The organism is Pirellulaceae bacterium (genome assembly GCA_029243025.1).
Lineage (GTDB): Bacteria > Planctomycetota > Planctomycetia > Pirellulales > Pirellulaceae.
Genome location: JAQWSU010000015.1, coordinates 57,672 through 113,912, shown reverse-complemented (window position 1 = coordinate 113,912; position 56,241 = coordinate 57,672). Strand labels below are relative to the sequence as shown.

Genomic DNA, 56,241 nt, shown 5'->3' with positions numbered 1-56,241 from the left:
ACACATGGCGAGATCTCGACGAAGATTTCTTCCGGAAATGTCGATCCGAACTTGCCGGTCGCCAAGTTAAGACGAAGCCTGCAAAACCACGACCTCATCAGAAACGGGCAATAAAAAACGCGGTTAAACATTTCAACAACCCAAAAGAAAAACGCGGCAAACTGATATCACCGTGTGGAACCGGAAAGAGTCTCACTGGGTACTGGATCGCTAAGACCCTGAAGCCCAAGACGATCCTCATTGCAGTCCCAAGCCTGTACTTAGTTAAACAGTCGTTGCAAACTTGGGCCAAGGAGGCCGCCGCCGACAACGTCCCAATGCGATGGATGTGTGTTTGCAGCGACAAGACTGTTGCATACGACTCAATCAACTCCTCCTGCATACGACTCATCCGTGTTTGTTGAGACAGTTACGGGGCTGCAGACAGCGGCAACGTGATTTACTTTTGCCAGCCAAGGAACCTGCGACAGATCCACTCCGCTTTGCTGGACAGCCTTGCGTAATCCTGGTGTACTGAATGTCGTGTAACCACAATTCCAAGACGGGGAAAACGATGAGAACGCTACTCACGATTGCCATGTGCTTCGCTATCACAACAGCGGCCAACGCTGATCTGATGAATTTCATCAGTGGAGATCTCGTATCTAATCTGCGTGGCTCCACCATCTTCAAGCCGGAGACCGGAGAAGTTGTTGGTGCGTGGTTTGGGAGGTTAGGTGACTCGTTTAATACTGGTGCGAGGTTCTGGACAGACGACACCGGTCACCCGCCATACCATACGTGCAACGTATCGGATGTGACGGGCTGGATAAATCAGGACGCCGGCACTTACGAGCTAGAAGTTTTGCTCTGGAGTGATGAGATGAATTGTGCATTCGCCGACCGAGATAACCCGCACCCATTCTACGGACCTAGACGTTACCTGATCACTCAGGATACATATGAAAATAGCAGCGTTACCTTTGCGGTGCCGGAGCCCTCGAGCATTACGTTGATGGCATTAGCTGGACTGTTCTTGCTCCGTTTCAGGCGGCGGGCCTAGGATGCTGGGCGTTTGGTCTCCGCAGCAACGACGATTTGTGGGACGTCAAACCTGTAATCTTGATGGGCACAACCGCTAATTCCGAGAGATCAATAAACGTCTGGACTTACTATACAAGGCTTAAAATGAGGTTCTGACGGTAGGGGGTGAAATCGACCCTTTCAGGTACCATCTCAGGGTGTGGTACCTGACGATTCGCTGGACAGCTTTGACCAGGGCTGATGTCTGTCGTCGTTCAATCGATCTTAGCTACGTCCAGGGCAGGCAATGCTAAGCTGGATTTGCGATGCGGCAGAAATTCGTTGATATCTCACCCAAACACTCCCAGCATCGCCAGACAACCCAACGTCGCCATTAATCGGCTGTACCACGATCCGACCCACTGGAATCGATCATGCGACTTCAAATTCCCGCAATCATCCTTTTTCCTATCTATTTTCCAAGCGACGGGCAACGCCAGTGTTTATCTGCCAGCCGGCTTGAATCCTGGTGATAAATATCAATTGGCGTTTGTGACTACCAATTTCATTGCGGCGGTTGAGCCCACTATATCCACCTACAACGACTTCGTGATGACAGACGCGGAACTCTACCCCATTCTGGGAACTTCAGACGGCGTTACCTATACGGCCATCGTCAGTACCTACAACTATGTAGACGCTCGCGATAACGCTTGGGTGGATGCCCCTGTGTATAACCTTGACGGAGAAAGGATTGCCGAAAGATTCGTCGACATGTGGGACGGTTATATCGAACACTCCATAGGGCAGGACGGCATTACGATGTCCATGGTCTGGACAGGCACGCAATCGAGCGGGCATGCATCCGATTATCCGTTGGGCCAACCCGCATTCTCAGATACCGTAGGAGGCGACCCCGGTGAGACCGATATGGGCGATTGGCTAGATGGTCAACTCGCTCCCCAGAACATCGACAACGCTCTGTACGGGCTCAGCTCCGTCATCACGGTCCCGGACTCTGAGCCGGTCCCTGAACCGGCCTCGGTGATCACTTGAGCTTTGCTAGGTACGGTAGGATGTATTGGTACGTGGTGGAATCGTCGCCGCAAAGCTGCTTGACTCGTGTTGGATTTTGATTGGCTGTCAACGAACTGGAGAGTCGTCTGGCCGGGCATAGTACTCGAGTTCTCTACACATAGTGCGGGACTCTCCCGAATGAAGTTGCGTTTCGGGCTAATGTCGATTCGGCGAGCAGTACGTCAGCAACAGTGAGAACGCTTCCATCTTCCCGTATGTCGCAGTGTACGAGGACACAGCCGACAACGAACCTGTCATGCTCGTTCTTGAAGGTGATCTTGAGACCGTCGTCGATGTACTCGATAGACACCGGTGACCTACCGACTTGGTCAAAGTACTCATTCAATCTTTCCATCCCGGCGGTCTGCGTCTTCAATGCTTTTCGGCATGCGGACTGGCATCTTGCTTGTATCAGTCGGTTTCCCAGCCCCTCGAATAGCAGCTGTCTCTTCGGAGATGCTAATCACGCCGTAGTTGATGACCACTCGGCCGTTGTCTTTGGTTACTCTTTTCATTAGTCTTGCTTTCTTGGGTTAAATAAAGCCCTCAACCCAGTAGTCGGACCGCACGCACGCAGCGGGGCCACCCTTGCCTGCAGCAAGTTGGCTTCTGGGAAAGATGTGCAGCGGCAATTCATCCCTCGTCACTTCGGGTATTTGCCTTAAGTCTTAATCACCCGCAAACCTTGGTACTTTTCATGTGAGGTCGGTTGGTTTTGCAACTCGTTGCGATCTGATGGGGGCGCATACTTAGCCTCGGCATAAATCAACCAGCTTTTTTTTTCTAGCGACCTAATAGTTCGCAAAGATGTATTCGCAATGTCTTGTGAGCCAGACCATCGCGACAATGGCCGCGCTTGTCAATTCCCCTTCCTTGAGTGGGCTTCGACAAGCGTCAAAATCAGTCTCGACAGGCGTGATTCCTGTAACAACTTCACCGTGACCTGCGATACTCGGACCGGGAATCGCAGCCTTTCCCATGTTGCGAATAAGGCGTTCGAAGCCTGGCTCGATTTACACAAACTTCGGAAACGTTCGTCAACGGATATCACCAGCGCGTTGGTACGCTGAACCGAGACTTCCAACGCACGACAAAAGACTCGAATAGAATTCGATACAAATCCAAAGATGTTCAAACGTCGACATCGGAAAGACAACATTTTTTGCCACACTGCATGACGAAGCAGGAAAAAATCCGACAAGCCACCCCGAGTCGACGTTCAGCCCATTTGACATCACTACCGTGACAATTTCCACAACACCAAAGGAAATCACAAAGGACTAAGGAAACGCTCAAGCAATTTAATTAGAGTGGGAAAAGGATAAGCAAGTGCACACGCATCAGCATTTCTAACGTTTCAGCGAATTCTCAATCCGGTTTCAACTTAATCTGATGATCAAAAACTTTATTATCTCCTGTGGCGAGAGGATTCTAACAAGCCACCAGGCCATGAAACTCCACATCACCTTAAACGGCAAATGGTCCGAAAAGGTGCCTGTTGGTTCCATTGAAGAAACGGTTGGAGACCGGACTCCGATTTCCGGCCTGCTTCGAATTTTGAAAGCCGACAGCGATGCAACCGGCTTCATTGAACGCTTGGCTCACCGCACGGAGAACTCAGTTTTGGACCGTCCGGAGTCTGCAACACTTCCGCGGTACATGGCGGGTGGTCGGACTAGGCTTGCAACGTGCACGGGTGTCTCCTGGTTTCGCGAACGCTATCTAGCGGTTGCCAATTTTTATGGTGGCCATCTGCGCATCTACGAGCTTCACGGAAACCTCGATCGAGGAACGGATCTGAGGCTTGAAAAAATCCACCACCAAGATCATGCCTTTGCGCAACCCGAAGATTGCGCCGTAAGTCCTAACGGCACCCTCGCAGCGGTTACGCACGCCCCTCCAGGAAAAGCGATGACTACCCTTCATCGTCTGGATCAGAAAACGATGCAAGTAATGCCGTATCACCAGACACTGCGGAAGGGTGCGATTCCACACGGTATCACCTTCACACCTGACTCACGTTTTTTGATCTTTACAGAAATCCTTACCGGATCCGTTCAGGTGTTTGATGTCTCACAAAGGAAGGCCAAGCTTAACCAGACATTTATTGCTCCAGTCTCTCCTCTCACTCCCAAATCAGTCGCAATTAGTCCAGATGGTCGATTCGCGGCAATCGTCCATGCGAATGAGATCAAAAAGGGTCAGGAATCTTTGTCGGGATGTCGGTTTTCCGTGTACCGATTTGATTCCGAAATGGGATACATCCACGAAGACCCTATCGCAATTTACACCGCAAGCGCCGGAATCGAATCATGTACATTTGTAAAACAAATCGACGATGATTCTTACGAGCTGGCAGCTTGTGATCAGGGAACAGATCAGGTCTCATTTTTTCATCTGAACGTCAAAACTTCCTCACTCGAATGCATTGAATGTCACCCGGGAGTCTCATTTCCTCATGGCATTGACAGCAATCCGTCGGGCACGCGAATTGCCGTCACCTGCTATGGCGATGATACTTTACGAATCTTCGATGTCCCCAGTCGATCTCAAAGAGCGATCGAAGCCGTTCGTCCTCACGCGCTGATCTGCTGTCCCGACCCTTACAGTGACAAAAATTCAGCTGCTGTTTCTTCAATTCTGGCAAGCGTTAACGATTTGAGAACGCGTGGATTCCATATTACCTTTCTTGTTGCCAACAAATCATCCGTCGAACGAATATCCTCCCTCGCGGATAGAGTCATTCAACTCGACTTCGAGGACAGCAATTCAACTACGGAAAACCGCGAACCGAACATTACAACGATTCATTCCTATCTGCTGCAACAAAACGTGGTTTTAATTGAGGCCACTGAGAAATTTGGTATTGAAGCCATCGAAGCGGGCCAACGAGCCGATATCCCAACAGCATTGCATCAAGCGCAGCAAACTCTCGGCAATGAAAACGATGCGGCTAATTCAGATCGCAAAACAGAACGCGGTTTGGCGGATTTCCTGATCCGAGATAAGCGTCAAACATCAAACAAATCGCAATCAGACGTCCATGCAGCAATTCCCGCAATAAGCAGCGTCGATGCTAACTCGATCACAGCCCAAGAATTTCATCAAAAGTTCTCGGCAGAAAGATTGACTCCTTAGCGCAAATTTATTTTTACTTGCGTTAGCCCAGCTCATTACTTTCTTTATCTTCCACAGCCTGAATATCTGAACTCTTGCAAGGCCTAATGAAAAACCTTGATCGAATAGTCGAAAAACTGTCCTCTCCAGTACCGATGAATTCGACAACGATGTTTCGGTTCTTTTTCATCATTCACATTGCGCTTTTCACCCTGAAGCTTTCATGGACAGAAGCCGACCCTGTCCGAATACAACTGGTACGCGGCGTCATGATCACCTGCGTATTTTTATCAATTCATTGGCGTCTGGCCCCCGTTGCTATCCTCACCACACTTATCCTACAACTCTATTTCGTGCAGAACGCCTTTCCGGAAACGGGCAACCACAAATACATCGAATTCTATGTGCTGATATTGCTTCTCATTTGTCCATCGCGTCCCATTGATCCGCCCCATTCGTCATCCCAATCAATTCAGCCCACCAAGCTCATGACCGACGGAACGCTTTGCCATTTGATCCGGCTACTGTCTCTATCAGTCTATTTTTACGCCGGCATCCAAAAGCTTTTAGGAGGTCGTTGGTTATCGGGTGAGTATTTGACGCAAACGATACTCGTTTCGAATCCAGCGAACCCTTCCTGCTTGGGTCACATCATTTCTGTTGGTCTTAAGCTGGACTACGGTTTTCGGAGAAATAGTTTGCTCAGCGCTTATATTTTCACGCCGAACAAGAAAATCTGCCATCCCTATTTGCATTGTAATGGCCATTACATTGGGGATTATCACTAACGAGACAGAGTTCATGTTCACGATGCTTGGGTGCCTGCTATTATTTTACCCCAATCATGCGGTGCGTAATTATTCTGTCCTGATTGCGATCAATACGATGTGGCGCAATTGGATTCATTATCTCGACATTCGAATTTGGAACCTCGAACAATCAGCTTTTCAAGATGCCGCCACAACAAGATAATCTGAGACAAAAGATCGCACTCGGCTTCGCGTTTGTCTTATTCATTTGGCCGTTGTTTCACACGATCTGGGCCCACGGTTACGGCTTAAGCGCGACGAAACTGAGTGGCTGGGGTATGTACACCGTTGCGCGAACTCGAATGATTGGCATCACCGTTATTCGACTTGATGACCAAGCCGAAATCGGATCGCTGGTCGACTTGAGCCGGGTGGTGGGCACAAGTCAATTACTATCCTTACGGGCAGACGATCTCCAAGAGCTTGGCGAACTATCGACTAGATCACCGAAGGTAACCAAAGCGGTTCGCTACGTGCGAACATTTCGCAACCGCCTATCCGTTGATCATTTACTGCAATGTTTGAGAAACGCCCAAGGCTGGAATAACGCGAATTTATTAGTCTTGGTCTCCGAACCACGCCTCTCGGTCTCAAACCAACTATCATTCACGTCAAACGAGTTCTATTTTGGCGACGAAAGCGAAACACGATTTTTGGGCAGGTACTCGAGTGCTCAAATGGAGGCACAAGAAATTCTCGCCTGCATTGCGGATCAGATTTGACAGCCCATTTTTTATCATGTCTTCAGCCCACACAATTTGATCCGTAGCTTCTAACGATTGGGCCTCGATCATCAGGGAACGCTGGCGGACCGCATGTGCATCTCGTCCGGGCAGCAGCATCCAGACATCCTGAACTGCCGGGCCCGTGACAAAATCATCGAAGTCGAGGAAGAACCAGCCCTCGTCTCCCCTCAACAGGTTTCCGGCGTGGCAGTCTCCGTGAATCCGATGTACCGGGACGCCCGCACTGCGTTCGGTGTAGAGGCGCGCCACCTGTTCCACGGCCTGGCGATACCGGCGCCGGCACTCGGGTGGGGGAAATCCCAGCGACTCGAGCTGGTCGAGATGCAGGAACCCGGACTGCTGGGCATCGAGCTGTAACCGGTGCTCAGCACGTCGCGTGTCCCCAACGTTGTGGATCCGGGCGAGTAGCCTACCGAGCACCTGCACCTCGGTATCATTGAGCTCATCGGGTGCCCGTCCGCCGGTACGAGGCCAGATCGCGAAGTGGATCCCCTCAACCTCGCGGAGGGTGCCCCCATCGGGTGTAAAGCGACTGAAGGAAATACAGTTCACCCCACGGAGCAGATCGCAATCCATGAATCATGTGATGGACGTCGGCGTTGCCAAAGCCAGAATATACAACGTGATGCTCGTCGGCCCAGGTAGGTGTGATCGGGCTCTCCATGGAACAAACTCTGCACCGCCTTGGTGTCGCACACGATTTGGGAATTCGGATGTTCCAAATCTCTCTGCCTTCCTGGGGCGCGCTCGATGAGGGCGAGGCATTATTGTTTTTCCAGACCGTCTGCGGCGCCTTCCCCGACTCGCAGTTTCTGCACTACAACCTACCTCGTGCCGGGCGAATTCTGCGGGGTGCAGAATACGCTACGATTGCCGAGGCGGTTCCCAATCTGGTAGCAACCAAAAACAGTTCTACCGACTACGCCCGCACAGCTGACCTGTTGATCAACGCACCCCAGTTGCAACATTTTCTCTTGGAGAGAAATTTTCGCTCGGCTGTACAATTGGCGAATGCTCGCTGTTGTGCAGTTACGACGCGTTGTTTCCCCGTACTACGTGGCAGTTCTTCGAGGCCGGACAACGGCGCGATCTGACCGAACTGTTTCGGATCGCAGAACTGTTCCACCGGGTCAGCACCAGGCTGTTTGCGCACTGCCCGCGAACGATGATCGACGGCAGTTACGATAAAATATACCTCTGGCTTCGCGACCCGGGCTTCTCCATCCGCCTGTTGCCACCCTACCTTGGCTTGAGCGAAGCGGAATCACAGACTTGTCGCGAAATCTTCGAGACCCATTTCCAGGACATACCCTGACTTTGCCTTTAGAACCGAACTTAAGAACCGGAGGGGACAACCTGCCCTGTTCACAACCCTTGCTGCCCTAGTCCCGCTGAGAAATCGTGGTTGAGTCCGACGCAACAGCCTTAAGGAGAGACATATCGCCCCGTTTCACCGCTGGGCTTCGTGGTGCCGCTGGTGATCAAGAATGACCAGGCTCTAGAAGCGATTAAATTTCGCCAAGAAAGCCTTGGGAGATGCCCAATTATGCTTTGGATTTTGAGCCTGTCGACTTTGCCGCGATTGCCAGAGCTGTGGACTGAAGCAGGCTTTCTTGACTTCCGGAGCCCTCCTGGAAGGTTACCGTTTCTGCCAGCTTTTCCTGCAAATCCCATTGTAAAAGTGTTCGAAACTGTTAGCCTCCCGTGGGTGGATTATCACCAGGCGCAATTCCTCGCCACGGTTGTTCGCAGTCTTTTCAAAAAAGGAAATCTCATGGCTCTTAATCGTCGGAAGTCTATTTCGTTCGCTTGGGATATCCTCAAGTCCGATATGAAACTCATCTCTTATCCCATTCTTCGGATCGTTGCCATGTTCGTCCTCCTAGCGATTATGTGGCCGCTCATATTTGACATCTCCGCCATGGAGGTAGCCGACTCGTTTACCGGAGTGGCCAACGTGGCAATCGAACAAACGGTGACCCAGAATGAAACATCTTCTGAAAGTCAGTCCGCCGCAACGAATCAGCAATCCGACAATGAGGGTGCGCAGGACATCTCGAACATTGTTGGGCACATGCACTTGGGCTGGTTTTTACTCTTTCTCGTAATTAACATGTTCATCGGTGTGGTAAGCGTTGGTGCAATCACAGCCCAAGCGCTCGCCACTGTACGCAGCGAAAATCGGTGGCTCGGATATGGCTACCTGATGGCAGCCATCCGAATGCCACAACTCTTACTCTGGTGGCTCATCACTTTAATCGTCGGTGCAATCCTCGAGACGATCGAGCAACACAGGATCATAGGATTAATTGTTGCTGGGTTATTGGGAATGGCCTGGTCGATCCTAACTTTTTTCTCGATCACAGCCATCATGGCAACCGGGTGCGGTCCTTTCGGCGCGATCACAAAATCAAAGCAAACGGTTGTTGACTCAATCAAAAAAGCCACCGGAAGCGAACCGAGCAACTTGCGTTCGATTCGTCGGGGTTTCTATATCGGCGGTCCGCTTGCGGTCATCAACATGATCCTCCTGTTGCTACTCTTTGCTTTGGGGTTTCTGGACTGGCGAAGCCTTACCCAGGGTGGACACGCCATCTCGGCCGGTGCGTTCGGTGTGATTCTCATGGTGCTTTATATCAACGGTGCGTTCCGATCGGCCCTCTATGCTATCTTGAGGGCAACCGTCTATGTCTGGGCTGAAGAAGGCACGGTCCCCGCGTCTGTGGACAAATCAGTATTTGACGGAATCTTCGTGACGGGCAGTTCCTGGACACCACGAGCTACACCCAGCCCGGCAACTTAGCGTTGCAGGCGGAATGGCTCGCTGTTCTTTGAGTTTGCCCGTTCTGCAAACGCACGTGGGGGATGTGCGCTGGAACTCGAGACCAATTCCTCGGGAGACCCGTTAATGGGGCCACGCAGTCCTTGTTGGGCTGGCCTGATCGCCGTTGCGATACTAACTTAGAAACAACTTCCTTCCCCCGGGGACCGATCACTTGTTCCTTGCCGCGCCCGCTCGACCAGTGGGAGCCGTAACCATCACAGGAAACCAACAATGCTGTTAGCGGTGACCAGCGATTCCAGCGCCCTGATTAAAGACCCCTCCCACCTGTTGGTATTTTTTGCTGGTTTTATTGGCCTGGTGTTTCTGGCCTCGAAACAGTCCGCCTTAAAACCACTCTTCAAGTTCATTCCGCCGATCGTTTGGATTTACCTGCTTCCGGCAGTTGGGACGTCGCTGGATATTACTCCCGCAGCATCGCCTTTGTACTCGTGGTGCATGCTGAGGTGCTGAGACAGGAAGGTATTCACATTCCGTTTGTAGGGCCGGACAACAAGGCCGGAGCCAAGAAGGTCGCCGATCACTTGGCAACCAAACTGGCGCCGGATGACCCAGTCGCAGTTCTCGAGGGCATCCGGACTTCCTTTAACGCGACTCGGCGTCGAGAAGGTTTTGAACAGTCGATGCAGGAAGCCGGTATCGCGATCGTCGACAGTCAGTCGGCCGAATGGGAAATGAGCAACGCCAATACGATCGCCGCTTCGATGTTAAGTGAACATCCCGAGGTCAAAGCCATACTGGCCGCGAACGATAGCATGGCCCTGGGCGCGGTCGCGGCTGTCAAAAGTGCGGGGCGTACGGGCGAAGTGTTGATCGTTGGCTTCGACAACATTAGCGCAATTCAAGCTGCGATGCGTGAGGGCAAGGTGATAGCAACCGCTGATCAACACGGTGATCAGTTGGCGGTCTTTGGAATTGAAGCCGCGCTGAGGCTGATTGCCGATCCGAACATACCCACCGAGGATGTCGAAACACCCGTGAATTTGATCACGGTTGCTGAGTTGGGGAATTAGCTACGGTAGGGTGGGGATCGACCTCAACTCGATTGTCGGATCCCACGACTCATCATGAACACGTCATTCTTCAAAGGCATGACTTTCGGCGGGAGTACCGTACTCTCGGCTTTACCTCAAGGCGCTGCTGCCGGTTATGGGGCGTACATCGTCGGCCAGGCAGCCCGTTACTATTTCGTAGGCCAAATCCTGACTCGCGATTCCAACCGCTGCATTGAGATCCAAATCGCCGGCATCTAACAGGCCATTTCCGTTGTAATCACCGACAAGCGCCCCCGGAATACTGATATCTAAGGGGGATCCACCGCTTGCCAGAGTAGCAATATCTTCATCACTTAGCGAAAAGTTAAAGATCGAAACGTCGTCAATATTACCAGTGAAGTTACAGCAATCGGACGCTCGCAAAACCGAGCCGATAGAAGTGATGTCTGCCTCAAATGTTTGATGCTGACTGTAATCAAACGTCGTATCTTCTTCACCATCAACATAAAGCGTGCCCACGCGTTCTTCATCGCGCCAAAGGACATGATGCCATTCGTCGTCAAAAGGTTCGTCCAGTGAAAATTGATGCCCGGTGCTGCTTCCATTCCGGTAGAAAAAATCAAGCGTTCCGTTCGCACCATCGTTCTTCGTACCGAGATTAAAGAGTGGATTGGCGTTGGACGACAAACCCTCCGAAAAATTCGGTCGTCATTATTGTCCCCTGATGCGCCATCACCTTTGACCCACATCGATATGGTGAAATCCGAATGGGAAGTGGCCGGCATCATTTCATTGTGCGTTATCTCAACGTGGCTATCTGCGAAACCGTCAAAGCTGACCGATTTGCCAGCCCCTAAGATCGCTGGCACATCCGAGTCGTATTCGACCCCCACCGGAAATCACGCCATGGTTCCCTTTGCCAGATTGATCCTGTGTATTGCCATCAAAGTTCCAATATCCGATCAATGCAGGCACGGAAGGTTCCAGTGGTTCCGGACCATCAGGAATTGGGGGCTGCTCTGCCACCTCTCGTAACTGATACCCATTGAGAAACTGCGAACCCGTATTCGCGGATGCGATGATTTCTTGAGAAGAACTATCGGCAACAAAATAGCCTGATCCATAAGAGCGATTTGGAACCATGATCGCGTTCCCGCCTCCGTCATCAAGCTCTACCGACCGATCCATCGTCCGATGATAGTAATAGAACTCCACCTGATAGCCCTGACCAACGGTCAGATTGTCTAGCTCCAAGAACTGAGGGTTGACCCCACTCTCAAAAGCAAGACCGCTGAGCAAGGCATCCAGCCCTTCCTCTGCATCGGTGTGACCAAATTCACCATTGTCATAGTCCAGCCGCCCAGAAATTCCGGTTCATCCCCAAACGTAAGATTTAATGGCGTAAAGCTCGTACCATTAACGTCAAAGGGATCCTCAAGCGGATAGGTCCCATCGAGCGCGTTATTATCTCGTTCCCCAGTGAAGGCAAAAGCTTCCACAACGGTCCCAAAATTACTGACGTCCTTCTCCTCCTCGAGTTCACCAGTCCACCACAAGATGTCTGCACCGTGCGAGGCCAACGGAACGAAAAGGGTCAGAAAGAACGCAGTCGTTAGAGTTCGCGAGCAAAACACGGGTCGCCTCAACAATTGATTTAGCAACAAAAAAAATGCCGCCCTCAGAATAACACCGACGCCAACTCCAGCAAGAGCTGATTTGAACAAAACCTTTGACCTGGCAACAAGCACTCACTCAATAATCGGGTTCACGCCAGGCACACATTCACGGCTCGAGGAATATTTTTTCAAGCTCTGAGGACGCAAAAAGTTTGTCGAGCTCCGCACCGTTAACCCGTCCAAACCACTGCCTGTCCGATTCGCGAGACAGGGCTCCACGAGAAAGGCTATCGGCAGCGATCAACGTCCTAAAGTGACCGTCGATCAAACCCACCTCTCGAGGTTCTGGTGTTGCGAGCAGGAATCGTTCCAAACCACCATTGGCTTCGTCTGTTCGTGGGCCTGCCATCTCGTCAATCCAATGGAACGTCAAATTAGTTGCGATCACCTGGGAAGGAATCGTTTTTGCAACTGCACCTGGGAGATAGCTGCCCGCTTGGAAAGCGGCCACGAGATCCGAGGAATCAAACTCACGGTCGCAATTCCAGTCACCGGATGCCCAACCGGAGTTCCCGATGACTCCGTCTTCAAATTCGCCAGCAACAAAAATGGTCACCAAATCGGAGGAGTCAAAGACGCCGTCTAGGTTAGCATCACCAATCGGTACTCGAAGCACGCGATCAAGTAAAAAGGACATATCCGCAGTATCAATCAATTGGTCTCCATTGAGATCAAATTGCGGCGCGTCAGTACCCACCGCGACACAAAGAAGATCGATATCAACAGAATTCATGAGTCCGTCGTTGTTAAAGTCTGCGTTTACCGTGGACATGCGCCCCGGAGACGGTGCCGCTGCAAGCCAATTCGTCGGCTCGTTGCCATAGCCAGATAGTACAACACGGGTCAGTGAATCTCCCCGACCGTCGGCATTGACGGGCCATGGGGCGAGGTCATCGTAAAGAACTTCGTCCTCCATCACATGCGCATCAATGGTGGCATCATAGCTGAGCAATACAACCCGATCATCACCGTTGCCAAGTTGCCCGGAAAACCCACCCGCTAAGATTGTTTCTACGCCTATTTCATAATGTGCCCGGAAGGCCGCCAAACGGTCAACGTTGCCCGCACTGTTGGGATTAAATGAAAGCACAAGCATCGATTCACCAGCCGCCAGAATTTGGTCGTTCAAATCGATATCAACGCCGCCACGTAATTCCCAGTCGCCAAGGTTAATCGCAACGTTAGTCCTATTCAGCAGCTCGACGTACTCCAAATCCTGCAACTCAATTTCAGGATAAAGACTAACTGCCTGCTGAGAAGGATTCCCCGAATGGTAATTAATTTCTGAAATAACGACACTGCCGACCGTCGGTTCCGCGTTTTCGCTACCGAGTGTAGTTTGAGACATAGGTGCCATACGTGGCTGCCCAGCCGTGTTGACAACGCGCCCAAACGTTTCACCCAGCCGAGCAGCACGAAAATGAATTTCGTCCACAAAGGACGTTACACCACTCTCCTTGTCACCCACCACTAACCAGACATCGTCTCCGTTGCGACTACTAAGACCAAAGTGGTTTGAGTTCGGTTCAGCAGGTGAGGGATTGAAGTCGGCTTCGCTGAATACCACATATCCGTTTGCCGGCAACACCGTGCCAACCGGGATCATAAATTTAAAGAAATCATCGCTTGAATCACTCAGATACCAGCCGCCAATATCGAGATTTGTCGGCGACCCATTGCGCAATTCAATTGAGTCACCCACCTGCCCACGATTTCCATCAGGTCTTGTGAGAACTTCATGAATCGTTACAGGAGGAGCGAGCGAACCCCTTCTACCCGGCGAACCACCGACATCGGCGCTTGAACGCCAATGGTAATACTTCCTGGCTTCGCTCAAACTCTGATTTTTTGAAATCAACTCGAGCGAAGCACCATTACCATCCGGCGCTTCGGGCCATGGATCGCTATCTTCATAATTGATTGCCAAATACTCCTGACCCGCGATATTGGTCAGCGCGATTCGTTCGCCGCTGTTCGCCAAGCCACCACTCCACTGCCCCAAGATGTTGGCTCCTTCCCCGTAACGGATCCGAAACGCCTCGGCGTTCCGCACGACAACACCAAATTCATTCGGCGCAAGTGAGACATCGGGAAAATCAAATGAGACTCCATCCGAGAGCGCTAAACCCGCAATCCCCACACGCTCATTTTCATTGGTGTTGTGGATTTCAACAAATTCAAAATCGTCTGCACCGATCGCTGGCATCACAGATGCCTCAGCAAGAGTTGGGGGAAGCGGATTGTAATTCACCTCAGTGAGCGCAAGATTTTCGGGCCCTGCCGGGTTGACCACATAAGTAACTGATTTAACCGGCCCCCACACACCGTCAGCAAAACCCCGTGCCGTTACCGTTGTCGTCTCACCGATCGCCAGATTATCCGAGAACAATTTTGCCGCCTGATGAATTGCCCCACCCGCGGCACGAGGGTCGGAGCCGTCGGTGGTAAAGTAAACATCGTTCGTTCGCCCTTCCTCCCGCACAAACGCAACCAATTCCGGCGAAACGATCAAATCGCTACTCGAAGCCGAACGATTCATGCCCTGAATCGCCAAAACGTTCAAACCGTCCCGCCGCAAAATGGATTTTGCGTTGAACAGCCTGTACTCAACAACTCGATTTGCCTCGCTTGAACGTGTCGCGCGAGAATCCCAAGCCAACTCATCGGGCGCATTCTCCGAAACAATTTTCGTTCCATTTAAATAGGCAACAAATCCATCATCGAATTTCATTCGCAATGCCATTTGATTAATCGCATCCAACTCAAGTGAAGGATCCAGCTCAAATGGAAAACGCGAATAGAATGAATTAGTTTCAGTACTCCCATCACCATCCTGATCCATGCGCTTTTCAGGCGGCAGATCCTCACTCAGCAGATCAATTCCGATCACATTGCCATTACCTGTACTTTTTTCGAACCCCACGCCACCTGATCCGACGATCCAATTGCCATCGTCAAAATCTGGGGCTGTCCATTGAGGGGATTCACCAAGCGAGGCGGCATCGAGACTTCCATCACGGGGAACAAACGCGGTTGCCGCGCCGCCCTCAGAAATCAGGAAATTCTCCAAGCCTTGGGCCAAATTTGCAGTTAGCACGACGGACGAGTTTTTCGCTACAACACCACCGCCGGGACTGAAGTCCGTGACCGTCAGCGGAGAGGCAAGTCCAGCATTCCGGAAGTTATCCAAGGTTTCGACATGCAGTCGGGGCATGTAGTTGTCGCGAACGTTAGCAACCTCAGCTCGCCAATGGTCGACCGTAAGCGTCGGCACCCGAATACTGGGACGGCCCGAGTCAACGGTGATTCTTTCACCCTCACGTGCGTCGCCCCAACGAGCGGACTCAGCAATGATTGCAGCTTCCATCATGGCTGCTTGCTCGTCCCAACGGGCTTGATTCGCAGCTAAGCTGAGTGCGCCTCCTTCTGCGAAGTGCAACGCAACACGATCAGCAAAACGCAAGTTGAACGAATCCACATTGGTGCGGAGCAAATAATAGAGTTCGGCTGGCGTGTTGCGGTGATTACCGGCTCTGCCAACATCCGTCAGATCACGAAAACGCCCATCGATTGCAATTTCTTGATCCCAGACATAAAAACGAAACCCATCCCCCGGATCAACTCGATTTCTTGATGCATACCAATTGTGGTGAGGCCAATCTTCTACGCCCCCATAGAGATGCAAGATCATGAAATCAATCAAGCTATCGACATCGAGCAAAGCTGGATTCTCGGGATCTGTCGAGCCATCAGACCGTTTGCCCTGCAACCGTTGATAGAGATTCTCCGGATTATCAGCACTCCGCAAGTCGCGAGCCAAACCGAACATTTTGGTCCAAGCAGTGCGCTGCCCGCTGTCGAGTTCATTGAAATCCTTAACAATATCCCAATCTTCCCGCTCGCCACCCAAGTACTGCGACAAGAAAGCATCGTCGGGTCGTTCTGCCGGGTTATAGATGCCCCAATACAATCCGTTTACATAAAGGTGAACGTAAGTGTTATGCGTCGAAGGATGCCCCATCGCCATTTGCGTATTACGCATCCAAACATCGCGCATGTACAACGAGTCCATCGGACTGTAGCGATTTGCCGCTGTCCTCGTGGCAAACGCATCCGTAAAGTGAGCTCGTAAAACTAGCGTATTGAAAACTTCGTTATCAGTATCCTCGAATAGGGGAAAGCGGAGGTTACCGGGCCCGTATTCATTCTTGAACAACAATCGAAATGAATGCTTTTTAAGACGCACATTGTCACGGCTTGCATTGCCATGCATCTGTACACCCGCATTAAGCTGAAACTGCTCACCGGTCTGCGGGTCAAAATACTCAACGGAGCCCGCTCGCCGATAGCGTGTCCCGCGTTTGGTCGCATCGCGGTAGATCCCGTCTGCCCCCCAGAGGTCTTCATGTTCCATCACTATTGACATCGTGGGTATTGACTTCAACGATTCTCGAATGCCAAAGTCATTATTATCGGGATTGTCATCATCCCATTGGGCCACCACTTCGGGATCCATTTCCAAATCCGCTGTCGCATTCGCCTGCCAACGCGTCGGATAGGTAGGCGCGTTGGGATCATTGAAAGGATCTTGCTTCAATACGCTATCCAAAAAGACGTAGGTCTGTGTATCGATATTGGTAGGCAAGTGATTGTCTTTAATCGCCATCGCTCGAAGAGAAGTTGTCGAAGTAATCGGAACTGTGGCCGATGTCGACACACCCGCTCCCCCTTCAACTCGCGTACCGTTTGTCTTGCTCGGAGCACTACCATCCACCGTGTAGATGATCGTTGCTCCTGGCGTTTCGGTTGTGATTTCCACGTCAAAGGGCTGATCAAAAAACCCTCGGTCGTGGCTGAATGAGGTGTCGCGGACAACCGCTTCGAAGCCGGGATTATTGGGAAGCCAAGGAGTTGCGGGCGAGAAATACCGCGTCAAACCTGCGCCTGTCGAACTTGCCACTAACCTCGGCACCAGCACAAAATCCAAGTCATCGGCCGAAGAGTTTAGTCCTTGAATTGCCAACACATTCGGCGTCCCTGGCTTCAATAAAGGAATAAAATTAGACAAACCAAACGTTTGCACTTCGAGTAATTCACTCTCGGACCACTCGCCGATCGCGACCGCATCGTGTCCAAGCGGCGTCCCAACACTGCCCGGGGCATTCTGCCGAAGGATCTCTGTTCCATTCAGGTAGGCTACAAACCCAGCGTCAAATTGCATTTCCAAATCCAGGGAATCCACCTCGACCGTGGCGGGCAAAAATGGAACCCGCGAAAACAAAGTCGATGATTTTTGATACATCTCATCTCGCACATCCGTCTCGATTAAGTCATCCCGCCGCGGACTACTTATCTCCAACGAATTGAGAAACACACCGTGTGAAGTGCCCCCGGTGCGCACACCTTCGATCACCAAACGCCCGTCGCTCGACGACGTCAATAAGGCTGAAAATGAATGAGAGTCGTGATCCGTTGGCAGATCTGTTCCGTCGAAACTGTATTCAGTGATAATCGCCTGATCACCAAGCACCTCAGTCCAAGTCGACACACGATCGCCCGGACTGCTTGCGTCATAGGATCGAAATTTCACATCGTAGGCTTGATTGGGCGCTAGACCATCCAGCTCAATCTGCAAACCTGGACTTCCGAAAGTTCGATTCGCGAAAAGAAAGTCGTCATAAAGCTGCGCATAGGTAAATTCTGGCGGCAGATCGACCGGTTCTGAACGATCGCGATCATCAAGCCGAGCTTCCCCGATCGGCGAAATCGTAACACGAACGCCATTCACAACGGACCCGCTGTCTGAGATTGCAAACGGCGTAAATCCAACTTCCGTATCAACAGCCTCCGCATCCCCGCGTGTTTCGTCGTTAAAGTCGAGTCGAATGAGTTCCTTCAACGATCCATCACTGAATTCCCCATAACCAATCGGAGCCTGAACTGCGGCCCACTCGCTCGAGTCAAAATCGGTAGCCACCCAATCGTTCCCAAGCGAATCATCTTGAGGAACAAATGCCGAAACGGTCGCACCACGCGGCACGAATTCAAAGCGTTCAACTCCAAACTCAACTCCGTACGACACATCCTCATCTTGTCGCTCATATTCGTTATTCGTTGGACCATAAGCGCTAACCACCGTGACCCCATCAGGCTGGACAAGAGCAAGATAATCGCCCTCGGCATCCAAACTAAAGTTTGTATGCAGCTCTTCCGGGGGCTTTGCACATTGAACTCCGGGATATTCGCAACTCGAAGCAAATACCACCAAGTGCTGCCCCGCCTCCAAAATGGTTGACGGAAAGGTCCATTGACTCAATTGATCAGCATCATCCGTGAGGTGCCACCCCTCCAAATCAATTGCGCTATCACCCGAGTTGAAGATCTCGATCCAGTCAGCCGCTTGATCGCTGCCTGTCAGCAAAGAATTGTTATTGTCTGCCATAAACTCCGAAATGATCGGCAGGCCCGTAAGCAGATGGCGAGGCTCCAAAAATTCCACCCTTAAGAGTTGGCGTCTACCGTTTCTCCTGATCTTCATCTTCACTCCCGATTTTCGACCGCCGCCACCATTCAGAGCGCTACGCCTTGAGTCTAACTATCGATGCCATTTAACGCGATTCCGAAGCGGATGAATCAAGGTGAATATGCCTTTTTATTTCCCGGGTACCCCCACCGACAAGCGGCACGGCGGGGTGGGGCCAAATGTTCACCCTGCTTAGCCCACGCACCTCTTAAGACCTGCTGAAATCAACCGGCTCGTTTCCATGAATAAGAACGTGTCTCCCGCATTGAAAGCGGCCATGTCCGTAAGTTCACTCGCCCCCAGCTCGAAAACTCTTGATGGCAGGCCATCCCTGCTAACCGATCCCCCCAAGGAAACACCAGGGATTGGCAGGGTCGATATTTTTTCGGTGCCAAACCGATGGGAGCCAATGGACTGGCAACTCGCGAATCGAAGCGGCCCATGTTAGCATGATTCTCAAATCAGCGAGGACGAGCCGAATCCCACGATTCCGCCTTGCCGATCAAAAGGCGATTGAGCTTGCACTCGGTTGTCTAAATGATGTTTTCGTTGCAGTTTGCGGGGGTGCGCAGCGGTTACCTCGTGGCCGCATCAAGCAGGATTTGAAGGCGTCACTCATGCGGCAAACATTCCCAACACAAAAGCTTGGCTGTGTATTCTTTTCCGCGGCCGCCCTGCTCCTCCTAACATTCCGCACTCCGGCAGTTCAGGCGGAAACCGCCTGCAACTACAATCTGAAGGTTGGGTCAGCAGCGTTCAGCATTGATGCGGATGATTCAATGGTGCTTTCTGGCGGAATTGGGCCACGTTATGCAGAAGGACAAGAGGGTGAGCTTCGAGCCGTCGCTGTCGTCATCCAAGGCCCCAATGCCAACAAGGTTGCCCTGGTTAGCTGCGATGTCTTATTTACTCCCGCGGACATCGTCGACGCCGCACTTACTGAAATAGAAATGAGCACTGGCATCCCAGCAAGCCATGTGCTGGTCAACGCCACACACACCCATCATGCTCCTAGCACCAGCCGTGTGCACGGGTGCGAGCGCGAAACAGTTTTTTGCGATCGCCTGCGTAAGGCGATCGTAAAGTCCGTACAACATGCCAATACTGCCGCGTCTACCAACGCCTCCCAGTTCCTCTTCCATCTAAGCGAAGAAACAACGGTCGGAGCCAACAGCCGACTGCTCTTAGAGGATGGAAGAATCCATTGGATCGGACCACGATCTCAAGCAGCTCGACCCACCGGCCCGTTCGATCCTCAATTGCCAGTTTTGGCATTTCGTGGCAAGAGCGGCAAATATCAAGCGATTATTTACAATCACTCAACACACACGATTGGCACACGTAACGGCAACGTTCGATCACCCAGTTTCTACGGATTGGCAGCCCAAGAATTGGAGCAACAACTGGGGACCCGCGTCTGCTTTCTGGAAGGTGCCTCCGGATCAACCCACAATATCCAGGGGGTTCCAACCGCTGTGGCGGTCGATCGCATGAAAACGGTGATTCTCGACGCGCTCCAACTTGCGACTCCGCAGACCGTAAATCGGATTAGATCTCAAAAGCGCCGTTTTGAATATAAAGTGCGAATTTTCGACGAGTCAATCGAAGACAAAAAGGTAGCCTCCTATGTCCGCAAATACCTACCCTCGCTCGCTGACGATACGATCCGCGTTTTCCGTGAAATGCGACGAGAATTAAAACCCCACCAAACCCAAACCCGTGCCACGACACTCCAAACGATCGTGATCGGGGACGTCGCCATTATCGGGATCCCAGCTGAATACTTCACCGGATTAGGGTTGGAGATTAAACAGAGATCTCCTTTCAAGCATACCTACATCGCGGAGTTAGCCAACGACTGGATCGGATACCTACCAGATCGCGAAGCGCATCGTCTTGGCGGCTATCAAACCTGGATGGGTCTCCATTCGTACGCCGAGATCGGTACAGGAGAACAAATGGCAAACGCCGTGATCCAGATGTTACAAGAACTCGGTCCTTAATTCGCACTCACTTGCGAGATCCTTTTGCAGCGGAGTAACAAAACCATGAAACGCAGCTCCTCACCGGCATCCGTATCGCGACGCCGTTTTTTAAAAGCAGGCGTTTTAACATCGAGTGCAGCATTGACACCCTACTACCCGAGTGTGGCTCAAACAGGCATTTCATCGAAAACCGATCGTCCTGTCGTCGGCGCCATCGGCATGGGTGGACGAGCGGGTGGCATCACGCGACACGCTCGTGAGTTTGCTGACTTCACAGCCGTCTGTGACGTCGACAGTAACCGTGCCAACGGATCTCTGGGACTTACCGAAGGGAAAGGAACATCCTACGGCGACTATCGAAAATTACTCGATCGCTCGGACATTGAGGCCGTGATCATCGCCACTCCGGATCACTGGCACACAAAAATCTCGATCGACGCCATGCGAGCAGGTAAGGATGTGTACTGCGAGAAACCGCTCACCCTCACGATTGACGAAGGTAAGAAGATCTGCCAGGTCGTGAAAGAAACGGGAAGAGTCTTTCAGGTCGGAACGCAACAACGGAGCGAATGCGGCTTGAATTTCTTGACCGCCATCGCAATTATCCGCGCAGGTCGAATTGGTCGGATCCGAAGAGTCGAAGTCAATCTGCACAAAGGGCCTGGTGGCGGACCATTTCAAACGTCGCCAGCCCCGACACACCTTGATTGGGACAAGTGGCTGGGCCAGGCTCCACGTGTGGATTACATTGCAGAACGCTGCCATGGGCAATTCCGCTGGTGGTACGAGTACTCCGGAGGAATGCTGACCGACTGGGGCGCCCATCATGTAGATATCGCCCATTGGGGCATGGGCATGGACAACACAAGCCCCACCCGCATTGACGCGAAAGGCACGTTACCCACGATTGAAAATGGTTACAACACGGCAACCGAATTTGAGATTCAGTGTGCTTGCCCTAATGATGCCGAAATGATCATTCGCAGCACTGCCGGAGAAAGTGTGGGGGTATTATTTGAAGGTGAAAAGGGGCGTTTATTTGTGAATCGCGGTCGCGTCAGCGGCAAACCTGTTGAGCAACTCTCAGAGAACCCGCTGCCGGAAGACGCAATCAAAAAAATCTACGGTCCCAGGCAACCAGGAAACCACATGCGGAACTTCTTCGACTGCGTACGATCGAGAGATCAACCGATTTCCGATGTCTTCTCGCACCATCGTGCGTTGACAACTTGTCATTTAGCCAATATTTCTTTGCGACTTGGCCGCAAGCTAAAATGGGATCCAGTGGCAGAAACGATCGTGGGCGACGCCGAGGCCAACAGTTGGCTCAGTCGCCCCCAACGAGCGGGCTACCAAATCGAAGCTTAAAATTTATTGAGTCATCCAGGCGACTCCAACCGAACAGCGTTTTATTTTTTCTGCCGGTGGAATTGCACCGGACTGTCGATTGAAAACTCAGTGTCGCCGGCGACGGTACAAGATGAAAACTGCGCCGAGCAACACGGAGGATGTCGCCATCGTCGGTTCGGGGACAATAGCCGTGGCCTCACGTGATCCGATCTCATATCCACCACCCACGAAGGCCAGCACCAGATCGCCGCTGTCGAAATAGCCGTCCCCCGTCCAGTCACCTTGAGCCCAACTGGCGAATTCTCCCGATTCGTACTTATTGGCTCTGAACACAACCACCAAGTCAGTCGAGTTAAAGGCACCATCCAGATTCGCGTCACCGATATACGAATTGAGTATTTCCGGACCGTTGACGTAGGCCTCAATGTCCGCCGTGTTCACCAAATCGTCGCTATTGACATCAAACGCACCGCGATTCGTGCCCGCTCTCACCTCCTCAAGAAGCCTATCAAGGTCGACTACCGTCAATTGACCGTCACCATCAAAATCGAAAGGATTGCCGCCGGAGAAATAGCTACCCCCAGCCATCACGTTGGCAAAGTGCAAAGAAATTTCATCTGCGGACAAAGCACGCTCCCAGATCGCGACTTCGTCAATGATTCCAGAAAACGGCTCTCCCCCATTCGGACCCACATTCCCAATCGTTGCCATGGCACCACCGCCACTGGAGATTAAGCTTCCCGCTCCCAGTTCAACCGCCCAAAGTTTCTCACCATCGATCCAAATCGCCTTTTCTCCGGTTTCACTATCAAAGCTCGCCACAAGATGATGAGTTTCGCCATCAGCGATGTCATCGACCGTTGGACGTCCATCTTCTCCGTCAAGAGGCATATCGAGTTCGCCATACCCATCGACGTTTAATCCGAATGAGAGCACGGGGCCTGAATCGACGGGCGGATTCGCTCCACCGTTGTTTCCGTCATCTTGAAAAGAGAACAATAGCCGATTGCCCCCATCTTCTTTTCGGAATACCTCATCGTAATCGCCACCCAACCAATCCGATTGAATGAGCGCTTCGATGGTAATCCCTCTCTCGAACGACAGATTATTGTCGTCACCCGATCCCACGTTGACTGCGTCACCAGCGGTATTATTGAACAAGGCCGCACCTTCGCCAACGAGTCCGTCGGTACGCTCAGCCGTCGCCTCGAATGCGCCCAGGTTTCCGCCTGGCTGATCTTGAGCCACATCCGTTCCCACCGAAGCCTCGTCAAAGTTCCAATACGAAACTAAACCGTCTTGACGATCAAGTACAGGATCCGCAACTCGCAGGCGAACATTGCGAAATAGGCCGTCATCCCAGAACGTACTGCCCGGTCCACTCAAGATGCCAAGTGTCAGGTAGCGTGCATCCGTAGGCAGCGAAATATCAAACGCCTGTGACTGGCTCTCCTCACCGCCGGCAGCCGGTAGATTATGCGTGGTCTCACGAAGGTCGTCGACACGTTGTCCGTCGACGTAGACGAGTCCCTGTGTGATACCAGCCGCTTCCGTTACGTCACCGATGCTGCCCCAGGAACCATAGCTTCCCGTCAGGCGCAACGGTCCCGATGCATCACCCATGATTTCGGAGCGGACGTCATCGAGATCATAGGTAATTACCCAGTTCGCATGCCCGCCGAGACCTTCGTGGGCCACATCGGCCTCCCCGTCTCCCTTGACCCAAATATTCCCACCGCGACCGTATTGATTCGAACCGAATGCGCCGGCCGTGCCGCCATCCACAATAAAATCCTCCACATCAATCGTTGGCCCGTTTCCGTCCGCTGTATAGGCAACAACACTCGCGCCCACTGAATTCGGAACTTGTCGAATAATCTCAACCATCCCATCGGGCGTTGAATGATTATTCGCAAAACTACCTCGTCCCAATACGTCGGTACTCAGACTGACGTTCACGCTTCCCGGCCCCTTTGGAATCTCTGGCAACTGCGGTGGATCGGCTCCTTTGCCGGCATCGTAATGAGCCTGGATACGTGCTGGCTCCAGCGCGTAATTGTATAACGCCACTTCGTCGAGCCACGCCGTCGGACTTTGTTCGCGATTGTCTTGGCCAATGTAAACCTGGTTATCTCGATTAATCAACTCGCCAAATATCGGATTCATCCCAGCCGATTGTGTTACCTCGGCCTCTTCACCGTCGAGATACAAAAGAAAGTCACCCGAGTCGATATCCCACGTCGAGACCACATGCACGATTTCCCCCGCTTGGATCTGCCGAACACTATCCAGTGACGCAAAACCTTCATCGGTCTGGATATGCGGGCGTATGAATCCTCCGGGCCCCGCGTAGACCATCATGTTGAAGTCGAGCCCACCATCGCCATCCCCAACAAGATTGACAAATCCAGTGGGCAAGCTCGCGAAGGATGTCCAAAACTCGACAGTCGAACCCGCGCCACCAACCCCGAGAACGTCATCGAATTTTTCGAATGGCTCGGTAATCATTCTCCCACCGGGACGAAATAGTGTTGACGAATCAGACTCACCCGAGACCAGACTGGACTGCCCCAGTTCCACCTCAGCCGTGTAAAGACCATGCGCGATGTCTTCCTGACCAAGTAATCCCGTATTCTCCGAGATGTCACCGTCGGTTTCGCCCAACCGCCAATAAGCGACTGGTTCGTCTGCCGACACAGCTTCGTGATAGGTTCCCGCAGCGGCGTCCTTCGCGAATGCGATGGTCGCAGCGATCGTCATCAGCCGTAGCATTAGATAGGATCGTCGCATGGCATGCCCTCAATAAAATCGGTGACAAATTCGTAGTTTAGGCTTTCCGCATTTCATCGCGCATTGGTAAGAGTTCGTCCATTCGGCACGAGCACCGCCCAGGCACAACCTACAAAATATCTATTTCCCGCTCAGAATAAAGAAGAATCTCAGGAAAATATCCTGGTTTGACCTTCGCGATACCTCCGCCACGGAATCGAACTGAAGGCATCCGCCTTGGCCCCTTGGATAGAACGATCAAAACCCCGTAAACGAGGCAATGACCAGGGATCAGAAACGGGGCAATATTCCGCATCAGGAACCAGTGACAAATCCCGCATCCACCCAACCCAATCTTCGCGATTAGCATCGTCGGTCGGCATGGTTGCTAATCCGATTTGCTTTGTGACCTTGGCAATGGGCACATTGAATAACGCGATCTTCCACGATCCATACCCATGTGTCCGATGCTCATGAACTCGTTTCGTATCGTTTCGGTTTCTCGGAACCGTTTTGCATTGGAAAAATCTCCCTATCGTATCGAAAGGAATTGATCCAGCTCCAACAACACCTGCGCGATCCAAGAATCCAGAAAATCCCACCGTTCAACCGACGACAAGCCTATCGAAAAGGCAAAGGAAATCACCGGACCTCCGTGAGGCACGAGAACAGGAGTTTGAATGTTGGTCAAATTCTAAAATTTAGAAGACTGAAACGACGATTTGATCCGAGCGGCAAACGGCTATCCACATTGGTGGCTCGGTCGGGAACGATACCAGGGCGTCGCGCATTGGAATCCACGCAGCTACCTCTTCGCGGAGACTGCCGCCGAGGGGCGAACGAGAAAGCCAGGAATTCCCAGCTCATCCCTGCCGGTAGATGTTAATTCTCTAAAACTCAAAAACGATCCGGCCATCACTTCCGAAGAACAGCCTTCGAGAAAAAACCGACAGCAACTCGTAAGACGGTCAAAAATGACGTGATCTTGGCAGATTTCATCCTATCTAAGACCGAATTCATGTTTATACTTCATTCTCACCTACGCACTTCATGGATGGTCGAAAAAAACAGAGAATTCTCATGCCATCACGAATCATCACCTTTTTATTATTTGTTGGGTTCGGTCTCATACCGATGGAGATCTGCGCCTCGATCCTGACAGGCAACATGTGGGTAATGGATAATGCCACCGGCAACGAGGATGGGCGAATACTGACAATCACACCCGCGGGAGAGGCGGCCGTAGCAATTACGGCAGCCGAGATTGACGCGGCCCGAACTGCTGCGAACGACGAATTCCCGGAAGGAATGGGCGTTCGGTTTACCGATAATGATATCGTGTTTGACAACTATGGAAATTTCTACTTTACGGAGAATGTTTCCGACGGACTCTTTCGCCTCAACGAGAAGACTGGACTTGTGCAACTCGTCAAAGAGTCAGATATCCTGGCACTGACACAAAACGATGATCCGAACCTTTACAAGGCCAAACCAGAAAAATTGGCAGCTGGCAGTGGCAACATGCTGTACGTGACCGAGAAGGAATCCGGCTCCATCTTGGCAGTTGACCGCGTCACTGGATCGGTGAGCGTACTCGTGTCACAGACCGATTTCACCAATTCGCTTGCCGTGGAGGAAATCAAGTTAAGCGGTGGGATCGCGTTATCTCCCGACGAGACAAGACTGTACGTCGTGAATGATTTCGGTGATGACTCGCTGATCAAGGTTGACATCAGCGGGCAAACACCGGTCATTACCGAACTCGTTAGCTAGGCTGATTTCCCAACTGGGGAAGCGGATTTGGAACGCTTCATCACCACGGCCCCGAACGGTGACATCATCTTGGTTGACGAGGAAACCGAGGACATCTTCCGCGTGACACCTTCGGGTTCTTTATCCATCTTTTTGGCAGAGACGCTCATCGAAGAATTGGTGGGCGGCGACAATCCTGAATCCGACTACGATCCAGAAGCGGGGATTGATTTTGATCTGGATGGCAATTTCTTCCTTGCGCAACGCGAGTCACCGAGCAGCATTCTTAAATGGACAGCACTCGACCCACTTGCAGGGACCATCCATTCCGACAGTGGCGTTATTTTCGCAACGCAAGCAACCATTCTCGAGGACATCGACATGCTAGGCAACTCGGTGGATTTCACGGGAGGTTTCACGTTTGTCCCAACCATCGCAACGGATCCTCGAACCGTTCCCGAGCCTACCGCCATCGTTATCTGGATCTTACTTGGCTGCGCCGGCTCCACCATCAGCTGGTACCAACGAAAGCGTTAAAAGGCTCTCAACGCATTCAACAGTCGACCATCCCTTACACCAGTAATTTGCGAACGACCTTGCCGTGAACATCAGTCAATCGAAAGTCACGGCCCTGAAATCGGTAGGTCAGCTTCGTGTGATCAAAACCCAATAAATGTAAGAGAGTTGCGTGCAAGTCATGCACGTGTACTACGTCTTCGACGGCATTAAAGCCGAGTTCATCGGTGGTACCAAGCGTCATCCCCGGCTTCACACCGGCGCCCGCAAGCCACATGGTGAACGAATTTGGATGATGATCGCGACCATCGTTACCTCCGCCTTGCACCATCGGTGTGCGGCCAAACTCCCCCCCCCAAATCACCAATGTATCTTCGAGCAGCCCTGACTGTTTCAGATCTTTGACTAAGGCCGCGCAGGCTTTCTCCGTATCTCGACAGTTCTTCTTCAGCCCATTGACCAAGTTACCGTGTTGATCCCAGGCTTCATGCAACACCTCAACAAACCTCACGCCGCGTTCGACCATTCGACGTGCCAACAGGCAGGAATTTGCAAAAGAACTTTTGCCGGGCTCCGCGCCATACATCTCGAGCGTTTCTTTTGATTCTTGCGTCAGATCCATCAATTCGGGGGCAGCCAACTGCATCCGAGTGGCCAGCTCGTACGAATTAATACGAGTGGCAATTTCTGGATCACCCACGAGATCCAAATGTTCTTGATTAAGATGACGAATTGCTTCCAGCGATCGTTGTTGGATCTTTTCGTCGATTCCGCCGGGATTCGATAGATACAAAACAGGGTCTCCCACGCTACGAAACAAGACGCCCTGATGGATCGATGGTAGAAAACCGGAACCCCAGTTGGAAGCACCCCCGCTGGGCCCCTTCGACCCGGTACTAAAGACAACAAAGGCCGGAAGATTCTCTGATTCACTTCCCAAACCGTAGGTGGTCCAGGCACCCAAACTTGGACGTCCATATTGTTGGGACCCGGTACTCATCAAGATTTGGCCAGGCGCATGATTGAAAGCGTCAGTTTTCATTGAGCGGACAATCGAAATATCATCGGCCACCTCCGCCAGGTGCGGCAATAACTCTGACATTTCAGCACCCGACTGTCCATGTTTCGCAAACTTAAATTTAGGCCCCAACAGCGCCGCATCTGGCTCGATAAATGCTGCCCGATAATCTTTGATCAATTCCGCAGGTGGTTTTTGCCCATCATGTTTTGCTAACGTCGGTTTATGATCAAATAACTCCAATTGACTAGGAGCACCCGCCATAAATAGATAGATAACCCTTTTCACCTTGCCGGGAAAATGCGGCTGTTTGGGAGCCATGGGATTCAGGGAAGCCGTGCTATCGGCCCTGGAAAGATTCCCACCGAGCTGGCTCAATGCCATGGCACCAAGCCCCACCTGACATTGCTGCAAGAACCAGCGACGACTCACCTGCCTGGGATCCCGATTCCGATGGAGATGCGATTGGCAATTCATGATTTATTCTTTCGTGATCGTTTCGTCCAGATTCAACAGAACTCTTGAAACAACGGTGTAGGCGGCCAATTCCGTTACCGTGGTATCGGCGGCCAGATCCTTGGGAACCTTCGTACCTCCGGTGGCTAACTCAATCGGATTCACCCAGCCCTCGGAAATGTAATCGACTTGGTTCGCCAATAGCCCCTGCAACCTTTCCAACTCACTTCTGGACGGCTGGCGAGAAAGGACCCGCCGAAACGCATATCGGAGTCGATCTTCGCTGGAATCACCTCCAGCCTGAAGCGTGTGTTTTGCGAGTGCACGAGCACAATCCATAAATTGTTCTTCATTGAGCCTAATCAGCGACTGCAAGGGCGTGTTAGAACGCTCACGCTGTACGCAAGAAAAATCGCCGTTCGGCGCGTCAAACGTTTGCAACATTGGGAAGGGAACCGAACGGAATTTGAAGATATAGACACTTCGTCGATACTTCTGATCACCGCCTTCAACATCCCATACTTTGGGGCCATAACTGACGGGCGGATTAAACAAAAACTCCGGAGCCGGTGGATAAATACTTCGTCCACCCATTTGCGGGTTGAGCAGTCCGCTGACATGAAGGGCGATGTCTCGCACGATTTCGGCATCAACACGAAAGCGAGGACCACGAGCCAACCATCGATTTTGTGGATCCTCTTGATACGCCGCCAAGCTTGCCCGCGACGCCTGCTGATAAGTTGCCGAATTGCAAATTAAACGATGAATGTGCTTAAGTCGCCAGCCGGAATCCATTAACTCACAGGCCAACCAATCCAATAGGTCCGGATGGCTCGGCGGATTAGCCCGTACACCAAAATCCTCGGGCGAATCAACCAGTCCGATCCCAAAATAGGCTTGCCAGATTCGATTAACGATCACACGGGCTGTGGTCGGAGAGTCCTTATCAACCAACCAGCGAGCAAAAGTCATCCGTGAGCCGTCCGCGTCTTCAGGCAACGAATGCAGAATTTCTGGAACACCAAAATCCACCTCGTCGGTCGGCTGCAGCCAATCCCCCCGCTTGAACACGCGGGTCGGGCGGATTCGATCGTGAGGCGACTCCCCAGTGCGGGCCGCCAGCGTCAGCGTCGGTGTCCCCTGAGGAAACTGTCGCCAAAGCGACTCAATCTGTTCGTTCACTTTCTGGAAACCTGGCACGGTAGTCCGCCAATAGCGAAAGAGCTCATTCACTTGTTGAGTCGAACGATCCGCGACCGGAATTTCAAAAATGTTACGTACATGGTCGGGAATAGGATCGGCCCCAGCATTTGGTTCTGCCGTCACGCTGAGTCGAAACCTACCCAAATTGAAATTTTGATTGTCGTCAGAATTGTCACCCCCATGGGCCTGTTGAAGTCCGATCTCCAGCTTCATACCGTCGGCAAAACGAAACGGTTCTTGGAGAACAAAGACTGCTTCACGTGGCACATTGCGCCGACCTGGCCCCGCATCGATTCCCCAAGCCGTATCAGCGTCTCCGTCAATCGCGAACTCCACCGGACCATAATGCCGCGTATCGCCGTCCTTGCTTTGTCGCCGTTCCGACTGAAATTCTGGCTCAAGTAACCGATCTTCGTTAGAAAAATCAGCGGTTGCCTTGGAGAATTCAGCTTTCACGATCTTGGTCGAATCATTGGGGTCGCTTGCTTTGATTTGAAATTCGCTCAGCGCTGACATTCCGTAGATCGAACGCCCCGGCCCACTGCAAGGAAGATTTGGATCGGTAAGCTGCTCTAGCTTAAATGCCGTCACCTCAGAAACCTGCGTTGATCCAGTGAACTCGGCCGTCCATTGCGTAGGTGCGTAACTTGCCGCTCGCAGCGATCCATCATCATAAAAATAATAACGCACGCCATTGTCACCCGGCTTATTCGTGATCTTCACCACCGTCCATTCGGGTTGATCATCTTTGACAGACTCTTCCCAACGGCCCATTTGTTCTCGCCAGTCAGGATTGGCATGCTTAAGCTGCGTTTCCAGCGATTCAATTTCCCGATTCACTTTCTCCAACAGCACTCGCTGATCAACCGGGTAATAGATGCCTGAAGCTTCGTGGTCGTTATTAAGAAACGAGAAAAGCTGGTAATACTGTTTCTGGGTAACAGGATCAAATTTATGGTCATGACACTGGGCACATTGGATCGTCAGCCCCAAAATGCTCTTCCCGATACAATCCATCCGATCAAATAATCCCTCAGTTCGGAATTGTTCTGGATCAACTCCGCCCTCTTCATTGAGCATCGAATTTCGCAAAAAGCCGGTCGCAACCAGATCACCCTCAGATCGCTCTAAAATCAGATCACCCGCAATCTGCCGGATGACGAATTGATCGTAGGGCATGTCTTGATTCAACGCATTCACGACCCAGTCTCGATAAGCCCAAACAAATCGAGGCTTATCCTTCTCGAAACCGTCGGAATCGGCATACCTGGCTGCGTCAAGCCAGAGTTTCCCCCAGCGTTCACCGAAGTGCTTCGAGGCTAACAACCGCTCTACTTGACGACAACTCGCCTTATCCGAGTCATCCTTGAGAAAGGCATCAAGCTCTGACAGCGACGGAGGCAAACCAATTAGGTCGAGTGACAAACGTCGCAACAATGCCTCCTTACTCGCCGGAATCGCAGCGGCTACGCCCATCTCGTCAAGCTTTTCCAATACGAATTGGTCGATCGGGTTACGGACTTTCTCCCCTTCCGTAACCGTTGGCGGCGCGGGACGCTGCGGAGGAACGAATGCCCAATGGATGCTCGGCTTGTACGCCATCGCGTCCGGCCATTTGGCACCTTGATCAATCCACTTTTCAACTAACGCTACCTGTTCCGCGGAAAGCGGTTCTTCATCAGCGGGCATCTGCTCGACGGATTCGTGGCTTCCTGTCAAAACTTGGACCAAACTCGATTTCGCACCACTCCCCACAATCAGCAGCTTTCCGTTATCCCCCCCCCGCAAAGCAGCATCCCGAGAATTAAGCTTTAGACCCGACTCGCTTTTCTCATCGCCGTGGCAGGAATAACACTTGGCAGCAAAAAGAGGCTGAATCTGATCGGCAAACCCCACCGTTTCAGATTTTGGAGATGAACCCGCCAGGGTGGAAGATGGCGAATCTTGAGCACAGAGAGAGTGCCCCCCAAGGCACAACAGCACGACCAGGCAACGAAGCAGTGAAATGAGGCCATTCATACCAAGCGTATCCTATCCCCAAGCATTGAGAATCGAGCATCCGAACCCTACTCTATCATCCACTGACTCAATCGTCGAATTGCGGCTGACTTCTCATGAGGGGCGGGTGAGCCAAATAAACAGTCAGCGACCCGAGCCAGAACAGCAAAAAACCGCTTCGCTTAACGGTCAGTACCCCATAGACGCCAGCCCATTTTGCCGAGACCCCGATTGACCAAGTACTAGCCGTCATTCTTTGACGACAACTCAAGTGATCGGTGCCGAAAAAAACAAGCAGGATTGGTCGCTCTGTCTTCGGCAAGCGTGTCCTCGCTAGACAACTCAAAAGCGGTCAACCGCACCCCACATGGTTTCGCTGGCCCGCTCCGACCTTTCCGCAGTTTCAGCGACTCGAACGTGGGCTAAACCAAGTCATCCTCATCGAGAATTTTACCGAGTACCCGGTCGACAGAATCAGCCTGTACTTCAGTCACTCCACGATCAAAGACCGAATCAATTTTCCAGTGATCTAGATGCACTCGCTGTTGCTGCAGTGCGGATGGGGAATCGATCACTGGCTGCCGCGACCTGGACTTCGGTTCATCCGAAGTCGTCTGCAAATCACCCTGCAGATAGTCGGACGTTAGTCCCACCAGTGTCTCCTGCTCAATGGATCGCGAGGCGGCTGCCCTTTCGGCCGTATAGGAGCCGAAACGAAACGCCCAGACAAAGTCAGACGTCGTAAAATCTCCATCGCCATCCCAATCACCTTCCGCCATTGTGGAGTTCCCGACAATCCCGTCTTCATATTCTCCTGCCTGCAACGCACTCATCAGATCGATGGAATTAAAAATGCCATCCCCATTCGAATCCCCTGGCGTCGGGTCCACAACGCCCGGCGAACCATTCATTTGATTGCTGGGATGCCAACTCCAACCATTGCTCCAACTTCCGAGATCCGCATTGCGGGAGTTAACGATCTGCAACGAACGCCCCTGGCCATCCGTGGTCGGATGCCAAGCGTCGTCATAAGCAAACTGTTGCACCAGCACGCCAGAGTTTTCGACGGTAATCATCTCACCGCCGTTACCCAGCCCTCCCGACCACTGGCCGGCGATCGGCAGTGTATTACCAAATCGAAACTGGAAGGCGTCGAGGTCTTCGACCACGAGAACTGTTTCGCCAGGCAAGAGTTCGGCAACGGATCCGTCAGCAAAACGAAAACTCACACCCTGTTCCTCGGCATCCCGAGTCACCTTCGACAAACTGACCTCGGACAACGAGATTGCTTCTGCACCAACATTTGCTAATTCAATGAACTCAAAATCATCTGAATCCTCGTAGCCTTCACTCAGCTCACGCGCTGTTGGACTGGAAGGGTTGTAGTGAACTTCCGTCACCCGCAACGAGTTGCCGATCGGATCCCCCACGGAGCTTTCCACGTTAATACTCTCAACCGAGATGAGATTCCCTCGAAAATCAATCGCTTCGATCGCGATCGGATTGGCACCGGTCGCCAAGGGAATTTCGACCTGCCACGAATCACTTTCCGGCCAAAACACATTTTTGAGAGGTTGGTCAGTTCCGACCAAACGCATGGAGCGAATATCGACCCAGCCTTTTCCCTCCAACAGGATCGACGGACTATCCACCTGGAGATCCCTGCCGTTATTGGTGGTGATCTTGAAATCAACTTTCGGAATATCGCGTTCGAGATCCCTCGTTGCTTCTCGAATACGATTGCGTGCCTTGCCCACCACTTCCGTGAAGTCCCCATCCGCGCCATGCGATCTTCCGGCAGCGAGTGCACCGTAGTGAGCCGCCCACTTGGCGGTATATTCTTCTGTGAACGACGTGTTCATGAAGTCATAAATGTGCCCCCAATAAACGCGCAAATTATGAGGAATGTCACGAATCTCGTCTAACCGGGAAACCCCAACGCCCTGTTTGATCTCACGATCCATGGGACAACGATCACAATCCCACATCAGCGGAATCACCTTATTATCCGCAGGCCGGACGTACATTCGAAGATTTTTCGGTCGGCCAAATCCGTAGGTATCCCAGGCGCCGAAGTACGATTGATGAGCATAATGCCGCATCCATAGATCCACATCCATCACTTCATTGGTTCGCTCGAATAATTCCATTCCGTTCGTGTGAATCGCTTGAGCTAATCGAACCATCGCCTGATAGTCATCCTTGGCGCGATTACTCTTAATCAACAAGTGGCCTCGGTAGAACTCCGGGTTATCACGCTGATCTTGCAAACTCGTCCCGGTACCACCGATATCCTGACCGGTATTCACATCGGTTCCCGTCTTTAAACGCTCAAAGCCACCACCGTTCGGAACCGTCACATCATCCATCTCAAACTTTGTTCCGTCACTACCATCTTCGAATTGTTCATTGAGATACAAATTTTCATAACGAGCTAATTGCAATAAGAACTCGTGACTGTGAGCACGATTCGCACTCAGCAAATAGCCAATATCGTCGTATTGACTTGCCTTCGATCCGCCCGTGCGATTCAACATTTGCTTGAGCACAATTTCTCGCAAACCGTCAATATCGAAACGAATCGAATCGTGCACCCCATAGAATGGCTGTTCTGGACTCAGTCGAATCTTATACCCGCTGTTAGGTCGAATAAATCGGCTTCCGATCATGCGTGCGCCGACGTCGTAAAATACCGTGTCATTGTGAACGAGGGTGATTCCGCGGACCGCATTACTCATCAAGTTGTAACTGCGAAACATGTCTTTGTTATCGAGTTCCATCATGATCATTCGAAAACGATCGATCTCTGTCATGGGTCCTCGACCATCGTCGACTTGGAACAAAGCTCGCGATTCTGGCCCGCTGGCCGGATACATGGAAGCTGCGTCCTGGCCGTCGCGAGCTTCGACATAAAACTGAATGATATCTCCGCTTGAATGTCCAGGAATGACGGCCGAGTACATCGGATTGAGTGAGCGTTGTTCCGCGCCGACTTCCATCTCGACGGTGTTCCAATTTTCGCCGTCTTTGCGCCAAAACAGCTTGACTGACGCGACATCATCGACATCCGCAGCACTGACTTGTACCGTGACTTCTTGGTTTTCCGCCGGCGTAACCGGATGATGCTGCAAGTCGGCATAGACTGGACCGACGTTCGCTTCAAAGCTCGTATTTTGAACCCCCGGCGAACCAGAGCGTTCGGGCAAGTCAAGCCGAATGGTATTTGAAAGTCGGTTAAACCAAAGTCGGTTATTCAGCTGGCTGCTGCCGGCCACCCACTTCGCCCGGAATGATATTTCGTAGTCGACGCCGTCGTCAATATCTTCGCGATTGGCAAACGTGGTTTCTGCATGATCATGAACATACGCCATCGCACCGGTGGCCGTCACGTGCAGAACCTGATTTTGGGCGTCGGTCGGATCGGTGACCACAACGCCGCTATGATTGCCGATGAGGCGCCACTTGTCGGGTGCACTTCCGATTGCGTCTTCATCAAACGTACCATTTTGCATCAGCGGAATCGCTTGCCCCGCTGGATCCTTGAGAACCTCGACGTCATCGATCAAAAATTCGCCCGCACCAAGCAAGCCAAACAGAAACTCGTCAAACAATGGTCGACCGTAGATATCGAGTCGAGCGGTATCTCGATAAGTGTGAGATGTCCATTCAGACTCACTCGAGTCATCGCTGCTAGCCCAGACCGTCCCCTTGCTGTTATCCGCGTTTGGGTTCGTTAATTCCAAGCTGACCCCACCGCCATCGGGATAGGCCGGCCACGTCCCCCCCTCGTAATAGTGAACATCATCCGCCGGATTTTTATTGGTGTCGAGCAACAAGATCCGATCATCGTGGTCACTTAATCGCCCCGAATAATTTCCAATGATGCGGATGTCGTTGTACTTCTCAGAGAGGTAGTCGGCATCCTTGGCGACGACCAAGTATTCCCCCGCTTGCATTCGCGTTCCGCTGGGGAACTGGTATTTGATTCCGCCGTCAATTTCCCATCCGGATAAGTCGATTGCCGTGGCTCCTTTGTTGTACAACTCGAGCCATTCGCCTTCGATGATCTCCCGAAACGAACTACCGGGGATAAGGTCAGCAGTTTTGGTCGCCCGCATCAAACTGGCACCGAAGACGATATCGCTATCATTTGCATTTCGGACGTGGACTTCTGCGGAAAGCGTGTTTTTGCCAACCTTCAGCAAGTTGGCGGATACCGCAGTCGGGCCAACAAGTTCAGCATTACGTATCGAGGAAGGAGCAAATGTATCGGCCGTGACTTCCGCCGGCAGATTAAACCGACTAATTTCTTGGCCATTCAAATAGATGATAGCGCCATCGTCCACCATATGATTCATTTCGACCAATTCGGTGCTGGCAGCCTCATCTGCCGTCAACTCAAACTCGGCCTGAAAGTAATAAGTGGCGAATGATGGATCATTGGTACTTGGCCGGGGAAATTCGGTATTAATCGGAAATGCTAACGTCGCTGTCTCGGCGCCCAACAGTCCCGCACCTTGCAACCAACCCTCTTCGCCAGCCGTGTAGGCTTGCTGAGCCCAATCGGAACCGAGTCGAATTCCGGACGCATTGTAACGCCACTCATCATTCATACTTACGATGTTTTCGCGATCGTATTGCGGCGGCATATCGGGAACGTTTAATTGAGGATGCGGATGGTACATAATCTCATTGATCACAACATCCTCTTGGAAAACAAATGCATTCGCGCCAGCTGGAGTCGCTACGGAAGGATACAACCACTCCCCTTCATGCCTCTCAGAACGCCCCCGCAATCTCCCCGTCACTCTCCGAGCGTCGATTACGTTTGTCCGATCGCCGCTATAAAGGACAATTCGTTCACCCTCATCCGGCGTGTAGCCCAGCTGTTGGCTGGTGACAACCAACAGGTCACCCGCCGACAACTGCGAATCGCCGAACACATAATCCGGTCGTTTCCCTGCAGTGCTGGCTAACACCAATCCTTTCAGATCGATGGCTTGATCGCCATCCGCAGAGATTTCCACAAAGAATTCTTCGGCGTCAGCTGCGGCAAACTCGTTGAATTCGAGTGGAATGACGACAGGTGGAATCAACAAAGTATCACCGGAAAGCAACAGGTCAAACAGGCTATCATTTCCTGTTATCAATTGATTCATTCCATGAATCGCCAATAGGTTGTCGCCCTCCTTCAAAATATCGGCTTGGGCCGTAATGTCAAACGTCTCATAGACCTGTGCGTCGCGATCTCGATGTGACGCGGTTGCCACGGAATCCCACGCCAACTCGCCCGCATCTCCGTCACGGCCCGGAGCATTCGCGCTAGCGACTTCAACACCATTGAGATACGCAACGAAACCGTCGTCATACCTCATCTGTAGCCGAATACGATCAAACTGCGCATCAGCCGACTGAAAAGGAAGGCGGATATAAACCGAACCCGTGACGTCCTCAAACGGAAGAGCTGCCTGTCCCTTCGGTGGATCATTAAGATCGAGCCCCAAAAACGTTGTGTAACTCGGTTTGCGACTGCTATCGTGCCCGACCCCCAGGTTACCCGTCGTCCAACTACCATCATCAAAATTCGCTTGCGTCCAGCTTAATCCCAGCGCGTCACTCGCCGGAACATGAACCGTCACCGGAACGCCTTCGCCGATCACGTTTGTCGCACGATAGGCCCCTGGAGCAATAAAGTTATCAAAACCCGGCGTGCCACCGACTTGCTGACTGAAAGTCCAACTTTCAACCAAGTGACTGCCGGCGAATTGATCCGCTTTTGACAAGGACGAACCCGTACCATCCGCTGCGTTGGGCCAGCCATTGGAGTGTTCGTAATCAACTCGATTCATCAAACGATTGTCGTTATTGAAAAGCTGCAACGATTCGCCCGAGTTGCTTAGCTGACCCTTCCAAGGTCCAAATGCCCCTTGAAAATCGCCGGCTTCTTGCAACGCAGTCGGGTTTGCAGCCACGACAAGATGACCACGGCCCGGCACGATCGTGCCATCAGGAAAGGTGTAATCGACCCCTCCTGTCAAAACCCACTCAGATATATCCATGTCCACCTTGAGTTGATTGAATAATTCAATCCACTCGGTTTGACCATCTGTTTCACCGACCGGGTTATACATGACCTCGTTGAAGACCACCGTGCTATCTAGCACAACTCGATTTTCCAGAGTTTCCAACTGAAGGCTGTTTTGACGCTGTCGTCTCTGACCAAACCGCTGTCGATTCCGAAAAATCATATTGACCCCAATTTGCTTACCGAATTCGGAAATCAGACCCAATCCGGAAGGGAGGCCTGATCACATTGTTTTGACAAACGTTACCCAAGAAGGTTTAGGATTCGCGTTATATACGAGTTGCCACTCTTGCCTATCACCGATGTCCATCCATCACACTCACCAGCCAACCAACTCGAGTAGCGAGTATGCCACGTGAGGTGATCACGGACGTCCTGGGAAAACCCTCGATCCCGAAGGCACCCTTCCCGGAAAGCACGTTCGCACACCTTACCAAGACACCGGCCAACCTGCCACAAATCGGATGCCAACACCAGGCAAGAGCCAATCGGCGATTCGCCACCCCAAAGCCGCACTTCCGAGACTGACAACAACCTTGTCGCACGAAACAGGCAAAAGAACCTTGACTCCAGCCAATCCTCACGTAAAGAACTCTTAACAGCGCGAATTTGGCTGAATGGGCCTGAAAGAGAATTCGCAAGACCTCAATTTTCACGCGGCAGCTAGTTATCCATGAAAACCAGTCAGCATGCCCGTCATTTGGCACTGACCGGCTAAACTCATGGAGGATTCAAGAACTCGTTAGTTAGAGAGAGCCCCAATTGAATCCTGACAACGGCCTTTTCAGTAAATCGACCGGATGACGCTTTTGCACGAATTACAATCAAAAGTGACTGTCACGGGCACCGATGGACGATCGCTTCCGGCACCATATTCAAACAGAATGATAGATCCCAAGTTTTCACCAGCCCCCCCCGGATCGCCTGAAAGCTCCCAGCTTGCGAAAGCTTCCCCCTGCGACGCCACCGACACCCCTGAACTGGCTTCTGATTCACGCTGGAAACGAATTCGCAGGTCGCTGACGAGCCCGTTGCGGTGGCCAGTCCGGCTGGCCACATTTTACGTTGGCGTCGCGCTGCCTCTGATCTGCCATCTGATCACAATTGACCCAAACTGGCACTGGGCCCCACCGCGCTGGCAAAGCGGCGCATTGTCCGACAAATTAGGCTTTGTGCTGAGCTTTTCTTGCGGTTGGCCGGTACTCCCCTTTCTCGCGATCCCTATGATCTGCCTCGCGCTCGTCATTTTCCACGAGAGTAAATTTGCCTCCATCCGAATTGTCCGCTTCGGGGTTTACAGCGGAGTTCCGGTATCCTGTTGGTATGCGCTCATCTTTGGCCTCACGCTTGGCGAGGGCAACGGGATCTTCGGTATCTTTCTCTATGGAATCGGATCGGCAGTTGGAATCGCTGCGTGCTGGGTATTCCTCAAGGCCCTACTTTGGATTCTAAAGCACCTGCGCATCAACTGGGTCTACGTGACAGCGCTGTTGATCCCCCTAGCGATACTGGCATGGCTAAAAGGCGCCTACCAAGCTGCTACAAACGCCCCCACCCCAGCACAGTTCTGGGAAATATTTCAGCGAGAACTTATCACTGGGCCGCTCGAAATCCCTTTTGGCATCCTGCTCTTCTCCCTCCTGTTTTCGACCTCCTGGTGCATGCTGGGCTACCTGGCGATGTCACTTCGCATCTCAATGCTTTACTCGACAACCAGTCGATTTCGGATGATTGAACTGATGGGCTGGACCACCTGGTTGAGCGGCTTTATTGCCGCTTGCCGCATGTCCGTCATTCTTTCGCTGGCAGAGTACTCCAAGCTGCCAGTCCAGGACCCTGGGGACTGCTATGTCGCGAGTGCCGCAGCACTTGGGCCACCTCAATTGGTGAAGTCACGACCTGTGCATCGTGCAAACGGAAAAACCACATTCGTCAACCATCAATTAGCAACCCTCAAGGCGGGTGAACTTTCACTCCAAGCAAGCTGCCCGCCCATCCATCGCTGCCTGCGTTGCGTTTACAATCGGCTTGGACCATTTCTAGCTCGCAGAATCCGGTGCCAAAGCACTGCCAGTTTGGCCTACCTGACCTTGAAACCGTTCGAATGGATCACCCGGCTGGGGCTGGTATGCCTGCTCGGTACACATGCAACGAGATGGATCAATCGGCTTTATCGCTGCCCTCCAGCAGAGCAAGAACGGGACAAGCATCCTTTTGTCAGAAATAAAAACGCACGTTGACCTGCTCAGCAACCTCAGTCACTTAAACCAAAATTCGTCCCAATCGATTCACGACTACACAGGTACGACAAAAAGAGAAGTAATGTCATTCCACAATTTGGCACGCCTTGCCTACCGAAAGATCCGCCCACTCCTGAAACGGATTGACCACTACTTCATGAAGCTGGAGGCGGAAAAGGAAGCTGCGCAAACATTTGAGTACACGGCTCCTGAAACGATCCAATCAAAGAAGCACATCGCGAAACTTTGCCGCAATCCGAGAATGCGCGGATCAGTCCATACCATCCCCAAGGGCATCTCCGAGCAGCTCCACCACCATGACACCGTCGATGGATTCTGGTTTGTACTAAGTGGTCGCGTACGTTTTTTAACGACACACGACCGTGTGATTGGCGAATTTGGTCCCCACCAAGGCATCATGACACCGCAAGGTTTCCCCTACCGCTTCGAAACAGTAGGCACGAAACCACTGCAGATGCTGCAGGTCCTCACAATCAGCCCCGAGGAAGGCTGGCACCGACAAAACCACGGAAAGAGCAATTTCGACCGCGCTGAAATAGACCGCTCCGACAGCCGAACCAATCCGAGAACAGGCTAGTCAAACCGGCTTCAAAAAAACTGCCGCGAAATGGGTCGCTGCTTTGTCTCGAATCGCGTTCCACCGCATCCAAAACGGCCATGCATTCAGCCAACGCGGGAGTGTACGGCGAAGCGATCTTTTTTGATGTTCATCCAGAACGGATCCCCATTTCACAAACCGCATCGCCCTTGCTCTGGAACCCTATCCTTACTGACCGCGGACTGCTTGCGGCGACAAGGCTCGACAAAAAGCAATTTGCTCCCGTTCCAGACAGCTGCTGAAAGGCGACAACCCGCACCGTTAGATCCCTCGAATCGGGGTTGACCCCAACAGACGCTTGTTGGATCCTCTGCGTCTATCGCTCTGCGTCCGCACTCGGAGAGACAAAATCATGCAATCGGTCACGCCGAATCGAAGCGCTGACCCAGTGGCTCCTCAACAGGGGCTCCCGATTGAGTTCCCATGTCAGCTGTTTCTGCATTGCATAGCTTCCATGCCTGGTTTTGATCAGTTGACGAGCCACGTGCCAGGTGTTGATAAGTACAGCGAACGAGCATTGCTCCTGGCAGGGCACGAGGACGTAGTCTTCCTGAACCACCAAGCACCGCAAGACTACCTACGATTCCTGAACAAGCTAAGCATTGGCCCCGATCCGAGCAATGTTTTGCCGTTACCAAATTCAACACCAACAACCGCTAGCGTGCCCATGACGGCGCGATTGGAGAGCTGGCTATCATCCGCCAGACGATTCCCCAGCCAACTAACCGAAAGCGATGAAGTCTGGCTGAACCATTTTGCCGCTAGTCATTTCGACGCACCCTTAATATCTAGCCTGAGCACTAATTTCGGTCGCCGCGTGCGATTCATTAATCGGCTTCCAAGTCACATCAATCTGTATGACAAGCATCAATTCCGACAACACGCAGAGGATTGCGGATTGGAATTACCACCGGGTGAATCGGTCATGGTAAATCGCAGCGATGCGACGGAAGACACTCGAATGTTACCTTTAGCGCGAGCTGCCCACAAATACTTCGGCGTGACAGGAGGCGTAATCATTCGTGGCGCCCTCGGCGCATCAGGCTCCTCGGTATTCGTTGTCGGCGATCGTGGTGAACTACGCAAATGCCTAAGTACAATCGACAGACAGCGACACACGGATTTCTACCTGGTCGAACCCTATTATGATGTTGTCGTATCGCCCAACATTGGCATGTTCATCGACCCGCGAGACCGTCAAATCTTTTGCGTATCGATCAGCGATCAAATTTTAGATGAGAGGATCCATCACCGTGGCAATAGCTATCCTAGCCAAGCGAAATTCATTCATCCTATGATTGCCACAGCTAAGAGTAGTTGCGAGTGGCTACGAGATCAGGGCGCTACGGGCTATCTAGGTTTTGATTTCTGCGAATACATCATGCCCGGGACGAATGAACGCAACTTCTTTTTTGCCGAGCTGAATCCACGTTTCAATGGAGCCACCTACCCTGCTCATCTTTTCAATCGGTTAAACGCTCAATTAAATCATCATAAGATTTCTCGCTGGCACACCTTCCGATCATTGACGATGCCCACGTCTTTATCGTCATTCACCGCCTTACAGCGGTCATGCGACGACCTTCTCTTCGACGGCCAACGCAGGGTCGGATTCATACCCTACAACGTGGGGCTGCTAAAACACGGCAAGATGATGATCGTCATGGTCGGCGAGAGCACTCGTGATGTGGCCAGCCTGGAAAACGAGATTTCCCTCCGACTTACTGATACATGTCAGGCCAGAATCTCAAACAAGCCTGCCGCCTAAAACAACGTCACCACGATCTCTACAAACAGCTTGGAGAGAGAAAGAAACGTGAGATGATTAGCTTACGCGAAAGCCTTCGTAAATCGAAACAGTCATTACGATACTGCTCACGTTACATCACGACGCCTTGTCAAGACTGGTCGCAAAACCGCCACTTGCTTGCCGGTGATGCGCACTTCCTAATCCTACGGCACCGGGCTCATTTAACGAAATACTACGACGGATTCGTGCGCTGGCTGGAAACGGAAAAGCCCGCGGTGCGTTCACGATTCGCATTACATTCGCTCCCCTACTCGCCTCGCGATTGGTCCCGAATCCGACTCCTCGTACCCTGGCTACCCGATCCACTGCTGCACGAATCACCAATCGTTTACGGTCGCTTAAAGCGAATTGAGGAAGCTTGTCGGCAACGAGGAATCGCCGTCATCAACCCGGTTGACCACCTATTGCGAACGGCCAAATCGACGGGCGCAGAATTCGTGCGAAGCGTCGGAATCCGAACGCCCCGGGCAACGCCGATCAACGACATCCGTCACCCCGAGCGATGCTTACACAAGGCGGAACTAGAATTCCCCCTACTGATTCGCGAAGACCGGGCACATGCAGGGCGCCTGCCAATTTACCTGGTGAAAGATTTGCGTGAACTCCTTGAAGTTCCACTCCATCAGTTTGAGCACCCAATCGCCGTTGAGTTCATTGACGTGCGGGACTCACAGGATGGTTTTTCCCGTCGCTACCGATACTTTGCCGCTGGAGATTTGGGCATGGCGATGAACTTACATTGCTCCAAAGAGTGGGAAGTGCGGGGACGAAATGCGATTCGCGACACTCGAATCGAACAGGAAGAACTCGCCTTCATCCGAGCACCCGATCCAAACCATGAACGACTCCAGGCAGCCCGCAAAGCGCTGGGACTCGATTTTGTCGCCTTTGACTACAGTTACGGAAAAGACGGTGAATTGATTGTATGGGAAGCGAATGTCATGCCTGGTCTGGCATACCCAAAACCAAGCCAACATCGACCTTATTTGCAGACGATTGCCGAACGTGCTTTTGCGTTGACGCTGAATCTTTATTACAACCGCAGCGGATTGAAACTACCCGAATGCGTCGCACAAGAAGTGGCAACCCCACCCTCATGTTGGTTCGGCAGAGACTGGTCGCGCGCCGCATAACCCACTGAGCACCCACGACGGAATTTTTCGGCGAATCGGTTTCATCGCATTTGGAGCTTTCATCGATGCCGAGATGGTGAACTTTCGGATTCATCCTACCGGTAATCGCTGGCGAATCTTTCCACTCGAAGTCGTCTGGAGGGCAAAGTCCATCAACCGCTGAACGGTGGTAGCAGCATCGCGGCAGAAGGACGAGCACTTCGGCCTAAACGCTGCTTCCGGATGACTGCTTTTCTGACCAAAATCCTCATAGGACACCTTCAAGTTCACGAGTGGCCGTGCGAGGATCAGAACGAGGGTGACTCGATATTCGTCATCATCGGCTTTACAATAGCCCTGTCGATCCGTAAGAAATGGCAATTGAAATTGCGAAGGAGGTACACGAAATGCGTAACACGCCGATTTTCGTTCTTCTGTTTCTTTCCTTTCCGACGGATCCCCCGCCCCTCGCTGCCGCTCACCCCGTAGAACAGCAAGAAGCTCGATGCTGGATCGGGGCAAAGTTCAAGGGGATCCCAGAAAAACAACGACCACAAGCCTACCTAATCGATCGATCTCTCGGCGCACCGATGAGGAAGAATTCCGTTACGACGCGTGTATATTACGTCGAGACGGGTGCCCTTCCATTAAAGATCGCGAACACAACATACAGCGGAGGTCTTCACTGCGCAAGCGCCGGAAAAATTGAAGTGCATTTGCCAGCGGCCGCCGAAAGTTTTGAAGCCGTATTCGGCGTCGACAGCAATCGTGTCACCAGTTTCTATTCAAACGCCGGTCGCGGACGCGTTCTGGGATCGGTCCAAATCGGTGACCGTGAAGCCTTTCACTCACAGGTAATGTCCGAGGGAATGCCGGGTGTACCGATCAAAGCCGACATCAACGGCGCATCTCAATTCACATTGCAACTGGAGGGACGCCCCGAAGGCATCGTCCAACGTGTAAACTTCAATCAAGCGGACTGGGCGAATGCCCGAGTCACCATGGTCAACGGCGAGACGGTCAAGCTCGGTGAGTTGCCGATCGGTCCGCTACGTTCAGCCTACAGCCCCGAGGCCCCGTTTTCATTTGTATACGGCGGCCGGCACTCTAGTAAATTCTTAAAGCACTGGGACCTACAACGCGTCCAGAAGCAACTCGATGCCAACCGCCAGGAACACACCTTGACCTACACCGACCCTAAAACGGGTCTTCAAGTACGTTGCGTGGGTGTCGAATACCACGACTTTCCAGTCGTTGAATGGAAACTCTTCCTAAAAAACACGAGTAACCAACCGACGCCGCTGATCGAGGACATCTTTCCGATCGACACGACATTTGAGCGCCGCAACGAAGGCGAGTTCATTTTACATCACGCAAGTGGCGCAACCCACTCGTTAGTTTCCATCGAGGGCACCGATTACGCGCCTCGCGAAACGCGCCTGAACCCCAATTCCGAAAAACGATTGAGTTCGAAGGCTGGCCTACCCGCCAGCCACGACCTGCCATTTTGGAACATCGAATTTCCAGGCGGTGGTGTCGTCATGGCGGTAGGGTGGCCTGGCCAGTGGGCCGCAACGCTTCAGCGCGACAAGGCACGCAGCCTGCACATTAGCGCCGGGCAGGAAGAGGTACACTTTCGCTTGTTACCCGGAGAAGAAGTGCGAAGTCCCATGATCGCGTTGCTGTTTTGGAATGGCGATGATTGGATTCGCGCGCAGAATCTATGGCGCCGTTGGATGATTGCTCACAACCTTCCGAAGGTCGACGGCATCCCTCATCCGCCACAACACGCGGCCGGGGCATCCGCCCAGTATATCGAGGTCTCGACCGGCACAGAGCAGAATCAATTGGAGTTTCTCAAGCGCTATCAGGAAGAAGGCATCATGCCGGACTACTGGTGGATCGATGCCGGGTGGTACGAGTTTTCGGATTATTGGCTTGACGTTGGCACCTGGCGTCCCGACCCGGTTCGCTTCCCACGCGGGCTTCGCCCCATCTCCAATTACCTCCATCAGAACGACAGCAAGATGATCCTCTGGTTCACACCGGAAGTGGTGACCCCAGGTACGGCGATCTTTCGCGACCATCCAGAGTGGCTACTTCGACGTGGCGGCATTTTCTGGTGGACCGGACATGCGCTTTTCCAAGGAGAAATCAATGGCCATGTCGACGATTCTGGATTGACGATGATCGAAAACGTCGCCGCCTTTGGCATCGGTCCAGACAACGACACGGTTGTTGGGCGAACGTCCTTGGCAGATGGCAATTGGCACCTCGTGACAGCGACACGTGCCGTCGACAAACAACGCAACTTAAGTGATCTTCGGATTTACATTGACGGAAAGCTCGATGGGCATGCCACCTCGACCAATACGCGCAAACTCAATGCGAACGACTCCTGGGGAGTGGGACGCCAGTATCAAACGCGTGGGATCTCAGGGGACATCGATGATGCAAGAGTCTATGACGTCGCATTGGGCCGTGAAGAGATTGCAGCCTTATTTCGAAGAACGGAGACTGTCGCTCCTGTGAGTCACTTCGCACTCGACGGTACGCTGGAAGATTCCGGCAGCGGAACGGTCGCCGAGCGAATCGGAAAAGGCGGCCCCGTTTACGTCTCGGGCGCAAGCGGAAAAAACACCGACCGCGCACTTCGATTCGACAACAACTACGGCGTCAAAATTAAGAACGTCGCTTCGGATAACTTCACGCTATCTTGCTGGGTTCGTATGGACGGTCCCCAGCCACCACCGTACGCAGGCCAGAGTTTCAGGCTTTTCGACCTTGGTAATCCAGAGGCCGTCAAGTGGCTTACGGATACAATCGATCACCAGATCAAGCAGCAGGGAGTTGACCTTTACCGGCACGATGGGATTGCACCGCTAGCTTACTGGCGAGCGAAGGATACGGAGGAGCGTCAGGGCATCAGTGAGATTCGCCACGTCGAGGGCTATCTGAGATATTGGGATGAACTGCGCCGTCGAAATCCCAAAATGCGCACCGACCTCTGCTCTGGCGGCGGAAGCCGAAACGAGCTCGAATCGTTACGCAGATCGGTGCCTCTCTGGCGAAGCGACTACGCTTACGAGCCCACGGCTATGCAGTCACTGACGTACGGCATGGCGCATTGGATTCCTTACTTCGGCACCGGAACCAATGCGGTCGACACCTACACATTTCGCAGTCAAATGGCACCCGCCATTGTGTCGGTTTGGGACCTGCGCCGCACCGACATTAACTTTGATTTTCACCGAAGCATGCTAGGCGAGTGGCGCCAGGTTTCCCAATACTACGATGGCGACTTCTATCCGCTTACCACATACAGCAACAGCAACGAAGTCTGGATGGCTTGGCAGTTCCATAAACCGGAAAATAAAAAAGGAGTAATACAGGCTTTCCGGCGCCCCAAAAGCAATGTCGTCTCAATGACCTTCAAACTTCGCGGACTGGAACCGGATAGGCAATACCTCGTGAGCAACCCCGACATGAAAGATTCCCAAGAGATGTCCGGCCGCGAGCTGAAAGAACAAGGCCTGCCGCTTAGGCTCAATCAGCCACGGCAGGCAGCGACCATTTTCTACGAGCAACTCTTGGAAAAATCTCCGTGAGTTCACCTATCCTTGATGCGCATCGACGGTGACCTGCATTGCGGTTCAACCCATCCCCCGTTTTCAGCGACTCAAAGTGAATTGACAAACCTTACCGATTGCCAAGAATCACCCTGATCAGCCCGGTTCGCCTTTTGGTTCAGACTCAACCGTGAAGAAATCATGCGAGGCGACACAATCTGGGTGACACAATCAGACAGGGGAAGCAGCCAGGTTGGCTCGCCCAAATTCAGTCGACTTTGCAAATCAAATTTCCACCGGAGCGTCAGTCCGAGCATGGGCTATGACGGACGACAGGAAAAGCGCAGGCATTCGCCCAATCCAGCATCCCCCAATCCAGCATCCCCCAATCCACCGACAGCCCGGTTCCGTCCCCCTTTACCAACGATCAGGCGGACCCTCGGCGGCTGAATCACATCGCTCTTGACCGGATCCAGTTGCCGACCTACTCTCCGCGAATCTGTTCGAGGGTCACTATCCCGCTATTGCGAGATCGAAAGTGGACGATCTATGAGCCAGAGTTTCCTCAAACTAGACGAAGTTTCTGATTCACCGTCAATCGCACAAATCTGTCAGTTTCGTGCCCGCGTCTGGAACGCCACTGGCAAACTCAGTGCTGATGCTTTCGGCGCGGAAGGTTGGCGAGATCCGATTGACAGCCACTGCCAACATTGGGTAATTCGAAATCGCGACGCGCAGATTGTTGCTGCCGGACGGTTGAGTATACACGCGAGCCTGGACGACGTTCATCAGGCCGAAGAGTACCAACGCCATGGTGTGAAGCTGCCTGGTCCCGTTGCTTCTCCAGACCGAGTTGTCGTATGCCCATCAATGCAGGGAGAAGGGCTCGGCAAAAGAATCCTCGATGTCCAGGATGAAGCCGCCTTTTCACAAGGAGCTCAACATGCGGTCCGACAAGCTTCACCAGGAATGGTCCGACTGCTTCGCCGCCGGGGCTGGGAGATTCTAGGCAGAGCCAGCAATGACGCGAGATTTCCGGGAGAGGAGTTCCAAGTAGCGATTTATACGTTTTGCAGCGACTGGTTGCAAAAAACTGCTTAAGTTCGCAAGGAACGAAACATCGAAGAAAATATTTCCTCAACAGCGAGATCTGATCACGAAACGGAATTCTCGTGAGTGCAAAAAAACCTTACAGCACTGAACGTTGTTCGCCCCTGTCAAAGCTGACGAAACCGTTGGAAAACGGCTTACGAAGGCTAACGGTGCCAACTCGGGACTTTCTCCGCAATCGGCGTTACGTTCGATCCGATCGAAAAATCGCCATCGTACGTCATCAAAGCGGACTCCCCAGTTATTACAAGTCATTTTTGACTTGGACAGCCCAATGTTTTCCAGAAGTGCGTGAGGCGTTGGAGCTACGCCTGTTGCCTTGCAACCTTCGAGATTCGTCGAAGTACTCACTTGTCGTTCCCTGGGTACCCGATACGCTGCTGTACCGTTCACGTCGCGTTCGTCAGCAAGCGATCGCGTTGACCGCAACAGCCGATTCCCACGGTGTGCCTGTTATCAATCGCCCCGAACATTTATTGAGCACATCGAAGCACGACTGTGGACGAAAGATCGCTCATCTGGGTGTTCGTACACCTTGGTCCCATCGGATCACGGACATCGCGGGCTTTCAACGAGACTTGCAAGGGCTGAATCCCCCCCTGTTAGTCCGTGAAGATTTAGCACACGGCGGATGGAGTCCCGTCTTCTTAGTGCGACAACCGGAAGACGTCCAAAAGATCCCTCTGGAAAAGTTTGCTGAGCCAATCGCGGTCGAATTCATTGATGTGCGTAGCCCGACTGACGGGCTGGTAAGAAAGTATCGCTACATGTCGATTGGCGCGACCGGAGTGGCTCATACACTGCAAATCTCAAAGCACTGGGAAGTCCGCAGCGGGTCCCGGGTCCTCAATGAACAGACGATCCAAGAGGAAATCGCGTACGCTGACAGTCTGGATCCCCACCACGAGGTGCTGCAACATGTCAGCCGCGGCCTCGGGCTGGACTTCCTTGCCTACGACTACAGCCTGGATCAACAAGGACAGTTAGTGGTCTGGGAGATTAATGTATTGCCCGGGCTGGGCATCCCCACAGCCCCCGGTCGCAAACACCTGATTCCACCTATTGAACGAGCTATGGCTGCAACACTCAAGTTGTACCTTGACCGAGCGGGACTCGACATTCCATCTCGGTTAAACGAATTCTTAAAGGTAAGCCCTCGTGCCAAACAGATTGATCAGGAGAGCCGATCAAGCCCTTCGCAATGGACCGCCTTGACTACAGCGGGAGGGACAATCCCAACATGACAGCGCGCCAATTAAGAATGCGAGTCAAGGGAACAATGCTGTACGGACCGTATGCAGTATCTGATGCCTTGCGAAATCGACGACATCGCAGCACAGATCGCCGATTCCTAATTCTCCGCCACAGCGCCAGAAATCCTCATTTCCATGACTATCTACTGAACTGGCTTGAATCAGAAGTGCCTTCCGTACGTGCCTTGTTCGAACCACGACTCCTGCCTTTTTACGGAATCGACTGGTCGCGTTATCTGGTTTGCGCACCCTGGCTTCAGGATCCGGCGGAAGACTGGATGCCGAGAGGATCATGGAAACGCTTACAGCAGCTTCAACAGCAATGTGAGCAACGCGGCATAGCAATTATTAATCCAGTTCAAAATCTTTCGCGCGCAACCAAAACATCGGGAGCACGAATCATCTCAAAACTTGAGGTGCGCGTGCCCCGTGCAATCCGCGTGAGCGATCCGAGAGGTTTTACCGAACGCTCGCAAGACCTTCGCTTTCCATTGATCATCCGCGAAGACCGCAAGCATTCGGCTCCCACATGCCTCGTCCATAACCGAACTGAATTGGCGAGAGTTCCTTGGGACCAGTTTGCTTGTCCAGCCGCCGCTGAATTCATCGATGTGCGTGATCCAGGAGATGGTCACTATCGCAAATATCGTTACGTCGCCGCGGGAGATTACGGCGTTCCTCGACACTTAATCGTTTCTCGCCATTGGGAAGTCCACGCAGCACAGCGTATCCATAACCGTTCGACCCAATCAGAAGAAATCGCTTACCTAGAGCAACCCGATCCCAATCACGAAACGCTACAGGCAGTGCGACGTGCACTTCAACTTGATTTAGTGGCCTTTGATTACAGTTACACCCCGGACGGAAAACTTGTGGTCTGGGAAGCGAACCCTTATCCAAACCTCTCGCAACCTACGGGAGAAGGTACCGCTTACACGACACCGTTTGTTGCCCGAAGCTATGCAGCAATTGCGGGCATGTATCTAACCGCTGGAAATTTTGAATTACATCCGCGGCTTGTCAAACTGCTTGGAGCCTGTACTCCGGCCAAACCCCAAGGCGAAGCAGCCTAAGGCAGCTCTCCCTACATCCCACTTCCGCCTACCTTTCATCGAGCAAAGGATCAAGCATGGAACCACTCATTATCAACGCCGCGATTACTGGAATGATTCCGATGAAGAAGGACACACCGCATGTGCCCATTTCGCCAAAAGAAATCATTGCGGATGCCAAACGTTGCCGTGATGCTGGCGCCACAATCCTTCATCTTCATGCGAGAGATCTTGACGAGACCCCCACCTATACGAAGGAAATCTACGGTGAGATTTTCTACGGTGTGCGTGATGAGTGTCCTGAATTATTGATTTCAGGGTCATGCAGCGGCCGTGTGTATGGTGAGTTCTGGCAACGGAGTGAAGTGCTACAACTGGTTCCTGATTTGGGTTCCCTCACGCTTGGATCGCTAAACTTCCCCAAACAGGCTTCGATCAACGACCCTCAGATGGTGCAACAATTAGCGAGTGCGATGAAACAACGAGGAATCATTCCCGAGATGGAAATCTTCGATCTGGGCATGGTCGATTACGCACATTACTTAATTCGAAAGGGTTTCATCGACCCTCCGTTCTACGCCAATATCCTGCTGGGATCTCTTGGCACATTGAGTGCCACCGCTGAAAACCTTTGCACCGTAGTTCGAGCACTTCCCAAAGGAACAACCTGGGCCGCGACCGGTATCGGACGGTTTCAATTCTTCATCAACTCGTTAGCTGTCACCATGGGGGGGCACGCACGAGTCGGATTAGAAGATGCCATTTATTACGACTGGGAAACGAAAAAACTGGCAACGAACGCAGGTTTAATTGAGCGTGTTGCCAAGCTCGCCTGTGCAGCCGGACGTGAGCTTGCCACGGCCGAGCAGACTCGGGAGATCATCGGTATCCAAACGAGCCGCACGATGGACCTCCCCCTGGCTAGTTAACCTGGGCTATCGCTTCGTTTTTCGACTGGTCTCGCTGACGCCATGGAGACATCATGAAAGTTTCCGTCATTATTACAACGTACAACCATCCCGCTTGGCTTGAGCGGGTAATTTGGGGGTACGAAATTCAAACCTACCGCCACTTCGAACTCGTGATTGCGGACGACGGATCCGATGAGAGGACGCATGAAACCATTGATCGATTACGTGCCCGTTGCCCGCTGACAATCCATCACATCTGGCAGGAGGACCGAGGATTTCGTAAGTGCCAGATACTGAACCAGGCCATAAGGAAAGCAAGTTGTCCGTATCTGCTGTTTACGGACGGCGATTGTTTGCCCCGGCAAGATTTTCTGGCAAAACATGTCGCTCTCGCGGAACCGGGCCGATTTCTCTCAGGTGGCGTGGTTCGTTTGCCAAAACAACTCAGTCAACGGATCAATCAAGAGTCGATCCAAACCGGTGATGCTTTCGACGGAAATTGGTTGCGCCATCGTGGTCTTGGCTGGAACCGCAAGCTGCTTCGACTGACTCGAAACGAGCAGATTGCCAGATACATGGATCAGATTACACCAACGCGCCCGACCTTTAATGGACACAACGTTTCCGCTTGGCGGGCGGACGTCGTGAAGATCAACGGTTTCAATGAAGAGATGAAGTACGGTGGCTTGGACCGCGAACTGGGTGAACGCTTAGTAAACTCCGGTATCTATGGTAAACAAATTCGCCATCGGGCGGTGGCCGTTCATCTGTTTCATCGCCGTGACTATGTGACGCGAGAAAGCTGGAAAACTAACAATGCGATCCGAGCACGAACCCGAAGAAGTCAGCTGAAGTGGACAGAACAAGGCTTAAATCCAACCGCCCCACAGATCGTTCCATCATCGCAGGGGATCGATCGACCCAACGATACTCAACCAATGCAGAACCTGGGGCAGCCCCCCCAAACACGGCCTCGCCATCCCCCGATGTCGGCCTAACGCCGCGGCATTTTCGCCCACGCAGGTCTGCATGAAGCAGGTTAAGCAGCAAGTCCATTCGACCCCCACTTGCCAACACCAATGACAAATTCAGGTTTTCAGCCTTGGTGTAAACAGCCCAACTTTTTCCCACAAGATCGCCGAAATTCCATTGGCCAGGCGTAGGCGATCGAACGCAGAAACCGGCAAGATCGAATCTTTCCGAGACCCTATCCTGCATATCCGGAAGGTTGATCAAAAGTGCGAATCGAAAACATCAAGCGGCAGACGAGAGGGGATCGAGCTCGCATCGAGGCGAGATTCGTGTACGAGGACTGTTATTTACCACCCGTCGAGATTTACTACGAAGCGGGTCCCCCTCTCGCTGCACACCTCGAAGCGTTACCCGAAGCATTTGTTCTGCCAGGCCTACCCATTGCAGTTTGGGAAGGCGAGCGTCGAGTTCAAATTGATGGAACACTCGATGAAAAACTTGCTAATGGACTTCGTCAAGCGTCCAAATTACTCAATTCATGGTACCAGCGCTGCGGCAACATAGAAATCGAACCGACGCAAGGTCTGCGGTACAGCAAACCTGAAAGTCAACGTCGCACGGTGGCACTTATGTCAGGCGGCGTCGATGCATTGGCAATGCTTGCCGAAAACCGACGTCGTTTCCCCCTTCAGCATCCAAATTCAATTCAGACAGTTCTCTATGCGTTTGGATTCAGTTTCCTCGATCGCCCTCATGGCAACGAGTCGTCATTTATGCGTGCCCGTTATGAAGCACAGGCGAAACGACTCGAAAAACTAGGCAACCAAATCGGTTTCGATGTCATCCGGCTCGATACAAACATCCGACAACTCCATCCGTTTCGAGGGGCCTTTTATTATGCCGCACACAGCGGAGCATTCCTCGCCCCACTTATCGCATCACCTAGCTACCTCAGCAACGCTCTGATCGGGTCGGTAGGAGAGCAAGGCACAACGCAAGTCCCGCACGGATCCCATCCATTGCTCGACATCCAATATTCAACCGCAGCCGTGCAAGTCAGTCACATGCAAGCTCAGGTTGCCCGATTAGACAAAATTCGAATGATCGCCGAATGGGAACCTGCTTTCAACACGCTGCAAGTTTGCCACGGTTGGTGGACCTCCTCTCCCCACGAAGCAAATTGTTCTCGATGCGAAAAGTGCGTCCGTACGATGATCGGCCTGCTAATCGCGAAGAGACTACACCGTTTCACCACCTTTCAGCACAACGAAGTCACCCCGAAAATGGTTGACAACATCAAGATTCAAGCGCGTTACGACTATCTCACCATGCCTGAAGTTATCCAGGGCCTTCAATCGATCGGCCGAGAGGACCTGATTCAAGCGATCCAGGCTCAGATCACACGATTACCGACAAGAAAAGCTGAGAAGCCCAAGGGGCGGTTGCACCGCAAAATCCAGCATCTGCGGCGACGCTTTCGGCTAGCCGCAGCCTAACGACTCAATCAAAATGAAGCGGGTTGCAAGTGATGTGAATTCCACGCACAAATCAACACGATCGTGTTACGGCCAACGTCACCATCCAACGCGGTCGGACCGCATGCCATCGACTCCGCGAACGATTCGTGAAGAAAAAACGCAATCTTCGTTACACTCCTATCTCAGGGTGTTGCCAGTCGCTCGTATTCCACTTGCGCTTGAGTCGGAGAATATTCATCACTGTCTTCGTTCGAGTGAACCAAAACACCATACTTAAAGTTGAGTGTTTCTCCCTTGTTCAAGCTGCGATCCGGTGCCTTATTGAGCGGCCCTAGCGGATTCGCGGTTACCAATCCATAATCACGCGCATGCCAATAATAGGAACCCCAACCCTCAGGATGCGTGAGGATGGTCACACCAACCCAGCGATTTTCTTTTCTTCCTGAATTATCCACCCATCGAGCGGTTTTCCCCCAAATCTCTTTGCCTCCACGACGCTGCTGATTGTCAACCATCTTTCCACCGGACTCAACCCGCAAGTCACTCGACATACGAACCGCGAATCCGCCCTCCTCCTTCGACCCCAAAACAACTTGCTCTGCTTCCGCTTCGATCGTCGCATTCACCGTGATCAACAAGCCAATTTTTGTCACGTAGAAGGAGTAGACAATCACCTCTTTGAGGAGTGGGGTCTTACCGTCGCGATCCAGATAGACGCTTTCGGTAGCAAATGACGAATCCGATCCGGTTGTTGGTTCAATCAGGAAGCGGCGATGACGGGTAACACCCTTCATGTGCCAATAGTCAATTCCGTTCACTTGTGAAAATGTGTGAAACAAACCTTGATGATGCGGATGGTCCTGTTGATCTTCCTCGCTCACCGGATAGTTTCGAGTGACCTTAATCCCATCAAGCGTGTGAAGGTTGGAAATAAACGGTCGTCCTACTGGATCTTCTGTGTGGACAAACTCTGCAACCCGCTGTTTTCCTACCCAAACATCGACCCCATCGTCCTGCTTCCGAAACGTCACGCTTTCGGTGGGATGAGCATCACCGGGCGTCTGATCGCAAACGGATGGGTTTCGGTTTGGCTTGCCTGCCCCTGGTTTATCTATTTGGTTCTCTGAGCGGCCATCACAAGTCACCGCCACCTGACCGAGTTCAGTCGCAACGGCCGAACCTTTCAATAAAGCGACGACCACGAAAACCAGAAAGATATTGAAAGTAATCCCATGACGACAAAAACAATTACGAAAGATCATGATGTCGTGTTCCTCTTTTTTTTGTCTGAATCATCGACGGGATCAAATCTTCCGGTCCGCCGGAATCATCAACAGTCTCGTCGCTGTGTCTCCGTCCTCAACGATCCAATCCTAGAATTTCCTAAACGCACCATTCGCCGACAAACTGACTCCGATCGTCGCGGTGCGAACGACGAGTTTATTAAAATTTCCCCAGCCGTCAAAGATCTACTAACGGCCTATTTTTTTGACAATTCAAAACCGAAACATTCTGAAGCGCTCCCAAGTCAGTTCAGCCCAGGCACGTTCGTCTCCCAAACAACATCCCCAGCCATTCTCCCCGCAATCGCGATCGCTCGAGGCACAGCCGTTTCCTGCTATCACAAACTGGATCGAAACCAACTCATTTCCTTACCAGGCAAAATTGAACTAAACTGGGCGTAAGCTAATTCTAATTCATCATTGGGCACGGTATCAGCATCGGATTGAAGTACTGAAAATAGATTTCCCAAAGCGAATGCACTTTGCAGGACTCAAAATCTCTGACTTGAGTAAGGAACAATAGAACTGACATGCCCAGCGTCCCAACTCATTGGCTCCGCCTACTTCTGCTTTGTCTTGGATTACTTTCACCCCTCTGCGATTCAACAAAAGCTGGCGTCGAGCCTACAAGAACGAGTCCGGCATCGACAAATGCCTACGATGTCCTTGTCGTTGGTGGGACGCCAGCGGGAGTTGCCGCCGCAATCGCAGCGGCTCGTGCAGACAAAAACGTGATCATCATTGAGCAGTCGCCCGTACTAGGTGGCGTACTTTCCTCTGGCGTGATCCGACTGGACGATTTGTACGTCGAGTCCAACAGTGGGGTGATCGAGGAATTTCGACAACGAGTCAGCCATTATCATCGCACCAAGCTGGCTGAAGATCCACTCGTGAAGGCGCACCTCCATCGAAA

At 52.2% G+C, this 56,241-nt stretch carries 34 protein-coding genes (1 of these 34 cut by a window edge); 25 read left to right on the top strand and 9 right to left on the bottom strand.

Annotation, left to right across the window (positions count from 1 at the left end; translation table 11 throughout):
• Positions 1-553 precede the first annotated feature (553 nt).
• A complete protein-coding gene (locus P8N76_06470) occupies positions 554-1,042 on the top strand; it encodes a PEP-CTERM sorting domain-containing protein (GenBank protein MDG2381301.1) in 489 nt (162 codons plus the stop codon).
• Positions 1,043-1,344: 302 nt separating this feature from the next.
• Positions 1,345-2,058: a hypothetical protein gene (locus P8N76_06465; GenBank protein ID MDG2381300.1), complete on the top strand. Its 714-nt coding sequence runs from the start codon at positions 1,345-1,347 to the stop codon at positions 2,056-2,058.
• A 359-nt stretch (positions 2,059-2,417) separates the two neighbouring features.
• On the opposite strand, the gene P8N76_06460 is transcribed toward P8N76_06465, so the two are convergent.
• Positions 2,418-2,594: a hypothetical protein gene (locus P8N76_06460; protein ID MDG2381299.1), complete on the bottom strand. Its 177-nt coding sequence runs from the start codon at positions 2,592-2,594 to the stop codon at positions 2,418-2,420.
• A 934-nt stretch (positions 2,595-3,528) separates the two neighbouring features.
• On the opposite strand from P8N76_06460, the gene P8N76_06455 reads away from it, so the two are divergent.
• From P8N76_06455 to P8N76_06425, 7 genes are all read left to right on the top strand, one after another.
• Positions 3,529-5,217, top strand: coding sequence for an SMP-30/gluconolactonase/LRE family protein (locus P8N76_06455; GenBank protein MDG2381298.1), 1,689 nt, complete (start codon positions 3,529-3,531; stop codon positions 5,215-5,217).
• A 149-nt stretch (positions 5,218-5,366) separates the two neighbouring features.
• Positions 5,367-5,984 (top strand): hypothetical protein, encoded by a 618-nt coding sequence (locus P8N76_06450; GenBank protein ID MDG2381297.1) that lies wholly within the window; start codon positions 5,367-5,369, stop codon positions 5,982-5,984.
• A 164-nt stretch (positions 5,985-6,148) separates the two neighbouring features.
• Positions 6,149-6,727, top strand: coding sequence for a hypothetical protein (locus tag P8N76_06445; GenBank protein ID MDG2381296.1), 579 nt, complete (start codon positions 6,149-6,151; stop codon positions 6,725-6,727).
• Between the two features lie 57 nt (positions 6,728-6,784).
• Positions 6,785-7,108, top strand: a complete 324-nt coding sequence (locus tag P8N76_06440; protein ID MDG2381295.1) for a hypothetical protein — start codon at positions 6,785-6,787, stop codon at positions 7,106-7,108.
• A 356-nt stretch (positions 7,109-7,464) separates the two neighbouring features.
• On the top strand, positions 7,465-7,845 hold the full coding sequence (locus P8N76_06435) for a hypothetical protein (GenBank protein ID MDG2381294.1): 381 nt from the start codon (positions 7,465-7,467) through the stop codon (positions 7,843-7,845).
• 680 nt (positions 7,846-8,525) lie between these two features.
• Positions 8,526-9,554: a DUF6159 family protein gene (locus P8N76_06430; GenBank protein ID MDG2381293.1), complete on the top strand. Its 1,029-nt coding sequence runs from the start codon at positions 8,526-8,528 to the stop codon at positions 9,552-9,554.
• Between the two features lie 401 nt (positions 9,555-9,955).
• Positions 9,956-10,606, top strand: coding sequence for a substrate-binding domain-containing protein (locus P8N76_06425; protein MDG2381292.1), 651 nt, complete (start codon positions 9,956-9,958; stop codon positions 10,604-10,606).
• 111 nt (positions 10,607-10,717) lie between these two features.
• Here the strand turns inward: P8N76_06425 and P8N76_06420 are convergent, their stop codons facing one another.
• The 3 genes from P8N76_06420 to P8N76_06410 all read right to left on the bottom strand — a co-directional run bounded on the left by P8N76_06420 (position 10,718) and on the right by P8N76_06410 (position 18,802).
• Positions 10,718-11,275 (bottom strand): LamG domain-containing protein, encoded by a 558-nt coding sequence (locus tag P8N76_06420; protein MDG2381291.1) that lies wholly within the window; start codon positions 11,273-11,275, stop codon positions 10,718-10,720.
• Positions 11,276-11,416: 141 nt separating this feature from the next.
• On the bottom strand, positions 11,417-11,887 hold the full coding sequence (locus P8N76_06415; protein ID MDG2381290.1) for a hypothetical protein: 471 nt from the start codon (positions 11,885-11,887) through the stop codon (positions 11,417-11,419).
• A 483-nt stretch (positions 11,888-12,370) separates the two neighbouring features.
• Complete coding sequence (locus P8N76_06410) at positions 12,371-18,802, bottom strand: lamin tail domain-containing protein (protein MDG2381289.1); 6,432 nt, start codon at positions 18,800-18,802, stop codon at positions 12,371-12,373.
• Positions 18,803-19,404: 602 nt separating this feature from the next.
• Here P8N76_06410 and P8N76_06405 point away from each other — a divergent pair.
• Positions 19,405-20,790, top strand: coding sequence for a hypothetical protein (locus tag P8N76_06405; protein MDG2381288.1), 1,386 nt, complete (start codon positions 19,405-19,407; stop codon positions 20,788-20,790).
• A 45-nt stretch (positions 20,791-20,835) separates the two neighbouring features.
• On the top strand, positions 20,836-22,140 hold the full coding sequence (locus P8N76_06400; protein MDG2381287.1) for a Gfo/Idh/MocA family oxidoreductase: 1,305 nt from the start codon (positions 20,836-20,838) through the stop codon (positions 22,138-22,140).
• An 87-nt stretch (positions 22,141-22,227) separates the two neighbouring features.
• On the opposite strand, the gene P8N76_06395 is transcribed toward P8N76_06400, so the two are convergent.
• Positions 22,228-24,912 carry a hypothetical protein gene (locus tag P8N76_06395; protein ID MDG2381286.1) on the bottom strand — a complete coding sequence of 895 codons (2,685 nt, stop codon included), beginning with the start codon at positions 24,910-24,912 and terminating at the stop codon, positions 22,228-22,230.
• Positions 24,913-25,971: 1,059 nt separating this feature from the next.
• Here P8N76_06395 and P8N76_06390 point away from each other — a divergent pair.
• Positions 25,972-26,664, top strand: a complete 693-nt coding sequence (locus P8N76_06390) for a hypothetical protein (GenBank protein MDG2381285.1) — start codon at positions 25,972-25,974, stop codon at positions 26,662-26,664.
• A gap of 27 nt (positions 26,665-26,691) precedes the next feature.
• Complete coding sequence (locus tag P8N76_06385) at positions 26,692-27,180, top strand: hypothetical protein (GenBank protein ID MDG2381284.1); 489 nt, start codon at positions 26,692-26,694, stop codon at positions 27,178-27,180.
• A gap of 34 nt (positions 27,181-27,214) precedes the next feature.
• Here the strand turns inward: P8N76_06385 and P8N76_06380 are convergent, their stop codons facing one another.
• From P8N76_06380 to P8N76_06370, 3 genes are all read right to left on the bottom strand, one after another.
• The gene (locus tag P8N76_06380; protein MDG2381283.1) at positions 27,215-28,654 is read right to left on the bottom strand and encodes a DUF1501 domain-containing protein; all 1,440 of its coding nucleotides are present in this window, start codon (positions 28,652-28,654) and stop codon (positions 27,215-27,217) included.
• 3 nt (positions 28,655-28,657) lie between these two features.
• Positions 28,658-31,855: a PSD1 and planctomycete cytochrome C domain-containing protein gene (locus tag P8N76_06375; protein ID MDG2381282.1), complete on the bottom strand. Its 3,198-nt coding sequence runs from the start codon at positions 31,853-31,855 to the stop codon at positions 28,658-28,660.
• Positions 31,856-32,256: 401 nt separating this feature from the next.
• Positions 32,257-38,082 carry a lamin tail domain-containing protein gene (locus P8N76_06370; GenBank protein ID MDG2381281.1) on the bottom strand — a complete coding sequence of 1,942 codons (5,826 nt, stop codon included), beginning with the start codon at positions 38,080-38,082 and terminating at the stop codon, positions 32,257-32,259.
• A 1,060-nt stretch (positions 38,083-39,142) separates the two neighbouring features.
• Between P8N76_06370 and P8N76_06365 the strand changes: the two genes are divergently transcribed.
• From P8N76_06365 to P8N76_06315, 11 genes are all read left to right on the top strand, one after another.
• Entirely contained in the window at positions 39,143-40,159 is a 1,017-nt protein-coding gene (locus tag P8N76_06365) for a hypothetical protein (protein ID MDG2381280.1), read from the top strand.
• A gap of 82 nt (positions 40,160-40,241) precedes the next feature.
• Complete coding sequence (locus P8N76_06360) at positions 40,242-40,757, top strand: cupin domain-containing protein (protein ID MDG2381279.1); 516 nt, start codon at positions 40,242-40,244, stop codon at positions 40,755-40,757.
• A gap of 475 nt (positions 40,758-41,232) precedes the next feature.
• Positions 41,233-42,546, top strand: coding sequence for a hypothetical protein (locus P8N76_06355; protein ID MDG2381278.1), 1,314 nt, complete (start codon positions 41,233-41,235; stop codon positions 42,544-42,546).
• A gap of 53 nt (positions 42,547-42,599) precedes the next feature.
• Positions 42,600-43,721, top strand: a complete 1,122-nt coding sequence (locus tag P8N76_06350) for a hypothetical protein (GenBank protein ID MDG2381277.1) — start codon at positions 42,600-42,602, stop codon at positions 43,719-43,721.
• Positions 43,722-44,107: 386 nt separating this feature from the next.
• Positions 44,108-47,308, top strand: coding sequence for an alpha-galactosidase (locus tag P8N76_06345; GenBank protein ID MDG2381276.1), 3,201 nt, complete (start codon positions 44,108-44,110; stop codon positions 47,306-47,308).
• A 510-nt stretch (positions 47,309-47,818) separates the two neighbouring features.
• Positions 47,819-48,370: a GNAT family N-acetyltransferase gene (locus tag P8N76_06340; GenBank protein MDG2381275.1), complete on the top strand. Its 552-nt coding sequence runs from the start codon at positions 47,819-47,821 to the stop codon at positions 48,368-48,370.
• Positions 48,371-48,441: 71 nt separating this feature from the next.
• Complete coding sequence (locus P8N76_06335; GenBank protein MDG2381274.1) at positions 48,442-49,623, top strand: hypothetical protein; 1,182 nt, start codon at positions 48,442-48,444, stop codon at positions 49,621-49,623.
• The gene (locus tag P8N76_06330; protein ID MDG2381273.1) at positions 49,620-50,705 is read left to right on the top strand and encodes a hypothetical protein; all 1,086 of its coding nucleotides are present in this window, start codon (positions 49,620-49,622) and stop codon (positions 50,703-50,705) included. The genes P8N76_06335 and P8N76_06330 overlap by 4 nt, the downstream gene beginning before the upstream one ends.
• 56 nt (positions 50,706-50,761) lie before the next feature.
• The gene (locus P8N76_06325; GenBank protein MDG2381272.1) at positions 50,762-51,613 is read left to right on the top strand and encodes a 3-keto-5-aminohexanoate cleavage protein; all 852 of its coding nucleotides are present in this window, start codon (positions 50,762-50,764) and stop codon (positions 51,611-51,613) included.
• Between the two features lie 53 nt (positions 51,614-51,666).
• Positions 51,667-52,593, top strand: coding sequence for a glycosyltransferase family 2 protein (locus tag P8N76_06320; protein ID MDG2381271.1), 927 nt, complete (start codon positions 51,667-51,669; stop codon positions 52,591-52,593).
• A 240-nt stretch (positions 52,594-52,833) separates the two neighbouring features.
• The gene (locus P8N76_06315) at positions 52,834-54,063 is read left to right on the top strand and encodes a hypothetical protein (protein ID MDG2381270.1); all 1,230 of its coding nucleotides are present in this window, start codon (positions 52,834-52,836) and stop codon (positions 54,061-54,063) included.
• Positions 54,064-54,227: 164 nt separating this feature from the next.
• Here the strand turns inward: P8N76_06315 and P8N76_06310 are convergent, their stop codons facing one another.
• Positions 54,228-55,307 (bottom strand): PmoA family protein, encoded by a 1,080-nt coding sequence (locus P8N76_06310; GenBank protein MDG2381269.1) that lies wholly within the window; start codon positions 55,305-55,307, stop codon positions 54,228-54,230.
• Between the two features lie 551 nt (positions 55,308-55,858).
• On the opposite strand from P8N76_06310, the gene P8N76_06305 reads away from it, so the two are divergent.
• On the top strand, positions 55,859-56,241 hold the start of the coding sequence (locus P8N76_06305) for an FAD-dependent oxidoreductase (protein MDG2381268.1). It continues 1,765 nt past the right edge of the window; the window shows 383 of its 2,148 coding nt (coding positions 1-383); its start codon is at positions 55,859-55,861; its stop codon lies beyond the right edge, outside the window.

What these genes read in the sequence shown, in the direction of transcription:
- P8N76_06395 (MDG2381286.1), bottom strand. Translation starts at nt 24,912, where the DNA reads ATGCGACGATCCTATCTAATGCTACGGCTGATGACGATCGCTGCGACC.
- P8N76_06470 (MDG2381301.1), top strand. Translation starts at nt 554, where the DNA reads ATGAGAACGCTACTCACGATTGCCATGTGCTTCGCTATCACAACAGCG.
- P8N76_06345 (MDG2381276.1), top strand. Translation starts at nt 44,108, where the DNA reads ATGCGTAACACGCCGATTTTCGTTCTTCTGTTTCTTTCCTTTCCGACG.
- P8N76_06330 (MDG2381273.1), top strand. Translation starts at nt 49,620, where the DNA reads ATGACAGCGCGCCAATTAAGAATGCGAGTCAAGGGAACAATGCTGTAC.
- P8N76_06365 (MDG2381280.1), top strand. Translation starts at nt 39,143, where the DNA reads ATGATCTGCCTCGCGCTCGTCATTTTCCACGAGAGTAAATTTGCCTCC.
- P8N76_06400 (MDG2381287.1), top strand. Translation starts at nt 20,836, where the DNA reads ATGAAACGCAGCTCCTCACCGGCATCCGTATCGCGACGCCGTTTTTTA.
- P8N76_06310 (MDG2381269.1), bottom strand. Translation starts at nt 55,307, where the DNA reads ATGATCTTTCGTAATTGTTTTTGTCGTCATGGGATTACTTTCAATATC.
- P8N76_06430 (MDG2381293.1), top strand. Translation starts at nt 8,526, where the DNA reads ATGGCTCTTAATCGTCGGAAGTCTATTTCGTTCGCTTGGGATATCCTC.
- P8N76_06370 (MDG2381281.1), bottom strand. Translation starts at nt 38,082, where the DNA reads ATGATTTTTCGGAATCGACAGCGGTTTGGTCAGAGACGACAGCGTCAA.
- P8N76_06320 (MDG2381271.1), top strand. Translation starts at nt 51,667, where the DNA reads ATGAAAGTTTCCGTCATTATTACAACGTACAACCATCCCGCTTGGCTT.
- P8N76_06350 (MDG2381277.1), top strand. Translation starts at nt 42,600, where the DNA reads ATGATTAGCTTACGCGAAAGCCTTCGTAAATCGAAACAGTCATTACGA.
- P8N76_06375 (MDG2381282.1), bottom strand. Translation starts at nt 31,855, where the DNA reads ATGAATGGCCTCATTTCACTGCTTCGTTGCCTGGTCGTGCTGTTGTGC.
- P8N76_06435 (MDG2381294.1), top strand. Translation starts at nt 7,465, where the DNA reads ATGTTCCAAATCTCTCTGCCTTCCTGGGGCGCGCTCGATGAGGGCGAG.
- P8N76_06450 (MDG2381297.1), top strand. Translation starts at nt 5,367, where the DNA reads ATGTTTCGGTTCTTTTTCATCATTCACATTGCGCTTTTCACCCTGAAG.
- P8N76_06445 (MDG2381296.1), top strand. Translation starts at nt 6,149, where the DNA reads ATGCCGCCACAACAAGATAATCTGAGACAAAAGATCGCACTCGGCTTC.
- P8N76_06410 (MDG2381289.1), bottom strand. Translation starts at nt 18,802, where the DNA reads ATGAAGATCAGGAGAAACGGTAGACGCCAACTCTTAAGGGTGGAATTT.
- P8N76_06455 (MDG2381298.1), top strand. Translation starts at nt 3,529, where the DNA reads ATGAAACTCCACATCACCTTAAACGGCAAATGGTCCGAAAAGGTGCCT.
- P8N76_06405 (MDG2381288.1), top strand. Translation starts at nt 19,405, where the DNA reads ATGCGGCAAACATTCCCAACACAAAAGCTTGGCTGTGTATTCTTTTCC.
- P8N76_06340 (MDG2381275.1), top strand. Translation starts at nt 47,819, where the DNA reads ATGAGCCAGAGTTTCCTCAAACTAGACGAAGTTTCTGATTCACCGTCA.
- P8N76_06360 (MDG2381279.1), top strand. Translation starts at nt 40,242, where the DNA reads ATGTCATTCCACAATTTGGCACGCCTTGCCTACCGAAAGATCCGCCCA.
- P8N76_06390 (MDG2381285.1), top strand. Translation starts at nt 25,972, where the DNA reads ATGCCATCACGAATCATCACCTTTTTATTATTTGTTGGGTTCGGTCTC.
- P8N76_06380 (MDG2381283.1), bottom strand. Translation starts at nt 28,654, where the DNA reads ATGAATTGCCAATCGCATCTCCATCGGAATCGGGATCCCAGGCAGGTG.
- P8N76_06325 (MDG2381272.1), top strand. Translation starts at nt 50,762, where the DNA reads ATGGAACCACTCATTATCAACGCCGCGATTACTGGAATGATTCCGATG.
- P8N76_06355 (MDG2381278.1), top strand. Translation starts at nt 41,233, where the DNA reads ATGCCTGGTTTTGATCAGTTGACGAGCCACGTGCCAGGTGTTGATAAG.
- P8N76_06460 (MDG2381299.1), bottom strand. Translation starts at nt 2,594, where the DNA reads ATGAAAAGAGTAACCAAAGACAACGGCCGAGTGGTCATCAACTACGGC.